Origin of the sequence: Bradyrhizobium macuxiense (genome assembly GCF_007993935.1) — a bacterium.
GTDB lineage: Bacteria > Pseudomonadota > Alphaproteobacteria > Rhizobiales > Xanthobacteraceae > Bradyrhizobium > Bradyrhizobium macuxiense_A.
The window spans coordinates 57,672-114,757 of record NZ_VITY01000022.1 but is presented as its reverse complement, the minus strand read 5'-3'; the positions used below and the strand labels follow the sequence as shown (position 1 = coordinate 114,757).

The 57,086-nt window shown below is 57.8% G+C and carries 53 protein-coding genes and 1 pseudogene (1 of these 54 only partly in view); 31 read left to right on the top strand and 23 right to left on the bottom strand.

The genetic code is table 11. The features are described from left to right. The first annotated feature begins 12 nt into the window (after nucleotides 1–12). Nucleotides 13–456 (top strand): hypothetical protein, encoded by a 444-nt coding sequence (locus tag FBZ93_RS38330; protein ID WP_146992796.1) that lies wholly within the window; start codon nucleotides 13–15, stop codon nucleotides 454–456. 1,072 nt (nucleotides 457–1,528) lie between these two features. Here FBZ93_RS38330 and FBZ93_RS38320 read toward each other — a convergent pair. The 4 genes from FBZ93_RS38320 to FBZ93_RS40980 form a co-directional block, all read right to left on the bottom strand. Further along, nucleotides 1,529–2,656, bottom strand: coding sequence for an AGE family epimerase/isomerase (locus FBZ93_RS38320; RefSeq protein WP_146992794.1), 1,128 nt, complete (start codon nucleotides 2,654–2,656; stop codon nucleotides 1,529–1,531). 427 nt (nucleotides 2,657–3,083) lie between these two features. Beyond that, nucleotides 3,084–3,656, bottom strand: a complete 573-nt coding sequence (locus tag FBZ93_RS38315; RefSeq protein ID WP_167529427.1) for an NAD-dependent epimerase/dehydratase family protein — start codon at nucleotides 3,654–3,656, stop codon at nucleotides 3,084–3,086. A 124-nt stretch (nucleotides 3,657–3,780) separates the two neighbouring features. Next, nucleotides 3,781–5,334 carry a D-glycero-beta-D-manno-heptose-7-phosphate kinase gene (gene rfaE1, locus FBZ93_RS38310; protein WP_246667819.1) on the bottom strand — a complete coding sequence of 518 codons (1,554 nt, stop codon included), beginning with the start codon at nucleotides 5,332–5,334 and terminating at the stop codon, nucleotides 3,781–3,783. A gap of 746 nt (nucleotides 5,335–6,080) precedes the next feature. After that, nucleotides 6,081–6,254 carry a hypothetical protein gene (locus FBZ93_RS40980; RefSeq protein ID WP_167529426.1) on the bottom strand — a complete coding sequence of 58 codons (174 nt, stop codon included), beginning with the start codon at nucleotides 6,252–6,254 and terminating at the stop codon, nucleotides 6,081–6,083. A gap of 1,394 nt (nucleotides 6,255–7,648) precedes the next feature. Between FBZ93_RS40980 and FBZ93_RS38305 the strand changes: the two genes are divergently transcribed. Beyond that, nucleotides 7,649–8,422 (top strand): FkbM family methyltransferase, encoded by a 774-nt coding sequence (locus FBZ93_RS38305; protein WP_146992789.1) that lies wholly within the window; start codon nucleotides 7,649–7,651, stop codon nucleotides 8,420–8,422. A 2,142-nt stretch (nucleotides 8,423–10,564) separates the two neighbouring features. Here the strand turns inward: FBZ93_RS38305 and FBZ93_RS38290 are convergent. Next, nucleotides 10,565–10,789: a helix-turn-helix domain-containing protein gene (locus FBZ93_RS38290; RefSeq protein WP_146992786.1), complete on the bottom strand. Its 225-nt coding sequence runs from the start codon at nucleotides 10,787–10,789 to the stop codon at nucleotides 10,565–10,567. Nucleotides 10,790–10,952: 163 nt separating this feature from the next. Here FBZ93_RS38290 and FBZ93_RS38285 point away from each other — a divergent pair, with 163 nt between their 5' ends. The 6 genes from FBZ93_RS38285 (at nucleotide 10,953) to FBZ93_RS38260 (ending at nucleotide 15,371) form a co-directional block, all read left to right on the top strand. Further along, nucleotides 10,953–11,180 carry a DUF2285 domain-containing protein gene (locus tag FBZ93_RS38285; protein ID WP_246667818.1) on the top strand — a complete coding sequence of 76 codons (228 nt, stop codon included), beginning with the start codon at nucleotides 10,953–10,955 and terminating at the stop codon, nucleotides 11,178–11,180. A gap of 377 nt (nucleotides 11,181–11,557) precedes the next feature. Then, entirely contained in the window at nucleotides 11,558–11,836 is a 279-nt protein-coding gene (locus FBZ93_RS38280) for a DNA -binding domain-containing protein (RefSeq protein ID WP_146992782.1), read from the top strand. 170 nt (nucleotides 11,837–12,006) lie between these two features. Further along, nucleotides 12,007–12,201 (top strand): transcriptional regulator domain-containing protein, encoded by a 195-nt coding sequence (locus FBZ93_RS42075; RefSeq protein ID WP_433995482.1) that lies wholly within the window; start codon nucleotides 12,007–12,009, stop codon nucleotides 12,199–12,201. A gap of 58 nt (nucleotides 12,202–12,259) precedes the next feature. Then, a complete protein-coding gene (locus FBZ93_RS38275; RefSeq protein WP_246667817.1) occupies nucleotides 12,260–12,787 on the top strand; it encodes a DUF2285 domain-containing protein in 528 nt (175 codons plus the stop codon). 462 nt (nucleotides 12,788–13,249) lie between these two features. Then, complete coding sequence (rfbF, locus tag FBZ93_RS38265) at nucleotides 13,250–14,029, top strand: glucose-1-phosphate cytidylyltransferase (protein WP_146992776.1); 780 nt, start codon at nucleotides 13,250–13,252, stop codon at nucleotides 14,027–14,029. A 400-nt stretch (nucleotides 14,030–14,429) separates the two neighbouring features. Next, entirely contained in the window at nucleotides 14,430–15,371 is a 942-nt protein-coding gene (locus FBZ93_RS38260) for an NAD-dependent epimerase/dehydratase family protein (RefSeq protein WP_146992774.1), read from the top strand. A 452-nt stretch (nucleotides 15,372–15,823) separates the two neighbouring features. Here FBZ93_RS38260 and FBZ93_RS38255 read toward each other — a convergent pair whose 3' ends face one another. The 4 genes from FBZ93_RS38255 to FBZ93_RS38240 form a co-directional block, all read right to left on the bottom strand. Continuing rightward, a complete protein-coding gene (locus FBZ93_RS38255) occupies nucleotides 15,824–17,131 on the bottom strand; it encodes a DUF4910 domain-containing protein (protein ID WP_433995480.1) in 1,308 nt (435 codons plus the stop codon). Nucleotides 17,132–17,294: 163 nt separating this feature from the next. Further along, nucleotides 17,295–17,543 carry a hypothetical protein gene (locus tag FBZ93_RS38250; protein ID WP_146992772.1) on the bottom strand — a complete coding sequence of 83 codons (249 nt, stop codon included), beginning with the start codon at nucleotides 17,541–17,543 and terminating at the stop codon, nucleotides 17,295–17,297. After that, nucleotides 17,540–18,766 (bottom strand): class I SAM-dependent methyltransferase, encoded by a 1,227-nt coding sequence (locus FBZ93_RS38245; protein WP_146992770.1) that lies wholly within the window; start codon nucleotides 18,764–18,766, stop codon nucleotides 17,540–17,542. The genes FBZ93_RS38250 and FBZ93_RS38245 overlap by 4 nt, the downstream gene beginning before the upstream one ends. 115 nt (nucleotides 18,767–18,881) lie before the next feature. Beyond that, on the bottom strand, nucleotides 18,882–19,214 hold the full coding sequence (locus tag FBZ93_RS38240) for a hypothetical protein (RefSeq protein ID WP_146992768.1): 333 nt from the start codon (nucleotides 19,212–19,214) through the stop codon (nucleotides 18,882–18,884). 1,214 nt (nucleotides 19,215–20,428) lie between these two features. On the opposite strand from FBZ93_RS38240, the gene FBZ93_RS38230 reads away from it, so the two are divergent. Together FBZ93_RS38230 and FBZ93_RS38225 are read left to right on the top strand one after the other, a co-directional pair. After that, entirely contained in the window at nucleotides 20,429–21,514 is a 1,086-nt protein-coding gene (locus tag FBZ93_RS38230; protein ID WP_146992767.1) for an NAD-dependent epimerase/dehydratase family protein, read from the top strand. Then, complete coding sequence (locus FBZ93_RS38225; protein ID WP_146992765.1) at nucleotides 21,514–22,857, top strand: UDP-glucose dehydrogenase family protein; 1,344 nt, start codon at nucleotides 21,514–21,516, stop codon at nucleotides 22,855–22,857. The genes FBZ93_RS38230 and FBZ93_RS38225 overlap by 1 nt, the downstream gene beginning before the upstream one ends. A 582-nt stretch (nucleotides 22,858–23,439) precedes the next feature. Here FBZ93_RS38225 and FBZ93_RS38220 read toward each other — a convergent pair. Then, on the bottom strand, nucleotides 23,440–23,664 hold the full coding sequence (locus FBZ93_RS38220; RefSeq protein ID WP_146992763.1) for a helix-turn-helix domain-containing protein: 225 nt from the start codon (nucleotides 23,662–23,664) through the stop codon (nucleotides 23,440–23,442). 739 nt (nucleotides 23,665–24,403) lie between these two features. Between FBZ93_RS38220 and FBZ93_RS38210 the strand changes: the two genes are divergently transcribed. The 4 genes from FBZ93_RS38210 (at nucleotide 24,404) to FBZ93_RS42065 (ending at nucleotide 26,593) form a co-directional block, all read left to right on the top strand. Further along, nucleotides 24,404–24,682, top strand: a complete 279-nt coding sequence (locus FBZ93_RS38210) for a DNA -binding domain-containing protein (RefSeq protein ID WP_146992762.1) — start codon at nucleotides 24,404–24,406, stop codon at nucleotides 24,680–24,682. A 170-nt stretch (nucleotides 24,683–24,852) separates the two neighbouring features. Next, entirely contained in the window at nucleotides 24,853–25,047 is a 195-nt protein-coding gene (locus tag FBZ93_RS42070; protein WP_433995479.1) for a transcriptional regulator domain-containing protein, read from the top strand. A gap of 67 nt (nucleotides 25,048–25,114) precedes the next feature. Continuing rightward, nucleotides 25,115–25,633, top strand: coding sequence for a DUF2285 domain-containing protein (locus FBZ93_RS38205; RefSeq protein ID WP_246667816.1), 519 nt, complete (start codon nucleotides 25,115–25,117; stop codon nucleotides 25,631–25,633). A 597-nt stretch (nucleotides 25,634–26,230) separates the two neighbouring features. After that, entirely contained in the window at nucleotides 26,231–26,593 is a 363-nt protein-coding gene (locus tag FBZ93_RS42065) for a glycosyl hydrolase family 18 protein (RefSeq protein ID WP_146992758.1), read from the top strand. Nucleotides 26,594–26,852: 259 nt separating this feature from the next. On the opposite strand, the gene FBZ93_RS38195 is transcribed toward FBZ93_RS42065, so the two are convergent. The 3 genes from FBZ93_RS38195 to FBZ93_RS38185 form a co-directional block, all read right to left on the bottom strand. Further along, nucleotides 26,853–27,617: an amidohydrolase family protein gene (locus FBZ93_RS38195; RefSeq protein WP_146992756.1), complete on the bottom strand. Its 765-nt coding sequence runs from the start codon at nucleotides 27,615–27,617 to the stop codon at nucleotides 26,853–26,855. Further along, nucleotides 27,614–27,838 (bottom strand): hypothetical protein, encoded by a 225-nt coding sequence (locus FBZ93_RS38190; RefSeq protein WP_146992754.1) that lies wholly within the window; start codon nucleotides 27,836–27,838, stop codon nucleotides 27,614–27,616. Before FBZ93_RS38190 ends, FBZ93_RS38195 begins: the two co-directional genes overlap by 4 nt. A 596-nt stretch (nucleotides 27,839–28,434) precedes the next feature. Then, nucleotides 28,435–28,716: a helix-turn-helix domain-containing protein gene (locus FBZ93_RS38185; protein WP_146992753.1), complete on the bottom strand. Its 282-nt coding sequence runs from the start codon at nucleotides 28,714–28,716 to the stop codon at nucleotides 28,435–28,437. 108 nt (nucleotides 28,717–28,824) lie between these two features. Here FBZ93_RS38185 and FBZ93_RS38180 point away from each other — a divergent pair, with 108 nt between their 5' ends. From FBZ93_RS38180 to FBZ93_RS38170, 4 genes are all read left to right on the top strand, one after another. Further along, complete coding sequence (locus FBZ93_RS38180; protein WP_146992751.1) at nucleotides 28,825–29,100, top strand: DUF2285 domain-containing protein; 276 nt, start codon at nucleotides 28,825–28,827, stop codon at nucleotides 29,098–29,100. A 420-nt stretch (nucleotides 29,101–29,520) separates the two neighbouring features. Next, entirely contained in the window at nucleotides 29,521–29,799 is a 279-nt protein-coding gene (locus tag FBZ93_RS38175) for a DNA -binding domain-containing protein (protein ID WP_146992749.1), read from the top strand. A 171-nt stretch (nucleotides 29,800–29,970) separates the two neighbouring features. Beyond that, the gene (locus FBZ93_RS42060; RefSeq protein ID WP_433995478.1) at nucleotides 29,971–30,165 is read left to right on the top strand and encodes a transcriptional regulator domain-containing protein; all 195 of its coding nucleotides are present in this window, start codon (nucleotides 29,971–29,973) and stop codon (nucleotides 30,163–30,165) included. 10 nt (nucleotides 30,166–30,175) lie between these two features. Then, nucleotides 30,176–30,751 carry a DUF2285 domain-containing protein gene (locus FBZ93_RS38170; RefSeq protein WP_246667815.1) on the top strand — a complete coding sequence of 192 codons (576 nt, stop codon included), beginning with the start codon at nucleotides 30,176–30,178 and terminating at the stop codon, nucleotides 30,749–30,751. A 684-nt stretch (nucleotides 30,752–31,435) separates the two neighbouring features. Here the strand turns inward: FBZ93_RS38170 and FBZ93_RS38165 are convergent. Beyond that, on the bottom strand, nucleotides 31,436–31,849 hold the full coding sequence (locus FBZ93_RS38165; protein ID WP_146992747.1) for a hypothetical protein: 414 nt from the start codon (nucleotides 31,847–31,849) through the stop codon (nucleotides 31,436–31,438). 134 nt (nucleotides 31,850–31,983) lie between these two features. Between FBZ93_RS38165 and FBZ93_RS38160 the strand changes: the two genes are divergently transcribed. Both FBZ93_RS38160 and FBZ93_RS38155 read left to right on the top strand, forming a co-directional pair. Continuing rightward, nucleotides 31,984–32,385 carry a CesT family type III secretion system chaperone gene (locus tag FBZ93_RS38160; protein WP_146992745.1) on the top strand — a complete coding sequence of 134 codons (402 nt, stop codon included), beginning with the start codon at nucleotides 31,984–31,986 and terminating at the stop codon, nucleotides 32,383–32,385. Between the two features lie 757 nt (nucleotides 32,386–33,142). Beyond that, nucleotides 33,143–34,372 (top strand): hypothetical protein, encoded by a 1,230-nt coding sequence (locus tag FBZ93_RS38155; RefSeq protein WP_146992743.1) that lies wholly within the window; start codon nucleotides 33,143–33,145, stop codon nucleotides 34,370–34,372. Between the two features lie 288 nt (nucleotides 34,373–34,660). Here the strand turns inward: FBZ93_RS38155 and FBZ93_RS38150 are convergent, their stop codons facing one another. The 5 genes from FBZ93_RS38150 to FBZ93_RS41585 all read right to left on the bottom strand — a co-directional run bounded on the left by FBZ93_RS38150 (nucleotide 34,661) and on the right by FBZ93_RS41585 (nucleotide 39,583). Beyond that, entirely contained in the window at nucleotides 34,661–35,569 is a 909-nt protein-coding gene (locus tag FBZ93_RS38150; protein ID WP_146992742.1) for a LysR family transcriptional regulator, read from the bottom strand. Between the two features lie 382 nt (nucleotides 35,570–35,951). Continuing rightward, nucleotides 35,952–36,824, bottom strand: a complete 873-nt coding sequence (locus FBZ93_RS38145) for an isocitrate lyase/phosphoenolpyruvate mutase family protein (protein ID WP_146992739.1) — start codon at nucleotides 36,822–36,824, stop codon at nucleotides 35,952–35,954. Between the two features lie 11 nt (nucleotides 36,825–36,835). Beyond that, complete coding sequence (locus FBZ93_RS38140) at nucleotides 36,836–38,035, bottom strand: pyridoxal phosphate-dependent aminotransferase (RefSeq protein ID WP_167529425.1); 1,200 nt, start codon at nucleotides 38,033–38,035, stop codon at nucleotides 36,836–36,838. A gap of 527 nt (nucleotides 38,036–38,562) precedes the next feature. Then, on the bottom strand, nucleotides 38,563–39,180 hold the full coding sequence (locus tag FBZ93_RS41590; protein WP_167529424.1) for a hypothetical protein: 618 nt from the start codon (nucleotides 39,178–39,180) through the stop codon (nucleotides 38,563–38,565). A 241-nt stretch (nucleotides 39,181–39,421) separates the two neighbouring features. Next, on the bottom strand, nucleotides 39,422–39,583 hold the full coding sequence (locus tag FBZ93_RS41585; protein WP_167529423.1) for a hypothetical protein: 162 nt from the start codon (nucleotides 39,581–39,583) through the stop codon (nucleotides 39,422–39,424). Nucleotides 39,584–40,063: 480 nt separating this feature from the next. Between FBZ93_RS41585 and FBZ93_RS38130 the strand changes: the two genes are divergently transcribed. From FBZ93_RS38130 to FBZ93_RS38115, 5 genes are all read left to right on the top strand, one after another. Next, nucleotides 40,064–40,465, top strand: a complete 402-nt coding sequence (locus FBZ93_RS38130; protein ID WP_146992735.1) for an SxtJ family membrane protein — start codon at nucleotides 40,064–40,066, stop codon at nucleotides 40,463–40,465. A 7-nt stretch (nucleotides 40,466–40,472) separates the two neighbouring features. After that, nucleotides 40,473–40,625, top strand: a complete 153-nt coding sequence (locus FBZ93_RS41580) for a DUF5989 family protein (RefSeq protein ID WP_283810886.1) — start codon at nucleotides 40,473–40,475, stop codon at nucleotides 40,623–40,625. Nucleotides 40,626–40,628: 3 nt separating this feature from the next. Further along, entirely contained in the window at nucleotides 40,629–42,464 is a 1,836-nt protein-coding gene (locus tag FBZ93_RS38125) for a carbamoyltransferase family protein (RefSeq protein WP_146992733.1), read from the top strand. Nucleotides 42,465–42,583: 119 nt separating this feature from the next. Then, nucleotides 42,584–43,780, top strand: coding sequence for an SGNH/GDSL hydrolase family protein (locus tag FBZ93_RS38120; RefSeq protein WP_146992731.1), 1,197 nt, complete (start codon nucleotides 42,584–42,586; stop codon nucleotides 43,778–43,780). Nucleotides 43,781–44,386: 606 nt separating this feature from the next. After that, the gene (locus tag FBZ93_RS38115) at nucleotides 44,387–45,268 is read left to right on the top strand and encodes a polysaccharide deacetylase family protein (protein ID WP_167529422.1); all 882 of its coding nucleotides are present in this window, start codon (nucleotides 44,387–44,389) and stop codon (nucleotides 45,266–45,268) included. A gap of 117 nt (nucleotides 45,269–45,385) precedes the next feature. Here FBZ93_RS38115 and FBZ93_RS38110 read toward each other — a convergent pair whose 3' ends face one another. The 3 genes and pseudogenes from FBZ93_RS38110 to FBZ93_RS38100 form a co-directional block, all read right to left on the bottom strand. Next, complete coding sequence (locus FBZ93_RS38110; RefSeq protein ID WP_146992727.1) at nucleotides 45,386–46,783, bottom strand: MBOAT family O-acyltransferase; 1,398 nt, start codon at nucleotides 46,781–46,783, stop codon at nucleotides 45,386–45,388. A gap of 18 nt (nucleotides 46,784–46,801) precedes the next feature. Then, entirely contained in the window at nucleotides 46,802–47,761 is a 960-nt protein-coding gene (locus FBZ93_RS38105) for an SGNH/GDSL hydrolase family protein (RefSeq protein ID WP_146992725.1), read from the bottom strand. Nucleotides 47,762–48,560: 799 nt separating this feature from the next. After that, nucleotides 48,561–48,953: pseudogene (locus FBZ93_RS38100) on the bottom strand (transposase); the annotation flags it as partial. An 821-nt stretch (nucleotides 48,954–49,774) separates the two neighbouring features. Here FBZ93_RS38100 and FBZ93_RS38095 point away from each other — a divergent pair. The 6 genes from FBZ93_RS38095 to FBZ93_RS38070 all read left to right on the top strand — a co-directional run bounded on the left by FBZ93_RS38095 (nucleotide 49,775) and on the right by FBZ93_RS38070 (nucleotide 55,447). Beyond that, nucleotides 49,775–50,725, top strand: a complete 951-nt coding sequence (locus tag FBZ93_RS38095) for a sulfotransferase family protein (protein ID WP_146992724.1) — start codon at nucleotides 49,775–49,777, stop codon at nucleotides 50,723–50,725. Continuing rightward, on the top strand, nucleotides 50,718–51,599 hold the full coding sequence (locus FBZ93_RS38090; RefSeq protein ID WP_167529421.1) for an aminoglycoside phosphotransferase family protein: 882 nt from the start codon (nucleotides 50,718–50,720) through the stop codon (nucleotides 51,597–51,599). Before FBZ93_RS38095 ends, FBZ93_RS38090 begins: the two co-directional genes overlap by 8 nt. An 11-nt stretch (nucleotides 51,600–51,610) precedes the next feature. Further along, nucleotides 51,611–52,660: an NAD-dependent epimerase/dehydratase family protein gene (locus FBZ93_RS38085; protein WP_167529420.1), complete on the top strand. Its 1,050-nt coding sequence runs from the start codon at nucleotides 51,611–51,613 to the stop codon at nucleotides 52,658–52,660. Beyond that, on the top strand, nucleotides 52,657–53,472 hold the full coding sequence (locus FBZ93_RS38080) for a transketolase (RefSeq protein ID WP_146992718.1): 816 nt from the start codon (nucleotides 52,657–52,659) through the stop codon (nucleotides 53,470–53,472). The genes FBZ93_RS38085 and FBZ93_RS38080 overlap by 4 nt, the downstream gene beginning before the upstream one ends. Continuing rightward, a complete protein-coding gene (locus FBZ93_RS38075) occupies nucleotides 53,472–54,383 on the top strand; it encodes a transketolase family protein (protein WP_146992716.1) in 912 nt (303 codons plus the stop codon). The genes FBZ93_RS38080 and FBZ93_RS38075 overlap by 1 nt, the downstream gene beginning before the upstream one ends. Nucleotides 54,384–54,502: 119 nt before the next feature. Next, the gene (locus FBZ93_RS38070) at nucleotides 54,503–55,447 is read left to right on the top strand and encodes a glycosyltransferase family 2 protein (protein ID WP_146992714.1); all 945 of its coding nucleotides are present in this window, start codon (nucleotides 54,503–54,505) and stop codon (nucleotides 55,445–55,447) included. A gap of 342 nt (nucleotides 55,448–55,789) precedes the next feature. On the opposite strand, the gene FBZ93_RS38065 is transcribed toward FBZ93_RS38070, so the two are convergent. After that, a protein-coding gene (locus FBZ93_RS38065) for a hypothetical protein (protein WP_146992713.1) crosses the window boundary here: on the bottom strand, nucleotides 55,790–57,086 show its 3' portion. 572 nt of this gene lie beyond the right edge of the window; the window shows 1,297 of its 1,869 coding nt (coding positions 573–1,869); its start codon lies beyond the right edge, outside the window — the gene reads right to left on this strand; its stop codon occupies nucleotides 55,790–55,792.

Here is a 57,086-nt window from a genome sequence, read left to right as displayed (position 1 = left end):
CCGATACGCAACATGGTTGCGATCGGGCTTCCGCGATGGGCCGGCGGGATTTACGCCATCCTGATGCTGCTGGCCAAGCTCGGTTTACGAGCCGGCGAGGTCGCGATCCTCACCCTGGATCAGATCGACTGTCGATCCGGCGAGATGCCTATTTGCGCCAGGGGGCGGCAGCGAGCACGAATGCCGATGCCTCCAGACGTCGGCGCGTCCGTCGTGACCGACCTGCGTGATACCTGCCCGACGTCATCCAAGCGCCGGCTGTTTCTGCCCACGCCGGTGCCTCGCGTGGGGATTTGCATCGGGTGGCGCGATTACGATGTCCGCCAGGACGGCCTAGGAACGTGCCGGCGTCCGTGGCTCCGCCTCTATCACGGGGCCTATATCTTATTGCGCCGCCTTACCATCGAGCTTCTCGGATTCGACGCGACTCTGTCTGAGATCGGCCGGTTGCTGTGATAAGAGAGCCATGATGCCGCCCGCGTGGATGCGAAGGCGAATATTGAGAGACCTCGCACATTGAGCCTGTCGTGGGCTGCAGGCGTGCAATGACCGCCACTCTGCGACCCGTACTCGGAAGCGGCACTTGCCCTGCCTCCTGCGGCCGCACTGCGGCGCTGGAGTTATCATTATCTGTTCGGGCGATCGCAGTGACCGCCATGCGTCTATCCGAGGCGATTGAGCTTGAGCGTACCGACGGCGATCTCGAGGAAGGCGTACTCGCAGTTCGAGAGAGTGAGTTCGGCAAATCGCGCCTCGCGCCCTTGCATCCGGCGACCCACAGCTGCGCGGAAAGGCGGGATGCTCACCTCGGATCACGCTGCGGTGCGTACTTCTTCGTGGCTGAGCGGCGCAGGCCAGGCCATGAAGCCGAGTAGCAGCCTCGCCGGGCTCATCGAGCGTTACTTACCGAGCGGCTCTTAGGCCAGCACGATGTCCGCGCCAACACGATTGCATCCTACCGAGACACGTTCCGGCTTCTGTTCACGTTTGCACGGATGCGGCTCTGCAAACCGCTATCGAGCCTAGACGATCCGATGCGCCTTTTGTCGACGCGTTCCTTGCCGATCTCGGGACCAATCGAGGCGCCAGCGTCAAGACGCGCAACTTGCGTCTGATTGCCATTCGCTCCTTGCTTGAGGTTTGTGTCTTTCGAGGCGCCCTGCGCACAGGTCCCGATCCAGCGAGTCCTGGGCGATATCAAGCAAGCGTCAGGTGCATTTCCTGACGCAGCCCGAGATCGAGGCGATTCCCGCCGCTCCCGATTGCATGACATGGCTCGGACGCCGTGATCATACTTTCTGCTGCTCGCGGCCCAGACCGGCTCGTGCCTGTCCGAACTGATCAGCGTAGATAACGATGCCGTCCACCCCAGTGTCGGCGCGCATGTGCGGTGTGTCTATTCGCGACAGAATGCTTCGACGCCGACGATCGGCATCGCCCTATTCGACGTCATCGTGGGCATTCGGGAAAGCGAGGATTTTCTCGACCGGCAGGTTCAATTGGAATCGCCCATGCGATCCCCGAAAAATCAGAGACATCGTTCGCACTCGGCGAGAGCGAATATCAGGTGATAAAGGGTGCTAGCCGGCATAGATGTGCTTATTGGTTCATCTTTATCAGACACATGATCGAGCCATCCCCCGCCCAACCTTTCGGGGCAATGAACATTGACAAGGCGGCCTAGCAATGCTGCGATGTCCTCACGATAATTACCGCTCCCTCGCCGCGTTTCCACAGCCAGGCTCTTCAGAGCTTCCGCATGCGGCCAGCTTCGACTCGAACGCCTCCGAACTGAACCGTCCTCACCTATTTCATCAACAATGCGGCCTTGCATGCGGTCGGTTCCAAGCGTCAAAGCCGATGAAACGAGGCGACGAACCTCGCTTTCAAGCGAAACTGATGCCAAGCCTTCATAGCGACGGAGCAGCCATCCCCACTCGAACTGGTGGCCCGGCTCGACACTGCCCGCGCCCGGCGCGGGAATGACTTGCCAGCGATCGTCGAAATACTCTCGTAAGACGCCGCGATCAGACCCTATGAACTTACGGCTCGCAAGTGCTACCAGCGCGCCCGCCCGATCAAGATACCGAGCCTGCGACGTCGCTTCAAATAGCTCAAGATAGGCTTCCAGCAAATGCATGTGAGGGTTTTGCCGCCGCAGACTGTCGGGGCGCGGCAGCGCATCCCAAAAACCACCATGTTGGCGATCCGCTAAACGGTCATCCAGAAAGAGGATTGTTTCCTCGATAGACCTGTAGAACAGATCGTCGGGCGATAGCTTAATCAGCCAAGCTAAGGCAAACAGCACGAATGCATGAGCATAAAGATCGCGTGGAGAGTCCGCAACCGTACCATCTCGGCGGATCGAGAACACCCATCCTGGCTCTCCGTCAACTGCCCAGAAAGATCGTATCATTGATCGGCCAGCGGCCAAGGCGATGTCGCGTCCGTGAAACCAGCCACGTTGGCTCGCCAACGCGTAGACGCTAATCTGGCGGGCCTGCACCATAACCCGCCGGTGCATCGATATCAGTGGACTAGCATCGAAATCGACCGCTTCCTCGAACAGCTTGGCGGAATGATCGAAGCCGATACTTGCCCACAACGGTAAGGCGCGCTGCAAGGCCCAGTTCCGGAATTTTGAGAACTGGTCCATTAAGCGAAACACCGTCCGATGACCAGCTTGATCATCTATATGGATCCTGCTCAGCCAAATAAGTTCTTCACATAGTCGCCAACCGCGCGCTCAAGCGACATAAACTCCGCGTCATCGCCGGCCTGGCGCAAATTATCCAGCGAAGCCTCGGTAAAACTGATACTTGTCTTGCAGGCTGGGGGCATATCGATATACTCAATGTTTCTCTTCATCCTCAGGGGGGCAAAAACGGCCTCGGCTAGGGCTCGAAAAGCGCGGGCCTTTTCCCGTGCCTACGTTGAAGATGCCGTAGCGCCCGCTAGGACCGGGGCCCCAAAGAACCACGGCGATCACATCTTTGATATAGACGAAGTCGCGCCGCTGCTCTCCATCTGCAATAGCCTCCCTGTGGCTCTTGAACAACGAGACAAATCCGCCCGCCGCGACGTCAGGAAATATCTTGGCAACTACTCTCTTCATGCCCCTTTATGATATTCGTTGGGTCCAAATACGTTGAAAAGCGAAACCCGGTGCACCTTGGTGGCAGCGGCCGACCCTTCGCGATTCTGTCTGCAACAACAAGGTCAAACTGGCGCTTGCTCCAGCCATAGAGGTTAAGGGGACGCAATGCCCTAATGGCATCCACTCCTATTATCGTCCGAACACGACTGGTTGCCGTCTCCATAGACCGCGGCCGACGACGCATATTCTCCACGGTACAATAGTCTAACAATTGCAGTGAATAGTCGAAGTTGTTCCGTATCACCTCATCGCCATCGACGGCTGTCGTTGCAGAGATTGCTCCCATGTGAACAATAGCTTCGATGTCTTTTCCGCTATCCAGCCACGCGAATAGCCGCTCCGGGTGAACAAACCCGGCGAATTGGCGTTTTCTAAGATTAAGCCATTTGTCGTCTTTGCCTAGCCAGTCGCAAACGACGATGTCGTTGCGCCCCAGGTCGTTCAAGACAGCAACGATGTTCGAACCAATAAAGCCGGCTGCGCCGGTCACGAGAATCATGTGACTCCTCTCTCGGCAATGGGCGAAAGTCCGACAGCTTGCCGGCCATGATCGCGATCGTACTTGGGATCGGCAGCAACTGACGTGGCCTGTCGCGCAGCGAGCGCACATCTCATATTGCTACTTACGTTTCTGAACCTGCGGCATTTGAGACTATTCCGCCGAGGCCTCTTCTAATGAGCGAGCTCGTCGACTGATGAGGCATAAGCGGCACCAACACCACCTTGCCGCCGAGCGCTTTGACGAACTCCGAACCAACGACCTGGTCCTCGGTATAATCTGCTCCCTTGACTAGGACATCAGGCTGCAGCGCCTCGACAAGCCTGATCGGCGTATCATCCTGAAAACTGACAACCAGATCGACCATGCGCATTTCACCAAGAAGATGGGCACGCGATTCTTCGGTCTGAATGGGTCTCGACGGTCCCTTGAGTCGCTTTACCGAAGCGTCACTGTTAATTGCCACGATCAATTTGTCGCAAGCCTCGGCCGCCTTACTCAGCAGGACAGCATGGCCGGAATGAAGCAGGTCGAAGCATCCGTTTGTAAAGCCTACCGTGAGGCCCTGACGGCGCCATCGCTCGCGTTGATCTAGGGCTTGATGCAACGTGACCAAACCGCCTCGTTCTCCGCGGGGACTTCCCATCTGCTTTTCTAGTGCGGCGTAGAGTTCCGGAAGAGTAACCACCGCCGTGCCGACCTTGCCCACAACGATGCCGGCTGCCGTGTTGGCCAATCGCATGATCTGGCTTACAGGTAGGTTGGCGCCGTAGCCGAGGGCGGTCACAGCAAGAACCGTATCGCCGGCACCGGAAACATCGAAGACGTCTTGAGTCGCCGTCGGAAGATGTAGCACGTGTCCGTCGGGTGAGAAGAACGACAAACCCTGCTCGGAACGAGTCAATAGGATGGAAGCTCCCGTATGTTCAATCGCACGTTTGCCAGCGCGCTCGACCTCCGCGTCAGTTTCGCATGGCATCCGGACAGCATTCATTAGTTCGTCTCGATTTGGCGTGATCAGAGTGGCGCCTCGATAAATCTCAAGCGAGTGACGCTTCGGATCAACTATACTTGGTCTGCCAGCACGCGTGGCACATTCAATGGTCTCTCGAATGACGCGATCCGAGCAAGCACCCTTCGCATAATCAGAGAGGACTACCACGTCAGCCTGCTCGGCGGCATTGCGAGCGGCGCCCACCAAATCCGCCTCAGTCTCGACTTGCACAAAATTCGACAGCTCATGATCGATCCGGACGATCTGATGTGCGCCGCTCGCGACGCGAGTCTTACACGTCGTAGGTCGATCCTTATCCACGACAATATCCGTGCGCACGCCTACCAGCCTTTCAAGCATGTCGAGCAGGCGGGCGCCAGTGCCGTCCGCACCAACAACTCCGACAAGATCTGTTTTGGCTCCGAGGGCCGACAGGTTGGCCGCTACGTTAGCCGCCCCTCCAAGCACGTCACGCTCACTCTGTTGCAAAAGCACTGCAACGGGAGCCTCGGGCGACAATCGCTTCACGAGCCCTTCGAGATAGCGATCAAGGATCAGGTCGCCCACGACGGTAATTCGCAAACCAGAAAAGTCAAAATACATGATATCCGAAGCCACTTCCTTGCAATGGTCCGAGAGATCAGCCAGCCCGACCGGTCTGTTGGTGCGAGCCAGACGCGCCAAGCCGCTCTCCGCAGCAGTGCGCGCCTCTGTACGCGAGCTTGTTCCTCTCTCAGAAACAAGTCTGCCGGCCTCGAGAAGGGCCGCACTGCTCATTCCGCGCGTCCGCGCGCAACCCAACGCTCACTCATTATTGCTGCACCTTGGCAACGGCCGTGCCAGCTCGTCGGTGCGCGTTGAGTGCCTGATTATGCTTCAAAAAGCCTTTAGAGCGCCCGACCACGAACGCTGTTTCAAACCTGACAACTTGGTGCCGCTGTCAAAAACTGAACACTAATCGTGCGCTTGCGCTGCCAGAAGAGCGTACTGTGCTCTTCCGGGCAGCCGAAGGGAACTTGCCAAGCCTATTCCGTGCGGGCCGGATTAGACGAGAGCGACGAGGCAGATCGGGTCGAAAGAGCCAGGACCGTGCGCTAGCGAAATGTGTCGCAGTCGTTGACGATCAAATCATTCGGAGGGCACTGTAAGTTGTGCCGAACGACAGCGAGCGCCAGGAGTTGGCAGGCCTATGACAAAGGTCGTCGACTGCCTGAAAACCGGATGCGGTCTCATGCGTCGATAGTCTCAGTCGCCCGCACTTGCCCGAACGCGGCGTTGGTCCGGCTTATTGCCGTGGCCCCACGGGCTCACGGATAACATCTGCGATTTCTGGCCGCGAGGCCTACGTGAACCTGTGGCGAGGTGCCACAATGTTCCCGCCGGTCAACTACCCACGCTAGTAATTGATCTACGTGATGGCATGTCAATTATTATTCGATGAACATCGGTCCAATCGCAAGGAGTTCGTCATGCAACGTCAGCCACAATTTGTTCTCGCCAGCCAAAGCTCTGATGGATTCGCCTGAGCCGTGGCCTGCAGAAAGTAACGAGCGATGCAGCGCCTCTACGGCGTTGGCGGCGTAGGCGTTGGTGGTGTAGATCATCTTGAGAGGGCGGACACGGAAGTCGTGAATGAGGGCGCTAGACCTGATCTAGAACGACAAACTCCCTGGTACGGCCTGGACAAGCCGCGTCCTTTGGGGCTTGATTCTTAATCTTAAACGCATTTTATCAAACCACCAAGGAGCGCTGGCCGAGATCGCGGTCTATAAGGGGAATTGCGGCTCCTTGCCCGCCTACTAGCCATGGCGTTCGGGCGGCTCCTTTGTCTGCGTGCCTACTTTCGAAGGCTTCGACTCGCGCCAATTCGAAGAGGAATTGGCGTCGACATGCAAAGCCGTCTTGAAGGATACCAGCCTGGAGAAAGCGCGGATCAATGTCGGCGACGATACTGTCTACCCCAAATTGCGCGGTTGTGGCGGGATGAAAAACCCATTTCGCCATTTGACGGCTCAGTGGAATCGGCTCGCCCGATGTTTGCCGTAGAGCTCTATAAGGGCGTGTCATTCAAATACGCGGGTTCGCGACGGGCCCCGCGTCTGCTCCCGCGTGCAAAAAGTTGAAGGTGGATGTTGCGGTCGACCGTGAGAGCGATGCTCTCGGGGACCACAGGTGATCAAGTCGCCAAAGTCGGCGACAAACTGTCCGGTCCGTCGGGACACGCAGCGCTCGTGACTTCGTTCCACGCGACCGATCGTTGCTGCGTTCGCCGCAACCTTCGGAGCATCGGATCGAAACTTGGTCGAAGGCTAGGACACAAACTGACGCGGTGCCCTTGCCGCCGAAAACGCCCGCGCGATCGGGCGACCCCGACAAGGCATATGCGAACAGCAGCGCGACGCCATGATCTTCACGTCATGCAGGCGGATGGGTGGGCGAATTACCAGCACCGGCCGGTCCGCGCCGATAACTCGGGTCAGCGGCCGCTACACGACAGTCGAATTGGCCACCTGGTGGCAAAGACATCCAGTTTGAAAATAATCCCGCCGAATTTGGTATCGGTTTTGGCGGCGGCGAGGCAAGTACAAGAATGTCAAGCGATCGCCTTATCTGTGGTCGAGAGCGGGTGCTGCCATACTGAAGACAGCTCTGAGACAGGCATTGTGCGCCTCAAATATAACTTCATGGATGGCCGCGGAAGGAAGCGCTTTCTTGCCAGGCTAATCAGAATGATCCACCAGCGTGGCCGCAGCCAAATATTGTTGCACGGCAACGACCTCATCGGCAATGTCCTGACCCGCCGCGGAGTTTTCATCCAGCAGCGATTAGAGTCTCGGGGTCTTATGCTGCAGCGTGACCGAGCTGTGGACCACCAAGAACTCGAGTTTTTGCTCCGAGACTTTAACCGCTGCTGGATGAAAAGTTCAGGGTTAGGTCAACTGGCATCGGGCTTGCACGGTCGTGCTCCGGGGGCTTGTGACGTTTTGGAGCAACCATCATGGTCGAATTGGAGATCAGGCGCAGAGCAATTGAGGTTCTTTCCCTTTTGCGGCCCGTCTCAGTCATCGGACACGAGAAGGCCCGGCGCGGTGACAGCGGAGACGGCGGTTATGTTGTTCTTGATGACTTTAGGCCGGAACAGCCAGTCTATTCTCTTGGTGTCGGGCAATCCTGCTCATTTGATCTAGCATTCGCAGAACGCGGCCACATCGTTTATATGTATGATGGCACGGTTGAAGGACCGACAAAATGCCATCCGAATTTTCGATTTCATAAACGGATGATAGATACCGGCGAAGGAAGCTTGGCAAACATTATCACCAAGAACGGCCACAGCGACCGCGATGACTTGTTCATGCAAATGGACGTCGAGCATGACGAATACGAAGTAATTCCTGCCACGCCGCCAAACGTACTGGATCAATTCAAGCAGATCGTGATCGAGATTCACTGGCTACCGCACTTGGTACTGTATGACGTCTTCGAAAAGATGCTTGCTACGCTAAAGTCGCTCCGACGATCGCATGACGTGATCCACGTTCACGCCAACAACTACGGAAAGACAGAGGAAATAGAAGGTGTACACGTCATTGCAACGGCAGAAGTTACGCTTGTGCGACGAAAAGATTATTTGACCGTTCCATGTCTTCAATCATTCCCGACAAGGCTCGACACTCCGAATAATCCGCGCGAGCCAGACGTCAAGATGGGAAGAATCGGCATTAAGCCCGCCGATAAATGGTGCGTTCATTACGCGCCACTTATATTCTAGGCGTGCCGGCCCGTCTTGCTATGCATCCCTACGGCACGCGATAAGTACTGACCTCCCCCTGAGTATTTCCTCGACATGGAGTTAGAGGCACGAGGTATTCGGTCTCGATCGCCTGACCTCTGCCGCGTAGCGTTTTGACTGACGATCATGCACCGATTCCATCCAAATGGAGGAGAAGCCAGGATCTACGTCGGCCTCGATGTTTCCCTGAATTCCATTGCGATGTGTGGTGGACGAGACCCGAAGACTTATCCGGGAGGGAACGACGTTGGCGGACGATGGGCGGCGGCGTAGAGACGCCCGCCGCAGGGTGTGGGACGGTCGAGTTCGTATAACTGTCGTGGCGTCCGCCCTCCGGGCGGGTGACTACGCCGAAGAGCTTGAACCGACTATTCAATCTGATCTTATCATGTGGCGCCTTTGCTGATTGCGGTTCGAGTATTACTTTGGCACACCGATCCCAGCCATGCCGCAAGATCGCGGGCCTTGCGAAACTGTAGCCGCATTGCCGATTGCGGCAAGCATAGCAATCGGACCTGATGCGCCGCTACCAGGTAGCTGTCATTTCTTTCCAACGATGATTTTAGCTTTTCCGCGCGCAGGCTCGAGAGCTGCCTCCCACTTCAGATGCTCATTTGTCCCCGGTATCGGTTCTTTGTTCTTGAGATAGAATTCGTCACGAAGGACGAACAGCGCGACTTCCGCATCGTGCTCGATCGAGCCCTGATTTCCTTGGGGGCGGTCGGCGCGCTGCGGCCATTTCTCGTCCCTTTAGTCCGGCAGAGTCGAAGGACGAGAGCGCCTCGTAGAACTGCACTTGACCGACGGCCATCGCCTGGTGTTCCGAGACTTCGGACTCGCGGACAGCGCCCGCGATCCTACTTGGGATCCGCCTGGAGAGGCTCCTGGCACTCGCTGCAGGCGCTGAGGTCTGGGTGAAGCTGTCGGGATCGGGCGCGGTCCAGATGATTGGGCGAAGGCAGCGTAGAGTAGGCTGCTGGAGGAACTTGCGCCGGAACAGCTGCTCTGGGGCTCGGAGTGGCCCCACGTGATGGCCGCACACGCCTATGCGCCACCCCGATGCACAGACGCTGGCGTGGCTTGAGGAACTCGTGCCAGACGCGGGCGCGAGAGGACGGATCCTTGGCGAGACTCCGGCTGCCTTATACGGCTTCCGAAACTGAGAAAGACTGGCTGAACTTGCGGATTGTTGCCTGGACGCAGGAGCCTGCGGCTGGACCGTGCCCTCCGGTCCCTTCGGCGGCAATTTCGCCCAACTTGCCGAATTGAAGCGAATCAATCCGCAGCTTCGAATCCTGATTTCGTTGGGCAGCTGGAGCGGATTGAAATATTTCTCGGCTGCTGCTGCCGCGCCAACCGGCATTGGCCACGCGGCAGTCGGCGAGCTGTCGAGCCGTTCGAGCAAATCCACCGCGCCACCACAGGGGTCTCGGCTCCGAAATCGATGGTAATGTTTTTGCGTAAGGCCGAGATCTCCGGAGAGTTCGTTCTGCGCGAACTGTTCTGCCTCGATGGCTTGGCAAGCTTGTTGCTCCGCAGCTTGTGCCACGATGCCCCTTCCTGCAACCGCCGATTTGCGCGAATTGGATTCGAGGAATGAGGGCGGTGAGAGCCGCATCTTGCTCAGGTCGCGGCTGCACAAGAACGGCGAGTGAGCAAGGAGTCTTGCTCGGTCCGCCGGGCGGGGCTCCATTTTGCGAGCATCAGGCTTGGCGAATGTATCGCCGAGACCGAGCCTATCGAGACATAAGCGAATTTGCGCGGCAGAAAGCATGCCCTACGACTTTCTCCATCGCACGCCGTTCTCAGATGTCCAATCCAAGCTAGCTCGCTGCCTTGATCTTTGCCGCTTTCGCAACTGCTTCATGCCTATAAGTGCTGGTCCAGCAGTTGCAAGCGTTACGCCGCCTCAAGTCGTCTTGCTGATGTGCCCGCGGAGATCGTCACGACCATCCCAACGACCACACCGATGCGCTCCTGCGTCAGGTCCATCGCGCATCCATGTCAGCCGCGGGAAAGCCCTAAGCGTGAGCGCCAGAAATCACCCAGACCAGCTTTCAAGAGTTACGGAAGAGGCCAGAAAAATGGATGGGGAGTAACTGCGTATCGGGCTGTGCCTATCTAGCGGCCTCTCTTTGCGGGCCGTTTCAGGAACTCATCAGGCTCAACCTCGAGCTTGTCGGCAAGGCGACCGATGATTTTGATACTGACGTAGTACTCGCCCTTTTCAAGCTGGCTCAAATAGCCCCGGCTTATCTTGGCCTCGAAGGCAAGCTCGTCTTGGGACCATCCCCTCGCATTGCGCAGACGGCGCAAATTGGTGGCAAATGTCTCCCGCAAATCCATGCGGGAAAGGATGCCGCTTGCTCAATATACTGCACCTCGATATACTTGACAAACTGCCGTCTCATGAACGTTGTGAACGGAAACTGCTCCAACCTGCTGCGCATGCGTAAGATCATTCGGACGCTACCGCTCAATCCTCGCTGATTGTGCTCCGGCTAGTTCAGTGCTCACTGCCCATGATGAGCAGCTTCTGGTGACGTACTGGCGAGTTCTTGATGCGGAAGCCGATGGCCCCGAGCAGAAAGAGGTTGCTCGGATCATGCCGCACATCCATCCGGATCCTCGGGTCAGTGCGCGGCTCGCGAACCGCTCGTTAGCTATTTGGCGGGGCGTAAAATGGGTGGCCAACCGAGATTATCACAGCCTGCTTCGCGGCGGCGCGACCAAATAGGAAAATTGGCCACGTGAAGTTCGAAATTGAGAAGAAATTCTCGACAGCCGGCTGAGCTGCGCAGCCAATCATCGATGAGCGAGCACGCAACGAGGTTGTCCGCCAAACGGCCGCCTCGATCGCTCCCGGCAGGCCGTTGATCGCGCTCCGAGCGATATGGACTGTCATCAAATCCACAGTGGCCAAAATCGGACCGAGCGAAATGGAGACAGCGATGAGGCAGGGGCGTCAGGATCTCCGATCGCAGCCTCCAATCGAGGTTTAGGCGGGAAGTTCCCCCTGATCGCAACCGTCGGGCGGTACTAAGGTGCCATGAATGCGGCTACCATCGCTTCGATTTAGATAGAGGTTTTTCAGTTTGGTAGGAGTTCCAGGCAGTGCCGACCGATCCGAAGATCGCAGATTTGGCGCCCAGCGCGCCCGAGCTCACGCCATACGACGAGCAGCACGCCGTTACCTATATGCGCCTTCTCGATGCTGAAGCCGATAACGCTGATTGGCCCGAAGTCGCGCGCATTGTGCTTGGTATTGATCCGACCCTTGAGCCGGATCGCGCGCGCCGTGCTTTCGACAGTCATTTGGCTCGCGCCAAGTGGGCGGCGCGTCATGGCTATCGTGATCTCCTGCGCCGCGGGTCGCCGAAAGGAGGAGAGTGAAGGCATCTGATCTGCACGTGACTCCTTTCAAATCGCAAAAGTGGATCGTTCCATCGTGTAAGTGCATCAGTATTGAACAATTGCCTGAGCACAACCAGAAATCGTCACATTTGTCAGGCTGCAATTGCCTTTGCGTGCGTGTGCGCTTAAGGACATGGGAAAACAGCAGGATGCCAGGTGCCGACTGGAGATCAGAGAGCGCATACCATGCGGCCAAGACAGCAGATACTGTCGACATCGCCTGGGAGTGGCTGCGCCGCGATCGCGAGTATCAACAAGACTTTAGGGCCCTGGTCAGCAGCGAACATTCCAGCGCGACGGCGGATCACTTCCGTCGGAAGTGGGGGCTGACGTTTTGCGGCTGATCCGCAAAACACGTTCGACGAGCAAGCCGTTTTCTGGGCGCCCGAAGCGCTGTCGACCGTGCTGCCCGTTCGCGCGGCTATTGGCCCGGCGGCGTCCAAACGGTATAAGCTTGATTTCAGCAAAGTAGCGGGCAGCGAGCTTCGTCGTGCGTCAGATGGATGGCATGCCATCGTGCCGCTCGGTGGAGCGAAGCATCGCCTTTGGTTAAAGGAACTTCCGTCGAGCGGCTCATTGGTGGCCGTTGACCTGCCTCTCGACCACAACTGCGACATTCGTCCGCAGGCAGCACGCAGATTTTGGCTGGCGCTCGAACACCGCGCCATCGGGCCACCTCCTCTTGCTCTATCGATTCAGGCCCGGCATCGGCTCATCCTCGCTCTGCGTGCAGTCGATGCGTGGCTGGAAGGGAACAGTTATCGCAAAATCGCGCAAGGCCTGTTTGGCGAGTCTCGTATCCCCGATCGAGCTTGGAAAACACACGATCTGCGCAGCCGGACCATCCGCCTGGTCCAGATGGGGTTGCGTCTCATGCGGGGTGGCTATCGCGCGTTGCTCCGTCGCAATGGCAAGGACGACGCTTCCTGAGCTCTTCGCCGATCTTAGTCGTGCTGAAGTCCTGGCACCGAGGTGATCGGCTCCACCAATTCTGGGAGGAGATTGCGGGGCTCAGGTCAGTTAGAAGTTCGTCGAGGCTCATCCATTGGAATGAGGCCTCATCTATCAGGCTGGCAGGAAGGGGCCTGTGCCAAGAGCCAACCAATATGCGAACGGAAGGTTGGTCCGGCTGAATCGGACTTTGCTGGCTCTGCCCGACGGTGCCTATCCGGCCGGCTTGCATCATCTTGACCAAGCCAGTGTCATGGCCTCAGCCGGGCAGGCGGATCATGCCGCTGCCGCCACGCTGAAAACCCCCGCCAATGACGGAAATGATCCGAACGCTTACAGACAGCAGTGTTTCCTGGATCCCGTACGCCGCACCGCGCGGGCGGAGCAATCCTGCCGTGAAGGCAGGCAACGACAGGCGAACAGCCAGAAATGGAGCCGGCGGTGAAAGCTGTGATCCTCGCGGGTGGCTTTGGATCCCGAATCTCCGAGGAAACGCACCTCCGGCCCAAGCCCATGATAGAGATCGGCGGCAAGCCGATTCTGTGGCACATCCTCAAAATCTACTCGCACTATGGCATCAACGATTTCGTGATCTGCTGCGGCTACAAGGGCTATCTGATCAAGGAATACTTCGCCAACTACTTCCTGCACGTGTCGGATGTTACCTTCGACATGACAAGTAACCGCATGGAGGTCCACCAGCATCATGCCGAACCTTGGAAGGTGACGCTCGTCGATACTGGCGAGAATACGATGACTGGCGGTCGGCTCAAGCGAGTTGCCAATTACCTGACTGATGAGGACGCCTTCTGCTTGACCTATGGCGACGGTGTGGGAGACATCGATATAACTGCGTTGATCGCCTTCCACCGTCGTCAGGGCACGCTCGCCACTCTAACCGCCACCTATCCGCCTAGCCGTTTCGGCGCCTTCGAAATTTGTAGTGATCACCGTGTCGCCAGTTTCAAGGAAAAGCCTCGGGGCGATGGGGAAATGATCAATGCCGGTTTCTTCGTGCTTTCCCCGAAAGTAATTGACCTGTTGGCAGATGACTCCACTGTCTGGGAGCGCGAGCCACTCATGGTGTTGGCCGAGCAGCAACAGCTTTCGGCCTATCAGCACCATGGCTTCTGGCAGCCTATGGATACTCTGCGTGAGAAGACGTTCCTCGAAGCGCTCTGGGGCGAGGGCAAGGCGCCGTGGAAGGTATGGGAGAGATGAACGATTCTGGGCGCGCAAGCGCGTCTTTTTCACGGGGTACGCGCGCTTCAGGGGCGCAGAGCTCGCAGTTTGGCCGCAACATCTCGGCGCGCGGGGGGCCGGCTACGCGGCTCTGCCGTGCCGCACGCCCAGCCTGTTTGAAATTGCCCGGGTCGCGGCTGGCATGGACTCGATTCTGCGCGACATGACCAACGACGATCATTTGGCCAGCACCCTTCGTAGCGCTGCGCCCGATATCGCTATCCACGCGGTCACATAACGCCGTGATGCAGATCCAGACCGGTCTCGAGGCTCCGCCCGAGCTTCGTGCCGAGTTGGGCCACCGCGTCTTCTACGGCAATTCGCCGTGTTCATCATTCGACCTGATGGGCCATAGCAATTTCTGTCTTTAGGATGCGGCATGGAAAAGGTATTGGTGACCGGCGCACGAGGTTTCATCGGATCGCAGCTTTGCAAAAGGCTCGCGGGCTCGAGCGTCGAATTGCACGCGGTCTCGCGCCAGCCCCCGCTCGACGTACCGGCCTGGTGGCAATCAATCGATGGAGATGTCAGCCACACCGGACGCGCCACCGCTATTCGTTGGTGGAACGTCAATCTGATTGACCTGCAAGCAACGCGAGAACTGATCCGGACTGTCCGGCCTGACACGATCTATCACCTCGCAGGTCTGGTGACGGGTTCGCGCAGCTTCGAAATGGTGCTGCCGATCCTGCAAAATAACTTCCTCACCGCATTCAATCTACTCCTGGTCACCGCTGAAAGCGGCGCCGGCCGGACCGTGATCGCGGGCTCCGTTGAAGAGCCGGATAACCCCGATCCCATACCCGGCTCTCCCTATGCGGCGGCAAAGGGGGCTACGTCCGGGTATGCTCGGATGTTCGAGGCGCTGTACCGGACCGAGGTCGTCATCGCAAAGATCGCCATGGTCTACGGCCCGGCGCAGGCGGACCTCACCAAACTGGTCCCCTACGTTATCACGACCTTTTTGCGCGGTGAGCGTGCCAAGCTGGGCAGCGGCATCCGGCCGGTTGATTGGATTTACGTCGATGACGTGGTCGATGGCCTTATGGCATGTGCCCACGCATCTGGCGCCCAGGGCCGCGTGATAGATCTCGGATGGGGCGAGGTGTGCACTATCCGGGAGGTCGTACAGCAGTTAAGAGAATTGATTCCCGGTGCGCCCGAACCGCTTTTCGGGGCCGTTCCCGATCGACCGCTCGAGCGGGTCTTGATAGCCGATGTTGGCGCTACCCGCGAATTGATCGGCTGGAACCCGTCGACAAGGTTGCAGGCGGGCCTGCGCCGTACAGTGGAATGGTATCAATCCCGACCCGTGGCATGACCGGACTGCGGGGTCCGGGCGTCACCCGTTGCTCGATGACCACGAACGCGTGGCTCCTGTGCGCCTCGTCCCGACAATAATGGTGCGCTGCGGCTTGTGTGTCACCACGCGCCGCGCGTTTCCAAAGTGCCTCATCATGAGGGGACCTCGCAAAATGCCGGGCTCGGATCACGCAATCGCGACAGCTCCAACAGCACTGGAATTGAGCGCCGCCGGGCGCATCGATATCGGGTTTAGATCATTGTTCAATCAGGTATTGCGGAGAATCTGTATAGGCAAGGCATGGGCCGCCGGACAAGGTGACCAAGAACGTCTTCGTCGCTATCCAGGCGGCAAAGCTCCAAAGTCGGCGCCTCGTCTCGGTTTAAACGCATCACATCCCAAACGCCACCGAGCGGATCACTTGAAAGATGAACTCGCGACATGATGGTGTATCATTCGAGGTGCTTCGATCATTTGGGACGTGCGTGGACAAGTCCCGCGTCCAGGGCGATCCGCGCGGCGGACTCAAGCCGGGCAAAGGGGATGTCGGCCCGCACCGCCATTTCCAACAGGCCATGGTCGCCATCTGCAAGGTTGAGCAACCACAACAGGTCCATCTGCGTGGCGCCGCCCGCCTCGCGTTGCCCAGCGATCGTTCTGTAGAGACCGCGTCTTCCAAGCTGAGGCTCACATCGACCGTCGACGCGCTCGTACGTGCAGTCCGCATCAAGCAGATCCAAGACCGTCTCTATGAGCGAGTAAGATTGATGGAGAGCGTCCGGCCTTACGAAATCCAGATTGTCTGCCGACGTATGGTATTCGGGGAAAGCACCATGTACGCCGCGCATAAGGCAGCCGACCGGCAGATTGAAAGCAGGCGAACAAAACTGCCGCTCGTCATATCCGTAAGGAGCGAACGGCATTATTTCGTGGCGGAGGCTGGAATGCCTGAGGACATGTGCCACGGCCCGATCGATCATCGCTCCCTGGCGGCTCTGCTTATAGTGAAATGGCCCGTTATCACCCAAGCATGTCAGCACGAGGCCATGCTTGATGTTCGCCAATACCGCCTCGTTGCGAGCAAGCCAGGTGATGGCTCCGATCGTCGCTGGAATGAAAAGAAATCGATACCCTAGCCGTCGCTTTTGCCGCGCCTGCCGCATGGCCAGAGCGGTCATGACCGCGATTCCCGAGAGATTGTCATTTGCGAGGCTAGGATGACAGATATGGCTGCTGAGCAAGACTTCGTTCGGCGTCTCGCCGGGAATGAAACACTCACCAAACGTCAGTGAACCAGGCGAGATATCGCTGTTAATCTCGACATGATAGGCGTCATCATTCATGGTCTGCCAAAGATGATGAGACAGGCAGAAGCCCCAATCGTCGGCGTGATAGCCGGTCCTATATGGAATAAGATCCGGCTGATCAGGCAGTGTGTGGATGTGCCTGGCGAGTTCGGCACGCGAGAACACTCCCTGCACCGGCCTGCTATATCCCAGAACGTGAAGATTGTTGCTGGCAAAATCGACCAGGCATTTTCTGCCCAGTGTGGAGATCGAGCCGCCCCGAATATTCCACTCCATCGGAACGTGCCAGTCGAAGACAGAAGTTCCCGTTGGGACTTCATTGATCTCGAGATCAATGTGGTGGGCAATGATGCTCAGTGTCTTGCGAACTCCAGAGCCGGTTTGACTGCGGTTGATCGGAAACATCTCGCGGACCAGTTGATATAGGTCAATCGCTGGCTTCCTATCCGTTTCCTTGACGTCGATCTTCATTAGCATGTCGTTTCTGTCGGGATCACTACAGATCGCGATCTGCAAGCGATGGCCAAGGTGCAATCCTTTGTCGAAACATGGTCACGGCTCAGGCCGTCTAACAGAAGGCGCCGGATCGTCGACACGAAAGCCATCCGACCAACCTTCGATGCAGTCGATATCATCAGATGCTCCACAACTGTGCCAAGTGAAAGAGGAGACAGATCATCATGTTCGCCGCTGTCGCCGGCTTGAAATCCGCGGCGAAATCACGGGCGCCGAAATTGACCTTTGGGTAGGCCGACCTTGTTTGAAAACGCGATTTGGGATTTCGTGCAACGGCAACAATGGAATGTCTCTCCCTTTTAAAAAAAACGGGTGACCAGATGCCGCCCGTTGAATCCGCTCGCGCGCCGGTCAGCAGGACCTTCATGTCAGAACCTTCAATTCGGGAACCGCAATGACAAAATTGCCGCCCCACCTTCTGATCTGCTCGTGCTCCTTTATGACCTCGGCTGCGATGTTCCAGGGCAGGACGACGACCCAATCTGGCTTTCGCTTGGCGAGTTCTGCCGGCGGAAGGATCGGAATGTGACTGCCGGGCATGAACTTGTTTTGTTTCGACCTTGCCGCATCGCAGACAAAGCTGATCAGATCGTGCTTCAACCCGGCATAGTTCATCAATGTATTGCCCTTGGCTGCCGCGCCATACGCGGCGACCGACTTGCCGGAGCGCTTCTGCTCGATCAGGAAAGCCAGGAAATCGTTCTTTACCCTGTCCGCCTTTTGCTGGAATGCCCGGTACAAGCCGAGGTCCAGCAACCCAAGCCGTTGCTCTTCCGCCAGCATGTCCGTGACCGCTGCCGTTGTTTCGCGTGCATCATCGTTGTTACAGCCATAGATGCGCAAGGAGCCGCCATGCGTCGGGAGTTGCTCAACGTCGAAGATGCGAAGACCGGCCCTTTCGAAGATATGGATAACCGCTGTCAGCGATAGATACGAGAAGTGCTCATGATAGGCGGTGTCGAACTGGTTCTGCGCAATCATGTTCTCGAGATGCGGGAACTCCAGGTTCACCGTTCCTTGCCGCTTGAGCAGAATACGCAGGCCCAATGTGAAGTCGTTGATATCGGGAACGTGGGCATAGACGTTGTTGCCGCAGATCAGATCTGCCTGATGCCCGCGTGCCACCAGCCTGGTAGCGGTGGCTGCGCCAAAGAATTCGCGAAGCACCGGCACGCCAATCTGCTCGGCGGCATCGGCCGTGCTGGCAGTTGGCTCGATGCCCAGGCATGGCACGCCCATCGCTACAAAATTCTTGAGAAGATAGCCGTCATTGGAGGCGACCTCGACGACAAAACTGTCTCGGGTCAGATGCAGCATCTCGGTGATCTTTTCGCAGTAGATCCTGGCGTGGTTCAGCCAGCTCTGGGACGTCGAGGAGAAGTATGCATAGTCGTTGGTGAACAGTTCGTCGGCAGCGGGGTGGTCTTCTGTTTGTACGAGCCAGCATGCGTGACAGACGAGGATCTTGAGCGGAAAGGTCGTCTCCGGCTCGTGAAGCTGTGCTTCCGAGCGGTAGGCGTTCGATGGCGGCGCGTGTCCCAAGTCAAGGACCACATGTCTTAATTGCGTCTGGCAATTGCGGCACTTCATAGGTCCGGTCCCTTGAAGCCCGCATCAAGAGGCGCCTGGGTCGGGTCGCGTGCGGAAAGGATCGCTAGTGGCAAAGGGCATGCAAAGTCAGCCATCGGATCATCCAGGCGTATCGCTACTCATCGAACGGCGAATAGAACATCGTGCAGCCGCGACTTTTGGCGCAAACGATGGCATGGAACATGACGACGACGGCATTGGCCGAAGAGGTGGGCGGTTCGGTCATGAAACGGTACGAGCCGCCAGCGCCGACCAGGATCCACTCCAAGTGCGGGTGGATGCGCCCCGGCCGCGCGGCTAGCAGCAAACCGGTCATCACCATCGAGAGCGATTGAAGGGTGAGTGCGTAGTAGCCGGGCAGCATAGGTCGCAAAACGCCAGGATTGGCAATCCCTGCCGATAGCGCCACCGCATGCGGCGAGCCCGCCATCCAGAGACAGCGGATCATGAGGAAGCTGCAAATCCGACCCAGCGCCATGGCGAGCGCGACGTTTGCTATGGGAAGCGGTGCGACGTCGCTGCCTGCCCACTGATATGACCCCTGATAGACGGATCCGCAAAGGAGCGACGGAAGATTGGTGGCGCGGGGGGACGGGCTCGCGATGACGTTGGGGCATATGCATTGATCGGCTGGATTGAGACCGCAACTGCTGCGGTGTGGCCGCCAAGCGAAAAGGCTTGCTGTGGCTACGGCGGATCGAGCCAGCGACGTCCGATCCGGCAAGACTGATGTTTCGTTGGCAAAGGGGCGGGCGTCTCTTGCCATGGGTCCCTTCTTGTGCGCCTTGTCGACAGGACCCATTTCAATGAGCCTCGAGTCCCTCTACCTGGTCTGAGCTCTGCAATCTCCTCCCAGTACTGGTAGAGTCTATCATTGATGTGCAGCGAGACCGAAGTGTGGTCCCCAGATCGAGAGTTCATGCCTCGGATCACGCGAGGCGGGCAGGTTGCGCTGTCTTGATTTGCAGCAGAATCGGCGGCCGATTGCCGATTGTCCCGTTGGGCCTCTCGTCATTGCAGTACTTGCGCCAATCCTCCACTTTTCCTGCCCGGTCGTAAGGCTGAGGAACTAATGGATGTCGAGGCATTCGGCCCGGAAGCGACCGTCGAGTGCCTCGACGAACACATTGTCGGTCGGCTTGCCATCCGCGAGAAGTCCGGCGTGCCGCGCAGATAGACCACAAGTCGAGATCGCGCGGCACGAACTCGCTACCTTGATCGAGGGTCCCTGCAGGACCTTCCACCAGCTTTAGGCCTAGTATCTCCACGACGTCGGCGCCGCGAAAGGTGAACCTTGGCTTCACCGATGCGAACACCGGTCCATTCTTGAAAGGCTACACGACATGGTTGAGCAGTCACTTCGTTGAAGGCCATCTAGTTGTTCGGACGTGGCCGCAACGTCTGTCTCCACTTCTCTATCCGGGGATACAAAATGTTGTGCTCCGGTCAACTACCGGTGTTGGCAATTGATCTGGGCGACGGAAGCATGTCACCTATCGATGACGAACGTCGGCCGGTGGAACCGGCTTACTCGTGGCGTCACACCGGTTTCTGGGCTTGCGTGGATACGCAGTATGAGGATGAGCTCGAAGAGCTTTGAGCATCGGGTCGAGCCTCGTGGGTTCACTCCAGGAACGCCAGGCCTCTGGTTCGGAGCGCTTCGTGACAGTCAGCCTCGTCGTCAAAGAAGATATTGAGCATATCCATGCGGCGTTGTCGCGAGGACGCTTCGCGGGCGCAACGGTCCTGGTCACGGGCTGTGCCGGCTTCCTTGGATATTACTTTCTTCAATACCTCACGCGAAAAGCGGGCGAACTCGAGCTGAGGCGGATCATCGCGATTGACAGCTTACTGCTGCATCGGCCGCAGTGGCTGATCGATCTGAATGCGGAGTTTCCGGATGTGCTCGAGACGCATACGTTTAACATCGCCAGCGATGACCTCCGATCGGTCGATGGCGCTGATGCGGCGGACTATGTCATCCATATGGCCTCGATCGCTTCGCCGACATTCTACCGGCGGTATCCGGTCGAGACCATCGATGCGAACATCTGGGGACTGCGGCGGCTGCTCGAATGCTATCGGTATTCTAATCGTCTCAGGGGGCTGTTGTTCTTTTCAAGCAGCGAAATCTACGGCGATCCGCCGGAGGCCGCGATCCCGACTGACGAGGAATACCGCGGTAATGTCGCGTGCCTGGGCCCGCGGGCATGCTACGACGAAGCGAAGCGTTTCGGCGAGACGATGTGCTACGTCTTCGCCAAGACGTATCGCATGCCCATTACCGTTGCACGCCCCTTCAACAATTACGGGCCCGGCATGCGCATCGACGATCGTCGGCTGCCAGCCGATTTCGCGCGATGCGTGATCGATCGACGCGACATTGTCATTCTCTCCAACGGCAGACCGACCCGCACGTTTTGTTACGTCTCGGACGCGATCACGGGCTATCTCCTTTGCCTTCTGCATGGGAAGTACGATTATTTCAACATCGGGATCGACGAACCGGAGATCTCCGTCCACGACCTTGCCGAAATCTATCAGCAGGCTTCGCTGGAGCTGTTCGGACGCCGCAGTGAGGTCGTCTTCGAGAGGAGTTCCGACGCAGAGTATCTTGTCGACAATCCAAGCCGGCGCCGCCCCGCGATCAAGAAGGCGCGGGACATTCTCGGGTACGCTCCCAAGATTCTCGTAAATGAAGGCGTGCGCCGCTACCTGTCCTTTCTAAGCGATGAGTCGAGGGGGTGATGCGCATTGCAATTATCGGCTCCGGTTATGTGGGCCTCGTCTCGGGAGTGTGCTTCGCGGCCAAAGGAAACGACGTAACGTGCGTCGATCTGCGGAAGGATATCGTCGCTCAGCTTAACGTCGGCGTCCCGCATATCCATGAGCGTGGCCTCCCGGAACTACTCAAGTCAGTGCTTGCATCGGCCCGCTTCAGGGCGACCACGGATGTTCACAGCTCGATTGAGACAGCGGAAATCGCCTTGATCGCCGTCGGGACACCTTCCGAGAACGGCGCGATCGACCTTAACGCCGTCCGCCAGTGCGCTCGCCAGATTGGCGCTTATCTAGCGACTTCCCCTCATCACCTGTCAGTCGTCGTGAAAAGCACGGTCATTGCGGGGACAACGGACACGATGGTGCGCCAAGAGCTCGAGCACTCATCCGGGAAGAAGCTCGGGGCCTTCGGTTTGGGCATGAATCCGGAGTTTCTACGCGAAGGGGAGGCGATCGAGGATTTCATGGAACCCGATCGCATCGTGCTCGGTCACGAGGACGAGAGGACGCTGGTGCGGCTCCAGGAACTCTATGCGCCCTGGAATTGCGATAAAGTGCGGGTGAACACCCGCACGGCCGAAATGATCAAATACGCCAACAACGCAATTCTGGCCACCCAGATCTCCATTGTGAACGAGGTCGCAAATCTCTGCGCTGCAATAGGCGGCGTCGACGCCCTCGACGTCATGCGTGGCGTCCATCTCGACAAGCGTTGGTCGCCGATCACCTCCTTCGGCCGCCTCGCGCCACAGATCCTGACCTATCTCGTTCCGGGCTGTGGGTTCGGCGGGTCGTGCCTTCCAAAAGATGTACAGGCGCTGCGCACCCAAGGCGAGAGCCTTGGCCTGCCGATGGACATGCTGAATGCCGTTCTCGACGTGAACGCCGCGCAGTCGGGCCAGATCGTCTCCACCCTCGAGCGGAAGTTCGGAACTCTGTCCGGCCGACGAACCCTCGTTCTCGGCCTTTCCTTCAAACCGGACACTGACGACGTCCGCGAATCCGCCTCGATCAAGATTGTTCGCGATCTCCTGCGGGCCGAAGCGCAGGTTAAGTGTTACGACCCGCTCGCTGCGGAGAACTTCAAGCTTGCCATCGGAAGCGCCGCGAACCGCATTCAGTTCTCGTCTGACTGGCGGCACGAGATCGAGTGGGCAGAGATCGTCATCATCGCGACTCGCGCGCAGGAATACGGCGAACTCACCTCGCTGCAGGTAGCCGGCAAGACGGTGTTCGACGCGCGTCGACTGATCGACCCAGCCGCTGTGCCCACGGCGGATTACCTGACCATCGGGCGCCGCCTAAACTGAATCAGGCCTGATCTACGAACCCACCTCCATATCGCCCCCAGATCGGTAGCCTTTCTTCGTCAGCCACGAGCTTCGCGCCGCCGATCGCGGCTTTCCTACCCGCGTCTTCTGGGCCGCAAGGGTTTGGCGCGCGCCTGCAGCTTGGCGACAGGACTCCGACAGATCAACACCGCAATGTCTGCGCATGCGGGGGCGCGCGGACGCCGGCACTATCAGCTTGTGCCGATCGGTGAGACCAGTTGACGAACTGCACTCGTGGGTAGGAGGCTTCAGCCAGCGCTCGTACGAGAGGTCGTGCTTGCGAATGGCGAAGCCGGCCATCAGTCATGGCTGCGCTGGCGGCCCGGCTTGCCGTGTCCTCGTAAACAGCGCCAGGCTTGTCTTGCCCAAGTCGGCACGGAGAAGGTTACCACGACCATTCCGACCACATCGATGCGCGCCCCTGCGTCGGTCCATCTCGAATCCATGTCAGCCGCGGGAAGACTATGCGCGACCGCTGGAAGTCACTTAGAGCAGCTTTCGCGGATTACGGAAGAAGCCAGGAAAATGGATTTGGAGTAAGTGCGTGTTGGCCGTGCCTACCTAGCGGCCTCTCTTTGCGGGCCGTTTGAGGAACTCAGCAGGCTCAACTTCGAGCTTGTCGGCAAGGCGACCGATGATCTTGATGCTGACGTAGTACTCGCCCTTTTCAAGCAGGCTCAAATAGCCCCGACTTATCTTGGCCTCGAAGGCAAGCTCGTCTTGGGACCATCCCCTCGCATTGCGCAGACGGCGCAAATTGGTGGCAAATGTCTCCCGCAAGTCCATGCGGGAAAGGATGCCGCTTGCTCAATATACTGCACCTCGATATACTTGACAAAATGTCATCTCGTGCACGTTGTGAACCGAAACTGCAATCTAAGAAAATCATCCGGATCCCACCGCTCAATCCTCGCTCATCCTGCTCCGAATAGTTCAGGACCCGTGACGAGCAGCCTCCGGTGCGTACCGGCGATTTCCCCATGCGGAAGCCGATGACGCCGACCGGAAAGAAGTTGCTCGGATCGTGCTGCACATCGATCCAGATCGTGGGCCAGGGCGTGCTCACGAACCGTTCGTTGGCTAGTTGGCAGGCAAAACGGGCGACCAACCGATATGCCGTGGCATTCCTCGCTGCGGCGATCAAATAGCAAAAATGGGTCACGTGGAGTTCGAAATTGAGAACAATGTTCTCGTCAGCGGGCTCGACCGAGCAGCCAAATCATCCGCCAGCGAGCACGCAATGAGTTTGCCGCCAAACCACACGCGTCGATGCCATCTGGCAGGCAACAGGCGAGCAGGCGCTAGCAGGACGGCAAATCTGCTGCCGCGCTCCGAGCGATACGGACTGTAGTCAAATCCATAGTGGCCAAAATCGGATCGAGCGAAGTCGAAATAGACCACGAAACCAGGGGCGCCAAAATATCCGATGGCAGACCCCAATCGGGATCTCCGCGGAAAACAATTCTCGCAGCGCGACAATTGGACGGTGTCGTGAATAATTTCAGTTTGGTGGGAGTTCCAGGCCGTGCCGACCGACCCGAAGATCGCAGATCTGGCGCCGAGCGCGCCCGAGCTCACGCCATACGACGAGCAGCACGCCGCTACCTATATGCGTCTGCTCGATGCCGAAGCCGATCATGCGGATTGGCGAGACGTCGCCCGCATTGTGCTTGGCATTGATCCGAACCTTGAGCCGGATCGCGCGCGTCTCACTTTCGAAAGTCATCTGGCTCGCGCCAAGTGGGCGGCGCGTCACGGTTATCGTCATCTCCTGCGCCGCGGGTGGACGAACGGTGAAGAGTGAGGGCATCTGATCGGCACGTGACTTCTTTCAAATCGCAAAAGTTGATCGTTCCATCGCGTAACTGCATCAGCATTGAATAGCCGCCTGAGCACAACCAGAAATCGTCACATTTGTCGGGCTGCAATTGCCTTTGCGTGCGTGCGCGCTTAAGGACATGGGAAAAGAGCAGGATGCCAGGTGCCGACTGGAGATCACAGGATGATTATCCTGACGCCAAGACAGTAGAAAGTATGGAGATGGCCTGGGAGTGGCTTCGCCGCGATCGCGAGTATCAACAGGACTTTAGGACCCTGGTCAGCAGCGAACATTCCAGCGCGACGATGGATCACTTCCGTCGGAAGTGGGGGCTGACGTTTTGCGGCTGATCCGCAAAAGACGTTCGACGAACAAGCCGTTTTCTGGGCGCCCGAAGCGCTGTCGACCGTGCTACCCGTGCGCGTGGCTATTGGCTCGGCGGCGTCCGAACGGTACGACCTGGATCTCAGGAAACTGGCGGGCAGCGAGCTTCGTCATGCGTCAGATGGATGGCATGCCATCGTGCCGCTCGGAGGCGCGAAGCATCGCCTTTGGTTAAAGGAACTTCCGTCGAGCGGCTCATTGGTTGCCGTCGATCTGCCGCTCGACCGCAACTTCGACATTCGCTTGCGGGCAGCACACCGATTTTGGCGAGCGCTCGAACGGCGCCCCCTCGGACCATCCCCTCTTGCTTTGTCGATCCCGACCCGGCGTCGGCTCATCCTCGCCATGCGCGCAGTCGATGGGCGGCTGGAAGGAAACAGCTATCGCAAGATCGCGCAAGGTCTGTTTGGCATGCATCGCGTTCCCAATCGAGGCTGGAAAACACATGATCTGCGCAGCCGGACCATCCGCCTGGTCCGGATGGGGCTGCGTCTCATGCGGGGCGGCTATCGCGCATTGTTCCATCGCAAGGGTAGAGACAGCAGATCCTAGGCTCTTGGCTGATCGGATAGCTGCACGAGATGGAAAGCTGTATGGCTTTGTTCGGACGAACTGAAGCTGGCAGCAGTATCGGTCGATCACGGCAGGGGACCTCGAATGAAGGATGGTCGATCGCGGGATGTCACTGCGGTGCGGACGGAGAGAGTCGATCGTATTCTTGAGCAGCTCAACGTGAATCCACCCGAGATCGCCTCGTGGAGCGAAGTTCGAGACTCTGCAGTTGGGTGCGTGTTTTTCGCGCTCGATGAACCTTTCGCGGGCCAACGGAAGTGGAAATCCCTTCGTGGAGGTGATCGAGTCATCGGTTGGCGCAGACGTGCAATGCGCTGGAGAGACCAAAGTCGTTAAGCATGGCCGTTAGTCGTCGAACATTCGCCGCCGCCGGGTTTTCTACGCTCGGACACGCGCTGGTGCAGCAAGGGCTAACCGCGCCTGCCTTGGAACCCCGTGGTCGCCAGCTATTTGGCCCCTTGGAAGGCCCCCGGGCGGGCGGTCAAGCATCAAGACAATCGCGGTTCGCGGGCTGGCCCACTTCATGTCCGCGTTCGGCTCTGTCTCGGCAGAAGGACTGTCTGAACTTGCGGATCGTTGCCTCGACGATGGCCGAGCTGTTGTGGACGTTCCGCAGGAGGAGGGCGGCTCTTCCAGCATGGGGCGACAGCGAGCGGGGAGTGGGGAGGGAGCGACGGCATCGATTATCGGGATCTCGTTGCCCGGCGACCGGAGGAGCAGGGCTTTCGCCGGTACTGGAGCGACGAGGCCCAGGTGCCGTGGCTCTGTGACGCCGGGTGGCGCATATGGATCGGCTACGACGGCCCACTCTCCATCGCACGCGAAGCGATGTACGCGCGCGCCCACGCACTCGCCGGGATCATGATTTGGGACCTGTTCGCCGATGACGGTTCGCTGCTCGCAGCCCTTCGCGCCCGTCATGCGCGAAGGTCCGAATAGGAGCGTGGTCATCGCGCCGCACTGAAGCACGTCATCCGCCTGCCTCGAACGAACGAAATCAACCCATGTCGCTGCCGGCGTGCTTGCCTGCGGTCTACAGCTTCTACGCGACTGCCGTATCGGTCCGAAGAACGCCCAGATGGGTCCGGCTCGATCTGACGGCTCCCTTCAAGGCAAGCTCTGTTCGCGCGTAGCAAGCCGGGAGCACGGGCGCGCAGTGCAGATACGCATTTTCGTTTTTCCTCGAGGCAAAAGGTCTTTAGCTGCGGAAGCCGTACAAGGCAGCCGGAGTCTCGCCAAGGATCCGTCCTCTCGCGTCGGCGTCTGGGACGAGCTCCTCAAGCCACGCTAACGTCTGTGCATACGATGGCGCATAAGCATGGGCGGCCATCACGTGGGGCCACTCCGACCCCCAGAGCAGCTGTTCCGGCGTGAGCTCCTCCAGCAGTTTATCCGCCGCCGACTTGGCCCAATCATCTGGAACGCGCCCGATCCCCGACAGCTTCACCCAGACCTCGGCGTCTGCAGCGAGTGACAGGAGCCGCTGCAATCGAGGATCCCAGCTGGGATCGCGGGTGCTGTCCGCAAGTCCGAAGTCTCGGAACACCAGGCGATGGCCGTCAGCCAGCAGCAACTCTGCGAGGCGCTCTCGTCCTTCAACCCCGCCGGATATCTCCAAGTGGAAGCCCAATTCAAGGGCCGCCTCAAGGGACTCAGCCAACAAATCAACGTCGTCAAGCGTTACCGCCAAACCCACGGCGCCCGATCGGCTCCACTGCTCCAAGACCCAAGGCGCCAATGGTTGTACGAGAGGCGGAATCAGCCGCACCGGCATTTGGGCCTGGCTCGCTTGGGCGAAGAGTTCGGTCGGGTCGCCATCAAGGAAAGCGGGTTGGACCAGTACGAGTCCAGAGATCGCACAGCCTCGCGCCGTGCTTTCCATGTGTGCCAAGGAACCGTCGATGACGGGCGCCGCCCGCCGGGCCTCTTGGCGGAAGGGGTGGACCTCGCAGTCGATCCTCATGACGCACTCCCGCAGCAGACCACAACCGGCACAGCGCTGGTTAGGCCGTAGTACACTCGAAAGCGCAGGTCGTCGACGGCTGCCCGGCGGCGATAGACACTCGCGAGCTTCTGCTCAAGCGCGCGGCGGGCGACGTCCCGCCGCGCGTCCAGATCGTGGCACTGGCTCTGCATGATCTCGCCGATGGGGCCGCGTTCCGGGGTGGAATGCTCGCGCTCCATTGCAGTACGGGGATCGCTGTAGACTCATTTGATTGTTAGCTCAAGATCTCCATTCTTCGCCTTCTGTTAGCGCGAACCAGAAACTGGACAACGGGACGAGAAAGCAGCTCAAATCCTTCGTACGTTTCGGACGAATGTGACGCGCAAGTTCTGTACGTCAGGTAAAGACGGTTCCGGGTAGGTTGGAGTGAGTTCGAGAGTGTGGGTGCCAATGAAGCCAACATCCCTCTCGCGCCCACGACGGGCGCGGCCAACCAGTATCGAATCTGGCGCAAGGATTTTCGAAGGTAACCTCGAGATCGACACGCACATTGATAGGGTAATGACCACCACGTCCTACTCAACGAGCTGTCGAGCCGTGCGAGCAAATCGATCGTGTCACTCCTGCGGCGTGCGCCGATCACGATCCAAGCGGCTCATAACCTCGTTTGAAGTAAAGCCGAGCGCTCCGGATGGTTTTGTTCTGCAGGAAGCTTTTCTGCTTCCGCAGCTTGGCAAGCTCATGAAGCAACTTACGCCACAAACAACTCAAGCAGAGCTGTCGCCCAGTGCCGCTACGGGCCGCGCGCCATAAATTGGCACTCTTGTGACGAGGGCTATCTCGTCTTGCGACGTGGTCGTTTCGGCCTCCGACCTTTAGGCAAGGTCTTCGGAGCCGTCGCACCTTTGGTTGGCTGAGCAAAGAACTCGGACAAATGAACATTTAGCGTTTCAGCGATACGCTCGAGCAGATCAATTGTCGGGTTCTCCTTTTGCTGCTCAATGCGGCCCATATAGGAGCGGTCAATTCCGGCATCGTACGCCAATTGCTCTTGCGGAATGCCGAGACCCACGCGGATCCGGCGTACGTTCCAAGCCACAAGCGCACGAGCTTTCATGCGCTAAAGCAGCCATTTAGCTGACCATCAAACCACTGGCTATAACCCGCCTATTACGGTAAGTTGGTCCAGAATGTGGATGAGCTGTCTCCGCGCGCGTGAGCTTCGATGAAAAAGCCGGTCGATCCAGACGTCTCCGATATCACGCCAAATGAGCCAGTGCTGACGGCCTATGACGAGCAGCATCTTGTGGCGTACTGGCGGCTTTTGGATGCGGAAGGCGCCGTAGGTGACTGGAAAGAAGTCGCACGGACCGTGCTGCATATCGATCCCGATCGCGGGTCGTCATGCCCTCGCGAACGGGGCGTTGGCCATTTGGCGGGCGCAAAATGGGTGGCCCACCAAGGTTACCGCGATCTGCCTACCGGCGGCACGACCAAATAGCAAAATTGGTCACGTGGAGTTCGAAATTGAGAACGGCGTTCACGCCAGCCGGCCGGCCGCCCAGCTAAATCATCGACCAGCGAGCACGCAATGAGTTTGCTCGCGAAACCAACGCGTCGATGCCGTCTCGCAGGCAACAAGCGAGCAGGCGCCAGCAGGACAGCAAATCTGCTGACCGCGCTCCAAGCGATATGGACTGTAGTCAAATCCACACCGACGAAAATCGGAGCGAGGGAAATGGAGATAGGCCACGGAACCAGGGACGCCAAGATATCCGATGGCAGACTCCAGTCGAGGTCTTGGCGGGAAACAATTTTCGCAGATCGCGACAACTGGACGGTACCAAGGTGCCATGAATACGGCTACCATCGCTTCGCTTTTTAGGTAGACGTTTTTTCAGTTTGGTAGGAGTTCCAGGCAGTGCCGACCGATCCGAAGATCTCAGATTTGGCGCCCAGCGCGCCCGAGCTCACGCCGTACGACAAGCAGCACGCCATCACCTACATGCGCCTTCTCGATGCCGAAGCCGATCATGCGGATTGGCGCGAAGTCGCGCGCATTGTGCTTGGCATTGATCCGACCCTAGAGCCGGATCGCGCGCGCGGTGCATTCGATAGTCATCTCGCGCGCGCCAAGTGGGCGGCGCGTCACGGTTATCGTGATCTCCTGCGCCGCGGGTGGACGGACGGTGAAGAGTGACGGCATCTGGTCGGCCGCGTGACTTCTTTCAAATCGCAAAAGTCGGTCGTCCCATCGCGTAAGTGGATCGGCATTGAATAACTGTCTGAGCACAACCAGAAATCGTCACATTTGTCTGGCTGCAATTGCCTTTGCGTGCGCGTGCGCTTAAGGACATGGGAAGACAGCAGGATGCAAGGTGCCGACTGGAGATCAGAGAGCGCATACCATGCGGCCAAGACAGCAGATGCTGTCGACATCGCCTGGGAGTGGCTTCGCCGTGACCGCGAGTATCAACAAGACTTTAGGACCCTGGTCAGCAGCGAACATTCCAGCGCCAGATCGGATCACTTCCGTCGGAAGTGGGGGCTGACGTTTTGCAGCTGATCCGCAAAAGGTGTTCGACGAACAAGTCGTCTTCTGGGCGCCCGAAGCGCTGTCGACCGTGCTACCAATCCGCCTGGCTATTGGACCGGCAGCGTCCAAACGGTACGACTTGGATTTTGGCAAACTGGCGGGCAGCGAGCTCCGTCATGCGTCGGATGGATGGCATGCCATCGTGCCGCTCGGCGGGGCGATGCATCGCCTTTGGTTCAAGGACCTTCCGTCGAGCGGCTCATTGATTGCCATTGACCTGCCGCTCGACAGCAACTTCGACATCCGTTTGCAGGCAGCACGCAGGTTTTGGCGAGCGCTCGAACACCGCCCTCTCGGAGCACCGCCTCTTGCTCTTTCGGCCCTAACTCGGCATCGGCTCATTCTCGGCCTGCGTGCAGTCGATGGGTGGCTGGAGGGAAACAGCTATCGCAAAATCGCGCAAGGTCTGTTTGGCAAACCTCGCATTCCCGATCGAGGCTGGAAAACACATGATCTGCGCAGCCGGACCATTCGCCTGGTCCGGATGGGGCTGCGTCTTTCGCAGGGCGGCTACCGTGACTTGCTCCGCCGCAAGAACAAAGACGACACCTCCTGAGCTCTCGGTTGATCAGCTAGCTGCACGCAGGGGTCTCAAAATCAGACCACCTCGCAAGTCAGCGAGCGATGTCATCATGGCGCCCGATATCCTTCCGGGCAACGACTCGGCTCGGTCTTCGTGGCCGCGGAAGCGGTCATAGTCGAATGTGACGGGGCGAAGACTGGTTTGTACCATTCGTCTCGCCGCTTGAACGGACATCGGCTCTACCGGTTGAGCTATAGAGATCAAATCGAATCCATCGATCGAATTCCCGGGGCCGTCCGATAAGTTTAAGGGTTTTCCGCAATTGCGGCCTTTCTAAAGAGCCGAGCGACCCATCGACAAAGAATACGAGCGATTTCGGGATTGTCACGGCAGTCAAGCGCTCAGGCCCGATGCTGGATGCCACTTGGCGTGCGCGATCCTGCCATGACGTGCGGCGCGGCCGCGCACAGGAGATCGTTGACGATGATCTCAGGCGCGATCAGGAGGGCATTGTCCCATTAGGTGAGCAGCACGGGAGGGGAATTGTGATCGCATCGCACCCCTGACTTCATGTCTTTTCAGGTTCATCGTCGCCAGTCATGAGGACAGCAAGTCGGCGGGGATGTGATGTCAGAAGTGACATAAGCGCGCAGTTCAGAGTGTTTTTCCCGCGGCGAGATTTGGAGACCCGGCGCATACGAGTGTCTCGCTGTGGAGTTAGTGACATGCATCTTTCGTCCAGATCAACTGCCAACGTTGGTAGCGAACGCAGATTGTTGCGTCTCGCTGTGACGCTGCAAAAATGAGCGCCATTTTCTCCAACACGCAAGCTCTGAGTTGGGAATGAGCGAATGTTCGTCGCGCCTCATCACCGCAGTTTGCTGTTGTAGTACCTTCACGATCGACGGTTTTGATATGAACGTCATATTGACTACGTTCATCTTTAGCCACGCGAGTCGCTTCTGCGGCACGCTCGACCGATAACAACAACATTCGTCCCGCCGCTCGCCAGAAGCGAGTTGACAAGTTTTCGACTGCGCCAAGTTGAGAGAGCTTTGTCCGCGCGACAATATGACCGTCGCTGCGGACGCGCGCCGCGCGGCTAGCGCTGGTGTTGAAAACATCGACCATCACGAGCCCAGCGCATCGATCACGTCGCTTCTGCGCGAGTTGTCGACGGCGCCGTGAATGGCGATGCAATCGCAGCGTCACAGGCCTGAGACATGCGGTGTTTAGAGTAAAAAAGACTACCGCGGAATATCGTTATGGCACGTACGTTCTCTCAGTGGCTCGGCGACTACTCTGATGCAATGGGTCTGGATGACGTTGGCAGATTCACGCGGGATCGAACGTTGGTTGCGCACGACATCATTTGCACATTCGTTCATCCCTGCGGGGACCTGCACGACATAGCCGCCGTGCTGCTCGACGCGGGCATGATTTCGACGGTCGCCAAGCATGATTTGGTTGAGCTGGCATTATCCCGAAATCTCGAGAACTTCCTGCTTGGTGCACCGCTGTTCTTCGTCAATCCGTCGAGTCAACACCTCGTCCTGGGTCAGAAGTTCGAGTTTACGCAGATCGACCCGCCGGCATTCGCGCCGTTGCTTGATGCGCTGGCACTGCAGGCCAAAGCTTGGCGGGACGGGGGGAGCGCCGCGCGATGACGGACAATTCAAATGTCGCGGATTGTCCAGCGGCGACTGAGGCGCGATGCGGGTGCGCAAGCGATCCAACCCCTCAAGACAAAGCCGCGGCAGGCCAACGCCCGGAGGAACAGGCCGGGCACTGCGCGCCAATGGACATTTCAAAGGCGGCGGACTGCACAGAGACGGGGCCGGGCGAGTGCGCAGGCGACACCCCCTCTCTACGCGTGTGGGATCGAGACAGCGCGAGCGGGCCGCCGACGCTGACCGATGACCAGCGACGAGCGCACGAAAGCGCATCTGAACAACTGTCAATCGCGAATGAAATTGTCGCTGAGGGGACGTCGGACTTTGAAGATCCACGCGCCGAACGGGAGGTTGCTTCACATGCAGAATCGCCGTTCCTGGACGGCGTATTGCTGTCAACAGATGTGGACGCCGGGACGGAGCATCAAGACGTTCCCCCTGTTGGCCGCGCCCGATGGTGGGCTTGGACGGCCGCGCTATTGAGTGCGAACGGAGCATTGGGGGCGTTCGAGACCCTTGTTGGTCGCCTCGGCGGGGCGACGGTGCGCGCACTTTCCGGTCACCCGAATTCTGCACGGGACCTCGATACTGCGATGGCGGCACATGCCGCAGTCAACCTGGCGTTGGGATTGGTCGCGGCTGCAAGAGCGGGCTTGCACGTCTGGCGGGGGAGAGGCGATCCGGAAGCCTATGGGGCGGGGTTTCGCGGTCGGCGCAATCGCCGGCCCTTGCGATGGCGGGAACCCCTACCGTGCCCGCAAGTCAGATCTCGCGTCTCTTGTTCAGCGTGATAGCGGCGGTGCTTGTATTTGTCCTCGTGGCACACACCGGCATGTTCGCTGTTCGGCACCTTCGAAGCTCATCGAACGACAAGGTCGGTGCCTACCAAGCCCTGGTCCTCTCCAACGCGAACATCGCTTTCTGCTATGCTCGTGAGGTCGCAAACTTCGTCGCTTACGCCTTCCGGCTTGTTTCGCACGATGCCCTGCTGAGGCCACGAGGTTTTTTCTACAGTACCGCCGAATACGGCGTCAACTGGGCAGTACAACACGGGGTACGGGAGCGTACCGGCATCGACCACGCCAGAGGCTTCGATCTCCGCTGGCCGGCATTGTCCGCTGCAGCCGAGGCCGTCGACGTTGCCTTTGTCTCCGGAGCTGCTCGTCTTGCCGAGCCCGAGAGACCTGTACGAATTTGGCGTGGTCGTCTGGCCGAGGGGGCTTCCGCCGAGGCAGATTCGCCGTCAAGGCAGACTGTCATTGATGCAATCGATCGGATGACTCAACGCGCCGTTGGTCGGCAACTTGTTGGCGAACTCGCGAATGTCGTGCCCGAGGAATTGGGCGTGCCAGGGATTGGACTGCTGGCTGCCGCGGGAACGCATTTGCGCGAACTGATCTGGCAAGCCGAAAACGCCACTCGTGGCCATGGTGCTCGTCAGCTCACCAGTGATCTCGAGGCAACGCCGCGCGTCGGGGTGTCGCCGAATGCGGGCAGCAGCAGCGCGGAGGCTCCGGCGTTGCGGCAAGAAGGTGCGGAGCTTCCGTCGCCTGTGGATTTGAATACACCGCCGCCAGACATCGCTGGGCCATCATCGTCTGGCGAGGCTGGCCCGAGCTTCGTGGATCGATCCCTGGAGGATGTCGGATATCTCGTCCTGGGCTGGAAGCACGGCTGCCAACCGGCTCCGCCTTTCCTGATCGGCGCACTGAACAGAAGGGGCGAGGTGCCGAGGACGCCGTTTGAGCGCGCAAATTTGCGGATCCACGGTCAAACTTACACAGCGTACCTGGCGCCGGGGAGTGGGGTGCAGACGCTAGACAATCCGCTAGGCGGCAACATTATGCTCGTCCCGCAACCTGGGAACTTGGGCTGTAGCCTCGCAGATCAGCGGACGGCGCACATCGGTGAGTCGTCCTCCGCATCCGGGCAGGCCGATTCGGGCATCGGGGGAGGTTGCCGGCAGGACGGCGCGTCGTAGCGGACTGGCCGCTAATCCCCAATCAGCCCCTTGACGGCTCGGCTCGGGAACAGGTCGACAATGACACCTCGCAAATCAGCGGGCGTTGTCATCATTGCGCGGTATCCTCTTGCATATCACTTCGGCTTAGGTTTTCACGCCGGCAGAAAAGGTATAGTCGAACCTAAAGGGTGCAGACTGCTTTGCACCATTCGTTTGGCCGCGTGAACGGATAATCGCTCTGCCAGTTCAGCTACGGAGGCCAAATCGAATCCATCGATCGAATTTCTCATACCGCCGGACAGGCTGTTAGGTGGCTTCCGGAATTGCTGCCTTTTTACACAGCCGAGCGACCCATCGACAAAAAGCACGAGCGATCTCGGGGTTATCGCTGCGGTCGACCGCATAGGCCCGGTACTGCATGCCGCTGGAAGCACGCGATCCTGGAATCACGTGCAGCGCGCCCGCGCGCACGAGATCGCTGACAATGATTTCAGGCGCGACCAGCAGGCAATGTCCCGTTATGACGGCTGGGAGCGCAAGGTAATTGTGATCGTAGCGCGCCCCCGACTTTACGTCTTTTGCGCTCAGGTTCATCGCCCTTAGCCATGTCGGCAGGATGTCGGGTCGCGATGTGATGTTCAGAATTGGCATTGAACGAACAATTGAGAGCGTTTTTCCGGTTACGTGGTTCGGAGAGCCGACGCATACGAGGGCCTCATTGTAGATTTCCCAATCGTCGGCCGGTTCAATGACGGAAAGATCACGCGTAATCAGGATGTCGAAATTGTCGGAGGATGTCGGCGGAGACAGTGAACTGATCACGTCCACGATGACGCCACCCGTCTCAGCAGAGAAAGCCTGGAGATTCGGAATCAGAAAGGAGTAAGCGAAGGTAGAAAGCGACGTGCGAACCACAATCCGATTGGCGCCGGGTTGGGTCCGACGCCGCATTCTCTTGGCGGTGAAGCACACTGTATCAAGCGGTTCGGCAACGGTGTTCACGAAAAGCCTTCCGAATTGCGTCAATTCGCTCCGCCGACCCCGCCGTTCCACGAGATCCATACCGAAGTAGTCCTGTAACACGGCCAGGTACCGACTGACCGAGCTCTGCGTTGTTCCCAATGCGGTAGCCGCACGCGTTACGCTTCCTTCTCGCGCGATGGTCACAAACGCCCGGATTGCATTGAGGGGCACTTCATCGTGTTCGGCGGCCATCTTACGCTCCGGTAGTCTCTGGAATGTCCGCCAGCTGGCACCGCAGGCTAGTTCCAAAAATGAATGCTCCATCACATTATTCGATGCGCGCAGCTGGATTGCTGCTTATCATGGTATCTCGCGCGCAAAACCGGCTTTCTCGGTACGATCTGTACGGTTAGGCTCGCGACATCAATTGCCATCGGCCGCAGAGGCACTCTTCAAGCACCTGCGCATGTAGTCGCTGCGATCAATGTTCTCGCAGTCGACAGCGTACGACGTTCGAGGAGACGAGCCGCCTGTTCAAATCTTGCCAACGGCGTCAGGATAGCACTTGAGCGGAGATCGGGCGCTGAGGAGCGTTTCAAGATCAGCTGGTTACGGCGGTTGCTAGAGGCAGCGTTCAGCGCAGGAAGCGAGCTTCAGCCGCCTTGACCTCATACATATTCTGAAGCCTGAAGATCTGCTCCACCGGCAGAATGTCCTTGTGGACATTCTGGACCCCGCCATCGGCAATGATTCGGCGGAAGGTCTCCTGCATGGCGGTTGCAGCAGCGCGGATGCCGTAATTGCCGTAGATCATCATGCGGACATTGCGCAGCGTCTTGACCCGCTTGGCGTCGAGATCCGGGTAGGCGTTCGGCACGATCGCCAGCGGCACCGATCCGGTCCAGGCGCGCGAAAAGCTTTCGATCTCGGAAGGATCCTTCTGTTTCGAGTGGATCAGGATCATGTCGGCGCCAGCTTCCACATAGGCTCGCGCCCTATGCAGGGCTTCCGCTTCGCCGTGGCCAGCGATCAAGGCTTCAGTGCGGGCGATAACGAGAAAATCCGGGTTTCGCCTTGTCGTGATGGCAGCCTCGATCTTGCCCTGGAATTCCTCAATGCGCACTAGTTCCTGGCGCCCATCGGCAACAAGGCTCGTCACCTTTGGAAAGGTCTTGTCCTCGATGACCACAGCGCTGGTGCCGGCCCGCTCGTATTCACCGACGGCATGGATGACATTGATAGCGTTGCCATAGCCCGTATCGATGTCGGCGACGATTGGCAGCGTCGTGCGTCCGGCGATTGCCCGCAGCATATCCAGATGCTGTGTCATCGAAATCAGGCTCATGTCCGGCAGGCCGTAAAGCGCTGACAGCTCGAATCCGGATGCCCATAGGCCATCAAATCCGGCTTCTTCTGCGAGGATTGCTGAAAGTGGGCTATGGGCGGCCATAATGTGGACAAGGCCGGTTTCGGCCATGCGGGCGCGGAGGCGTTTGGCGGGGGACATTGGCGGAGCTTTCAGGACAGGGCAGCGCAGGCGGCGATGATGCGGTCGCAGGCGCGAGTGAGGTGCTCGAGCGACGAGGCATAGGAAATGCGGATATAGGGCGAGGCCATGAAGCCGCTGCCGGGTACGACGGCCACGGCAAAAGCATCGAGCAAATACATCGCGAAATCGGTGTCGGTTTCGATGACCTTGCCGTCCGACGTGCGCTTGCCGATAACGCCCGCGCAGGAGGGAAAAACATAGAAGGCGCCGTCGGGCACGCGGCAAGAGAGCCCCTTGGCCTGGTTCAGCTTGGCGACAACGAGGTCGCGGCGCTCCAAAAAGGCGCGCGCGAATTCCTCGACATGGTTCCGTCCGCCAGACAGTGCCTCAATGGCTGCATATTGCGAAATCGAACTGGTATGCGAGGAGGTCTGGCCCTGGATGAGGTTCATGGCCTTGATGAGCGCGAGAGGCCCCGCCCCATAACCCACGCGCCATCCAGTCATTGCGTCTGCTTTGGACACGCCATTGACCATCAGCGTACGCTCGTAGAGATCCGGCGCGACTGCGGCCATCGTAGCGAAGCCGACGTTATATGTGAGCTTCTCATAAATGTCGTCGGAGAGCACATGCACATGGGTATGGCGGCGCAACACCGCAGCCAGAGCAAGCAAGTCGCTTCGGCTGTAGACCGAACCGGTCGGATTGGACGGCGAGTTCAGCATCAACCACTTGGTGCGCGGCGTGATCGCAACCTCCAACGCCTCGGGGCGCAGCTTGAACCCGTGGAATTCATCGCAGGCGACGAGAACTGGCTTGCCGCCAGCGAGCGCCACCATATCGGGGTAGGAGACCCAGCATGGCGTCGGGATCACGACCTCGTCACCCGGATTGAGGCTGGCGAAGAGAGCGTTGAACACGACCTGCTTGGCGCCGCAGCCGACCGTGATCTGGTCGATACCGTATTCGAGCCCGTGATCGCGACTGAGGCTCTGGCGGATCGCCTCGCGAAGCGGCCTGATTCCGGCGACCGCCGTGTATTTCGTTCGCCCGTGGAGGATTGCCCGGATCCCGGCTTCACGGATCGGGGATGGCGTGTCGAAATCCGGCTCGCCCTGGCTGAGCGTGATCACATCGGTGCCCTGATCGCGCAGTTCGGCGGCACGAGCTGTCATGGCCTTGGTTTCAGAGGGGCGGACTACGTTGAGCCGTACAGCAACGAGAGACAAAATTGTTACCTGCGAAACTTCGAAGAAAAGTTCGAAGGCTTCTACTCGGTCTCAAGCAGGCGAACCAATTAGATAATCGCGTTTTTGAATGACATGATCGAAACTTGCGAACTATACGTCGGCATCGCCGGACAGGCCATCTTGCAAATGTGCCATCCAGCATCAGGACGGCCCGGCACGGGTAAGGATTCCGCTGCGATCGATCGCATAGGCGCGGTACCGCATGCGGCTTGGACGCGCGTGTCCGTCGAGCGGCGAAGGTACTTCGGGGCGCGGGTTTGAAGACGAACATTCTCACAATGGACCAGCGCGCAATTGCCCTGGAACAGCGCAAGCCAGTCTTAGCGCGCAGCGACCAGCATATCGTCGCCCTTCATTTCAAGGCGCGCAGACATCGGAGCCCTTCTCGCCGGGTAGGGTCAGAAGCGGGATAAGGTGGAGCGCCCCAATTTTGCGACGCGTACCTAACGCAAACCGGCCGTTCGTCATAGATGCCCATGGAGCCGAAGTCCAATATCACACACTCGCTAGTGGTTGGCGTGTCCAAGCTGTCCTGGGGTACGGACGATGCGCTTCTTCAGGCGCGCATCGGTGGTGGGCCCTGACCAGGCTGCCTCGAGGTTTGAGGCCAGAACGCTGAGCAGCGCTGGATCGATCGCTATTGGTGCGGTCGCCGCGTCATGCGCGGCAATCTTGCATCTCCACCCCCCGCAATGCGGGCAAGCGAGTGATTCAGCGGGCCTCAAGCTCCGCGGCAACCGGGCGGTTTGCCGGATCAGCCGCGTCAGATTGCCGGAAGGCGCGATCGGCGGCTTAACGGGTCGCTTCGAGATCACGCCCGAGCGCTTCGCGAACTTGATCCCTTTGATAAGTGGCTTGGGCTGCCGCGGCCGTGGCCGCTGCGACGACGCCGGGTCCGACGACGCCAGTGCCTCTTCGATTGCATCATCGACGCGCAAGTCTCCGAACGCGATGCGGCGCGCCGTTGTCCATCCAGGCGCGCGGGGGATGTGATGCTTCATGCCGCTGTAGCGCAGCGTCAGCTTGCGGCCACAGCACCGGTAGCGGATGGGTCCAGCGAGCAGCGCGTCGCCATGCTTGGGCGCGCCATGATGCCGGCTCTTGGGCAAGTTACTGGAGATCATTGTACCGATCGCTTCGAAACTCTCCCAATTCACATAGCCTTCGTGGGCGTCCGGCTTGAGGGCGAGCCATTCCGCGCGCCTTCCGGCGGATATTCACGCCTGCGCCATAGATGCCGCAACCCGTTGCAACCGATCGCTACGGCTGCTCTACCATAGGCATAGGCTCCGCCGTCGACCGGGTTCTCGACCGTCCTGTGGAGGGTCGCGTAGCTGGGCCAGGTTGTCGCGCCGTTCGGCTGCTTCACCGGTAGGTCGAGGCCGTGTTCATAGAACCACAGCAGTGCCTGCCGGTCTCGAGTTCCTCGATTTTGTCGAAAACGAGCGCAATGGCGTCCTGCACACGCCGGTTCGGATCATTCTCGTAACGACCACCGACCTTCACAGAGCCGACCGGCGTGGCCACAACCAGTTCCCCGCGGCGGGCCATCTCCTAACGTGCCGAGGGCGAGCATTGTCGCAAAGGTCTAGCTCATACTCGTTGAGCCTCCCCTTCAACCCCAGAAGCAGTTGGTCGTTGCCGTGCCGCAGAGCATAGATCGCTTCCTGGTCGACCAGCACCGTGTCGACGACGCAAGGCGAAAGCTTTAGTTCTGGGTGGTCCAAACTCCGGTCTCGGTGCATACGACGATGGTCTCTACCAATTCTTGGAGCAGATTGCGAGGCTCGGGTCAGGTAGAAACTTGTTGAGGCTGACATCCATGTGGAATGGGCCTCGTCTACGAGGCTGGCAGGAAGGGGCCTATGCCAAGAGATAACCACTTCGCCAAGGTAAGGACGTTGTCAGTCTTGCTGGATTGGACTTTGCTGGCTCAGATCGCCACCGTAGCGGAGTATGTTCCGCGCGGCCATTCTTTGAGCAGCGATACATAGCAGGGGCCATAGCATGAGAGTCCCGGCCAAACTGCCGACCAATCGACGCTTCGGCCTTGCATTCTGCGCCGCATTTCTTGCGTTGGGCGCATACGCTGCCATCAAGGGGCACGTGGCTGCCGCTTACGCGTCGTTCTTTGCGATCAGTGTCGCATTCGGCGGCATAGCATTGACCGTTCCGCGAATTCTCGCTCCGCTCAACCTACTCTGGTTCTACCTCGGCGAGTTGCTAGGACGAATAGTCAGCCCGCTGGTTCTGGGCATCATTTATTTCGGCCTTCTAGTACCAATCTCCTTCGTCGCTCGCTTGCTCGGGCGCGATGAGCTTCATTTGAAGCGACGACCGGTTGCAAGTTACTGGATCAGTCGTAACCCGCCGGGCCCGACAGGTCAGTCCTTCACACACCAGTTCTGAGGCGCATATGTATCTCTTCGTCAAGGAACTCTGGGCTTTCTTGCGAATTCGCAAAAAGATGTGGCTCGCACCCCCAATTGTGCTCATGGTTGTCATAGCTGCGCTGCTAATTTTAGCACAAGGGTCTGTCACTGCGCCGTTCGTTTACGCGCTGTTTTGACCCATGAATATCATGGGTATCTCAGCTTATTACCATGACTCTGCCGCCTGTCTCGTCTCAGACGGCGAACTGGTAGCTGCCGCGCAAGAAGAGCGCTTTACGCGAAAAAAGCACGATCCAAGCTTTCCTGCCAATGCGGCTCGTTACTGTTTCCGCGCCGGAGGGCTATGTCCAGCCGACGTCGACTATGTAGTCTTCTACGACAAACCCTTTAGCAAATTCGAGCGGATATTTGAAACCTATCTAGCTTTCGCGCCAAAGGGATTTAAGAGCTTCGCAACGTCGATGCCGGTTTGGCTAAAGGCCAAGTTGTTTCAAAGAGCGCTGATTACGGAGGCACTGAGCGAACATCTTGGGAGTGATATTGATTGGTCGAGGCGACTCCGCTTTTCAGAGCACCATCTCAGTCACGCCGCGTCGGCGTTCTTCCCATCGCCATTTCACGACGCCGCAGTGTTGACGATGGATGGCGTCGGAGAGTGGACGACAACCTCTCTTGCGATTGGTAAGGGAAAGGAGCTATCGGTCTACAAGGAGATCTATTTTCCACATTCTCTTGGCCTGTTGTACTCAGCGTTCACCTACTACAGCGGTTTCAAGGTGAACTCCGGTGAGTACAAGCTAATGGGATTGGCGCCCTACGGCGAGCCTAAGTATGTGCGTCTGATAAAGGAGCGCCTGATCGACATCAAGGAGGACGGGTCATTCCACCTGGATATGAGCTTCTTTGATTACTGTACCGGACTAACGATGACCAATGGTCGGTTCGAGACGCTATTTGGTGGTCCGGCCAGACGCCCGGAAAGTAGGCTGACGCAGAGGGAGATGGATCTGGCGGCCTCCATTCAGGCCGTCACCGAGGAGGTCGTCCTAAAGCTTGCAAAAGAAATCCGGACCATGACCGGGCAGAGAAAGCTTTGCCTCGCAGGAGGAGTAGCGCTTAACTGTGTTGCAAACGGAAAGCTCCTGCGGGAAGAGCTCTTCGATAACATCTGGATTCAACCGGCTGCCGGCGATGCCGGCGGCGCAGTGGGCGCGGCACTCGCTGCTTACCATCTCATGCTTGGAAAGCCCAGGAGCATCCATTCGGGCGACGGCATGAACGGCGCTTATCTCGGGCCGGAGTTCAGCCAGTGCGAAATCGAGGAGGGTCTAGGAAAGGCCGGCGCGGTATTCATAACCGAATCCGATGAAGCGCTGATTAACAATGTCGCACATGCTCTCGTCGACGGTAAGGCGGTTGGGTGGATGCAGGGTCGGATGGAGTTCGGCCCGCGAGCGCTCGGCGGACGCTCCATCCTTGCTGACCCCCGCTCACCGACTGTCCAGAAGCAGCTAAATCTCAAGGTGAAGTATCGGGAGTCTTTCCGTCCATTTGCGCCGAGTATTCTGCGAGAGGACGTGTCGCAATGGTTTCAGCTCAATTCCGACAGCCCATATATGCTCCTTGTGGCTGACGTGATGAGCACGAAGCAGTTGCCGATGTCCGAAAAGCAAAAGCAGCTCTTCGGCATTGATAAATTGAACGTCGTGCGCTCGGAAATTCCAGCCGTCACACACGTGGACTACTCTGCACGGGTACAGACTGTGCATAACACGACCAATCCGCGGTTTCATAGGTTGATATCGAAGTTCAAGGAGCTAACCGGGTGCCCCGTTCTGGTGAATACGTCGTTCAACGTACGAGGCGAACCGATCGCTTGCACTCCAGAGGATGCGTTCCGCTGCTTCATGGGGACCGAGATTGAACTGCTGGCCGTCGGCAATTCGCTCTTACGGAAGGAAGACCAGAGTAGAGCGTTAATGAAGGACTATCGCAGTTGCTATGAGCTCGATTAAAATGTGAGGCGCTCAAACTGTGCGCCTCGCAGCATCGCGATTTCTATCTCTCTCGCACGCAGGGGATGCATTTCGAGGAAGTCATTAATAGCCAAAAACGCAATCTTCGGAATACACCTATGGAAGAAAATGATGCGCAGCTGAGAAGAACCACAGCGAGGAAAAGGGTTATTCGCTTAGCCGCGCTGTTAAAGGGAATATGGGGAAGCCTTGGTGTTGTTCTTCTTTCAATGGCGGTTCTGGAAGTGTCGCTGACTTCCTACTATGAGAGAGCTGACAAAAAAGAAATTCAAATTGCCGCCAAGGCTGCAGCCAATTCTGGCCTATATGCAAATGCCGACTTAGCGGAAGGGTACTTCAAAGAAATCTATGAGTTTGTGCACCGGCCGCTACAGTGGGCTTCATATACGCAATCACGCCAGCCAGACTATACGGGTAAATTTATTAATGTAAACGAAGGCACCAGAAGAACGTGGAATTCCGAAGCAATCAACGATGATAAAAGTGCTAGGCTAAAAATATTCTTTTTTGGCGGGTCCACTTTGTGGGGCGTGGGGTCTAGGGACGACCTCACCATTCCCTCTCTTGTCGCCAAAAAGTTAGCCGAAAATGGAATCAGCGCTAAAGTCACAAATTATGCGGTCAATGCGGATGTAACCACTCAAAGCCTGATACGCTTCGTTCTCGAATTAAGAAAGCGGAATGTTCCCGATTTGGTGGTCTTTTACGGTGGACTGATGGACGCTGCCTCCTCATGTTCTGAAGGAAAACCGGGCGTTCCGCACCATAGCTCAAGCCTCGAAAGAATATTCTCTAAGAACGAGGCAAAAGCGCGTATAAGTATAAAGCTAGAGAACTGGGCGCTGACAAGACTGCTCGCTGGCAAGAAACAGTTCGTAGAAGGGTGCTTGGAAGAGTTGGACGTGCTGTCCAACGGAGCTGTAGATGTCTATTTGGGCAATGTTCGGCTTATAGAGGCTATTTCAAGGAGCAGCTTATCCTTTGAGGCGTTATTCTACCTTGAGCCCCTGTTGTCCGATAAAGCACACAGGACAGAATATGAAGAGGATCGGCTTTTAAAATCAGAGAAACGGTCTGCAGGAGTCCGCGATCTCTACTCTCTGATGAGAAGCAAGTTGTTCAAGAGAGAATATGAAGGTTTGGGGCAAAACGTGATCCATGACTTGCGTACCATCTTTTCCGATGTTGCCAGCCCAATTTACATGGACAGCTGGCATTATGGCGAGGACGGGAACGAGCGGATAGCTCGGAAAATTACGGCCGACATATTGGCGCTGTATGCTCCCGCGAAGTAAGCAACACCGATCGCGGCAGGGAGGCCGGTTTACCCGCGTCCCCCGCATAGATCCGTAGGTGGGGAACTACCGCATACGGCTCCTACCCAGAGTCATGGCGTAAAGCGCCGGTTGGGATAGGGATGCAGGGTTCGGACTTTGGTGATGTAGAGCGCGATCATCTGCTGGAATCGCTCCCAAGTCACGCGCGAGCGCTGGCCGCGTCGCCTATGGCGCGCAACCAAGCCCGACAGACCTCGGCGCGAAACATTCCGAGCCGCTTCAAGTTGAGGGATACGGCGTGATTGTTCAGGTAGCCGTGCACAACGTGTTTCAGCCATGCGTCGACCTCTTGATCGGCGCGTGCCGGAGGTTTGTCCGGATATCTTTCGGAGTCGCTGCCATCAGTTTATCCGTTTATCCACGATATGCTTTGGCCAAGCGAATTGGAGCCATTACGGTGGTAAGGTTCTGTGTGTTCTACAAACTGGGACAATCGTCACGGGCATCTCCGTCAGCGATTTTTTCCTCCATCTTCAAGGGCGTTTTGGATTTGCGACATCGTGAGGCAGTCCTATGATCTTGAGCCGACGATGCGTTCTACGGACTGCATTCGCTGGCACTCTAATGACTACCGGCATCCTTGCCTCCCGTGTTCTTGAATCGGTCTTTGAGGGCACGGGTTCGCGGAGAATTCCAATTCTTATGAGCCACGGCATCGATAGCGTGCCACGCTCAACGGAAAATGGATATCGATCACTTTCTGCGGTCGAGTTCGACGCGCTCTACAGGATTGCGCGAGAGCTCGACTATGAGACGATAGGCTACGATGAGCTCGAAAAATGGCTCGAGGGGACAGGCAGCTTGCCTCGGCGACCATTGATGATCGACTTTGACCATCCGACGATCACGATGCGATATGATGTCAACGACATCATGCAACGATATGGCTTTCGACCGACGCTGTTTATCAATACAGCCGGAATCGAGGCTCAGGCCAAGGAGCCACTCCCGAAAAGTGAGGAGCGCCAATTCATGACCTGGGACGAAGTTGGGGATCTGCTTAAGGCAGGGTGGCGCATCGGGGCTCATACGGTGAATCATCCAAATTTATCGGATCTGAGCATACAAGATCCGACCGGAGCCAGGATTGTCGAGGAGTTGGATCAGAGTAACGAAATCATCGAAAGCAGACTCGGATTAAAGCCGCGGGACTTCGCGTACACAGGGACAAGCTTCAGTACCCAAGCAGAGCGGGAGATACGGAAACGGTATCGCTTTGGTCGGCTGTGGATAGTCAACAGTCAATATAATATGGACGGCAAACGAGCACGCATGGCCGACGTGATGGGCATTGCAGGCGCTGATGAAGCTGACGGAGGTCCTCCAAGGGCGGCTCGGTATATCACGCGTAACTCTAATCGTTACCGTCTACCCTCAATGGACACCAACCATCTTATTCACGACCAAGGTCCATTTCGGCGCTATCTCGAGGAAGCAAACATATAAGAGCTGCGAGAAAGTGTTTGTCGATAGCAAGGTCTTTGTCACGGTAGGCCTTTGTCTGAAACAGGTAAAAATTGGAGTGTGTCGCCAGCAGCAGACGGACAAATCCGGTTCGCGAACTCAGAAGTCGAAATAGATAAACTTGGCTGAACTGCCGTGGCTCACCGCGATTGCGAGGGCCGAGACCGTCAGCAAGATTGCCCAGACGACAGGTTTTTGGGCTCTTCTGACAGCCAGGCGAACTCTTGCGTGGTCATCAAATCGATGTGCCGTAAGAAATGCCAGGAGAAGTACGAGCGGATAAGCGTGCTCAGAAACAAATGCCCAGAAGCCTGTCGATGAACTGGTGAACGGTCCAGCGATGACTTCATGTGCCGATGTGAGAGTCGGAGCTCGAAAATAGATCCAGGCGATCGTGACGAGGTGAAAGGTGATGAGGATCCTCAGGCAGGCAGGTAACTTGGTATTCGGCCAAGCGCGATTGAACAAATGATTGAGAGTGATGCCTACGCCATGCAAGCCGCCCCAGATAACGAAAGTCCAGTTGGCGCCGTGCCAGAGCCCGCCGATGAGCATGGTGATCATTAGATTGGCGAACTGCCGGGAGGCGCCCTGTCGGTTACCCCCGAGAGCTATGTAAAGGTAGTCGCGCAGCCAGTGCGACAAAGTGATGTGCCACCGCCGCCAAAACTCGATGATCGAGTTCGACGTGTAGGGAGAGCTGAAATTTCGAGGTAGACGAATACGCAAAAGATAGGCGAGGCCAACGGCCATATCGGTATATCCGCTGAAATCGCAATAAATCTGCATCGAAAAACCATATATCGCGAGCAGATAGTCATACGCGCCGTGCGCGCCTCGCGCGTAAGCGAGATCGACATATGGCGCAATTGCATCCGCAAAGATCAGTTTCTTGGCAAGCCCAAGGACGAATAGAGAAGAGCCAAGAGTAAAGCTGGCATCGAGCGCTTTGCTTGCTTTCGACAGTTGAGGAAGAAGTTCGTGCGGCCGCAGGATAGGGCCGGCGATCAGGTGAGGAAAAAACAACACGTAGCCGAGAATTGCGATGAGCCGCCTCTCGATCGGGAATTGTCCACGATACACGTTGACCACATAGGCCGTGAGCGTGAACGTGATAAAGGAGATGCCAAGCGGAAGCGCAAATCGAAGCTCGTCACCGAAAAGCTGTGTCCGCGCCGCCGTGAATGCCCCAGCGACATCGCAAACCAGGAAGTGCAAGTATTTGAAGACCGCAAGCGGTGTGAACAGGGCGGCCAGAACCACGAAGAGCCGCCACTTTCTAACACTAGAAGCTTTGGCTTGCTCGATCCAGAGTACACCGCCCCATCCAATGGTACTTAACAGATAAGGAAGCCAAGCGTACTCGGGTTTCCACCAAGCGTAAAATGCGGTGCTTCCAAAAATCAAAAGATGAAGTCGATACTGCGGTGGCGTCAGAAGATGAACGCTGAGATATAGAGCGAAGAAGAGGAGAAAGATCGGATCGGAAAAAAGCATTTCGTTCGCGTTTCCCGACTATTGATCGAGAACGGGAAGAATCGCGTCCGCCATCAGCTTGTGACCTAACGCGTTGGGGTGCGGGTCTCCCGGCATAGCCCAGACTTGATCTGGAGAAAGCTTTCCAAGCGCAGGCAATAAATCGACGAATCTGTATCCATTCGCTTGCCCAATTGACCGCATTTTATCGTGAATGAATCCAAACGGATAGTCTTTCAGATTGTGGACGTCCGGCGTCATGGCTAGGTACAGGTGAATCTTCTTTTTGCCAGCATAGTCGGCGAGTTGACGAAGCTGCCGCTGCATTTCGATAAAGCCCGGCTGATCATCGCGATAGACATCTTGATAGTGTTCAACGAGAGAGCGCTCTCCAGACTTGTTCAGAAGTCTGTTGACGGCGATCCAAATTGTTACTGCCAGTTCGCTATGTCTCAGGAACCAATTGCCCGCAGTTGGGTCGAGCTTCTCAGCATCGCGAAGGAAGTACTGCACGACGATATCGGTCGGCTCCAACCCCTTGAGCTCGTAAAAAAAGCGGTGTACGTATCGTTCACCGTTGTAGTTGCCGACGCCGCCGTTGAGCACGTCGACACTCTGGCCCTTCTCGCGCAGCGCCGCCTCGACGCGGGAGGTAGTCGTTTTGCTTTCGGGCACTCCCCAGCCGAGCGTGATCGAGCCGCCCAGAAACAAGATGCGACGGTTGACCTGATTGCGGGGCAAAACTGGGCCCCCGCGCAACTTCCATTCGTTCGTCCGGATCTCAACGGACTGGAGAATCGCTGAGGCGTTCTTGATGTGATCGTGACCAAGCTCAGGTCGCGGGCTTGGAGCCTTTAGCTCCCGTGCGTATCGCCACATCTCGATGTCGTAGTTCTTCATTGAGCTGTTCTTGAGGCGCAAAATCCCCTCCGCCGCGAGCGCTGATCCCGCCAACCAAAACACCAGCAGGAGTGCCGAAAGCAGAAAACGTTTACGCATTCAGTCGGGACCGTTTAACGAATAGCAGGCCGCCTCGGAGGCGGGATATCTGTGGCGTCATCAAGAAGTTCGCACAATGGGGGCGACGCCATGCCCCTTCATGCCCCTTTGCCGCTGTCCTGACGGCGTTCATGCCGTCGATCGAAAGATAAGCGAGGCGGCGTGCTTGGGCCATACGGGCCGAGTTCCCAGCCGGTGGAGCAAGGCCGGTTGAACATGATGAATTCGCTGGTCACAGACTCTGTCTCGCGGCTTGTTGCTGCTCGGAAGCCAGATCGTCGGTTTCCGGCCATCGAATCAATGGTCAATCGTTGCTCGCCGTGCCGAGTTAACAGGGGGCGGGGCCAACTACGACACTCGTCCCACTGGTTTGCTCGCGCGAGCCGGATGCTGAAAGGGGCACCTAACGAACAACGTCTCGCATCCTACCGGCGGGTGCTGTAGCGACAGCGAACCAGCACTAAGGCGCTAAGTTTCAGCACTGGCCGGTCATGCACCAGCGACAATGATCGCGACGATCAAGACCTCGTCAGTTAGCCTATACGGCGACCTGCTAGAGTGATGATTAAAGCAACTAACAATGAATCCAGACACTACTTAGTCTGGTGGGAGTCTTGGAAGGGGGCTGGCGCCCCGAGTCACAAGTTCGCAATCTTAGATCGGAGTAGAGTCGCGTCGGACCGCTGCCGCAAAATAAAGGGTCGGGGGAATGAGCCGCCGACGAAATTGATGGATCATGTCCCTGAGCGTGGTGTAACTGGCGGCGGGGCACCGCAATCGCCGGCAAGGGCCGGGCCGGTCAGCTGGCGATAGCCGGAAGGCTGACGGTGGGATCATCGCTCAATGGCGCGATGGTTTCCAGCGTCATGTAACGGGCACGCTGGACAGCCCATTCATCGTTTTGTTCGAGCAGGATTGCGCCGATGAGGCGAACGATGGCGTCCTCTTTGGGGAAGATGCCGACCACCTCAGTGCGCCGCTTGATCTCGCCGTTCAGTCGCTCGATCGGGTTGGTCGAGTGCAGCTTGGCGCGATGCTGGGGCGGGAACGTCATATAGGCCAGCTCGTCGGTCTCGGCGTCGTCGAGGAAGCCTGCAAGCTTGGGCAGCTTGGGGCGGAGCTGATCGGCGACCTTCCGCCATTGCGCTCGTGCGGCCTCGGCATCGTCCTGGGCGAAGGCGGTGGCGATGAAGCGGTGAGCGCAATCGACGTTGAGCCGTTCGGCAATGAGAGACAACAGTATTGCTACCTGCAAACTTCAAAGGAAAGTTTTGAAGCACTTCAACTCACTCTCGATCGAGTTAGCCAATCGGGTTATCGTGTTTTTGATAGAAAGCATCGAAGCTTGCGATACCTTAGCCGCGTCGCCTGATGACGTGCGTCCATCCAGCGCCGGAGGATATGGGCAAGACGAGGATTGCGCTTCCGATTGTTCGAGTGGGCGCAAAGCCTGCAGGGGGCACTCGTAGGGCATAGCGCTAGCCCCGGAGAAACCCATCACGCGCTATCGCCGCGATCTCGTCGGGTGCCGGTGAAGTAGATAATGTCAGCGAGCATGCGCGCGGCCGTGTCGCCGCTAGCTGCGCACCAGGTAACGGACACTACCAAACTTGAGAGGAGATCGTCAGGCTCGGGTCAGTTAGAAGCCCCTTGAGGATTCATTCGAATGGGCCTCCCCTACGAGGCCGGCAGGAAGGGGCCTATGCCAAGCGACAATCACTTTGCCAAAGATAAGAAATTTGTCATTCTTGCTGGATCACACCTTGCTGGCTGTGTCCGCCGCAACTAGCAATCCTTTACGCTTGGCTGCAATACTACAGCAATTGCGGTCTCGATCTTACCGACGAAGCTTTCTACGTCGACGTGCCCATTCGCCTGGCGACGACATGGCAGCGCGCACGCTAGCCGAGATTGTCTATTTCACCGGCGCCCGACGAGATTACAGCGATGGTTAACTCACAAAGCTGGATAACGCCGACGTCCCAGTAATCTGTCAACCTGAAGGACGTCCCTATGAGTCGCTTTGAGTTCGTTATGGTTTCGGCCGGCTTCGAACATGGTGGCAACGTTGCCCATCGTCACCTCGACGGGCATTCGCGGTTGCTAGTCTATCCCTTTGAGTCGCAGCTGGGAAATCGCAACTTCAGTGACTTTCTCGGGTCAGTCGAGCGAGTGCAGTACCGCTATCCGGAATTCCCCGAGGGGCTGACGGCGCTCGAGCTCTATGAGCAGATGATTGACGAGGAGCTCAAAACGTTTCTGCGCAAACGCAACGGCTCGAAGTTCCGCGATGTTGATCTCAAACTCAACGAGTCTAACCGCATTGCCGCGTTCGAGCAGCTTCTGGGCGGTCCTACTTACAGCCGCAGACGGGTCATTGAGGCGTTCTTCCGTGCCACATTCGTGGCGTGGGAAAACCATTGGGCCGAAATCACCAACGATAAGGTGTATGTCGGCTATTCGCCGGCCATCGGCATCGACGCCGACCGGATGATCCGCGACTTCCCCGGCGTGCGGATCATCCACATCGTGCGTAACCCTTTCTCCGCCTATCGCGATACCAAGCGCCGCCCGTTTCCGCAGCCATTGAGCAAGTATCTCATCACATGGAATGTCTACCATTCCACCGTGGAGATGTATGCGCGCATGTACCCAGGCAATGTACGAATTTTCCGCTATGAGGATCTGGTGGACGATAAGCGGACTTTCATGGAAGACGTATCTCGCTTCATTGGCGTCAAGTTTGAGCCGAGCATGCTCTATCCGAGCTGGAACGGTCGTGAGATGTCCGAGGATGTCGCTCCCTGGGGCACGGTGCTCAAAAGCACGGCAGACTACAACAGAGCCATGGCCGATGAACTCAACGATGCCGAGAAAGCCCAAATCGTAGCCGGTACCACAGCTCTGGCACGCCATTTCAAATTTGATGAGATCGACTACCTCAGGCAGTACTATCATGCTTAGCAAGCTGCGATACGCCCGCGTCTTACGGTCCAGCGCTGCTTGCGGAATTATACCAGCGCAAGATGTCGCTCGGCTCAGCGCCTCGCTCGGCAGCAGCGCGGCGACGCTTATCAAAGGAGGCACACTCGGCGCGGCGTTTCTCGTTCTTATCGACGGACGTCAGCGTGTTGCCAAGACGAACGCGTTCACCGGGGGCGAACCGGCGCTGCGCAAGGAGGGTGCCTTGCTGTCCGCCCTGTATGGCGAGCGCCTCCATGTCCAGACGGTCGAGCTTGGGGCTCGCTTTTGGCTGGTCACCGATGCCTTGTCCCACCCGCCGTGTCCGCCCACTGGAGAGCTGTTGCGTGCCTTGATTGCAAGTTGGTCCCGTAGGCTTAACGATCCCAAGGTAACTGCAGCCATTCCGGACCACGATGATTTTGCTACGCTACTGCGCGAAGGTCAGGCTGCTCTCAGTGGTTTGATTTCGGGCGCTCATATACACGGGAAGGCGCAGGGCTGGGCCTCGGCCTGCCTCGATCTGCTGGAGGACGAACAGCATCGCTTCGTTGCGGTTCCCTGCCATGGTGATCTTGGCGCTCGCAACTTAATGATCGACAGCGGAGGCCTCGTGGCCATCGATTGGGAAGATGCGCTCTGGGGAATCGAAGGCTATGACTATCTCTACTGGCTGACCTTCATGGCCCAGCGTCCTCATTATTCACCGACCATGTTTGGGCACACCCCTTGGAAGAAGGAGGTAGAGATTGCGGTCTTGATTCTGATAATCGTGCTCAAATCGTGGCTTTCGGTGCTTTTCGAGACTCATGGGAGCAGCAGCCTCGACTTCAACCGTCGCGTCCTGGAAATCGTCGCCTTCGCTTCGGACCATTGAGGTGCCTCAAATTGGCCGTTCCGCAAGCCGATCTCGATCTTGTCCTCAAGCACGCAAGCTCCGATCTCAGAGCCCTTGTTGGCGCGCGTATATTTATCACTGGCGGCACCGGTTATATCGGCCGCTGGCTGCTCGAAGCTCTGATCCATGCGGATCGCGCTCTGTCTTTGGCGCTTTCGATAACGGTTCTGAGCCGTGATCCGGCTCGGTTCGCCGCCACTCATCCTCACCTTGGCACCGATCCGGCCGTGAAGCTCATCGCCGGCGATGTGCGGGATTTCGTGTTTCCTCCCAGCTCTTTCACCCACGCCATCCATGGGGCCACCGACGTTATCGCGACATCCTCACCTTTGCACACTTTCGACGTTACCGTCGGCGGAACGCGGCGATTGCTCGACTTCTGCCGAAAGCGGGGCATCACCGACGTGCTGCTGCTGTCCTCGGGTGCGATCTACGGTCCCATACCCGCCCACATTGACCTTGTATGCGAAGACTATTTGGGCGCACCCGACCCGTCGGTCGTCGGTGCGGCCTATGCACTGGGCAAACGTGCCGCTGAATGGCTGGGCACCGCCTATGGTGCGGAAGCCGGGCTATCGTGCAAATCGGCGCGCGTCTTTGCCCAGATTGGTCCCTACCTCGCGCTCGACCGGCAATTTGCCGCTGGAAATTTCATCCGTGACGCCATCCTGGGTCAACCGATCGTTATTCGTGGCGATGGAACACCCCTGCGTTCATATATGTACGCGGTTGATCTGGTAATTTGGCTGCTAGCCATTCTCATGCGCGGTTTGCCATCACGCGCCTACAATGTGGGATCCGATCAGCCCGTTTCAATTGCGAGCCTGGCGATGGTCGTTGCCAGGGCCGCAGGTTTGGCGCAGCCGGCTATTGAAATTCAGGGCGTTGCCCAAGCTGATCGTCCGCCGGAGCGCTATGTACCGTCCATTGCCCGCGCCCACGACGAACTTGGCCTTTCGATTGGTATTCCATTCGACGTCGCCTTGGACCGCACCATCGAATGGTATCGGACGCGTCTACTCGAGGCAAAGTACCCATGACCATTGCTCTTGATGAATTCGCCCGTCGTATCCGTCTTGCGGCGCTTGACCTGTGCCATTGCAAGCGTACCTCACATATCGGAGGAGCCCTCTCGGTCGCCGATATCCTGGCCGTGCTCTATGGTGATGTCATGCGCATCGCGCCGGACCTTGCAAGCGACCCGGTACGCGATCGGCTGTTCTATAGTAAGGGTCATGCCTGCGTTGCGCTTTACGCTGCGCTTGATATCCGTGGTTTCTTTCCTGCGGGCGGGTTACGGGAGGGTTTCATCGCGGACGGCAGTCGCTTTACGTCTCACGTCAGTCACAGGCTGCCTGGGATCGAACTGTCAACAGGCAGTCTCGGCCACGCGCTCGGCGTCGCCTGCGGATCGGCGCTGGCGGGTAAACGTCGCAGCCTTTCTTATTCGGTGTTCACTGTTCTCGGCGATGGCGAACTGGACGAGGGTTCGAACTGGGAAGCGATACTATTCGCCGCCCACAACCGGCTAGATAATCTTATCGCCATCGTCGACTACAACAAGCTGCAGAGCTTTGGCACCGTAGAGGCCGTGACGGGACTCGAGCCGCTCGCCGGAAAATTCAGGGCCTTCAACTGGTCGGTCATCGAGCTCGATGGCCACGATCTGTCTGCTATTAAGTCGGCACTTTCCGTTGCGAAAGCTCGTCGGCAGGGCCGCCCTCACTGCATTATCGCTCACACAGTCAAGGGTAAGGGCGTCAGCTTCATGGAAGGCCAGCTCGCCTGGCACTACAAATCTCCCTCCGACGCCGATCTTCACGCGGCGCGCGTCGAACTCGGGCAGCTATAGTGCGCAACACTTTCATCAATACTTTGTGTGAACTGGCTGCCGCGCGCGACGACATCTTTCTGTTGTGCGGTGACCTGGGATACTCGGTTCTGGAGATATTTGCCGATCGTTTCCCCGATCGCTTCCTCAATGTTGGGATTGCCGAGCAGAATATGACGCAGGTTGCTGTGGGCTTAGCGCGCGAAGGCTACAATGTCTTCACCTACTCAATTGGGAACTTCTCGACGCTCCGGGCTATGGAGCAAATCCGCTATGATGTCTGCTATCACGAAGCCAGCGTGAAGGTGTTGGCTGTAGGCGCCGGCTATGCTTACGGTCCGCAGGGTGTTTCCCATCATGCTACCGAGGATATCGCCATGTTGCGCGTTATCCCCAACATGACCGTCTGTGCCCCGGCAGATCCTGTTGAGGCGCGCGCCGCCGCACACTTCATGGCTTCCTATCGTGGCCCCGGCTATGTGCGCATCAACAAAATCGGCGAAGAGTTGATCCACGATCCAGCGACTTCACTCGACTTTGCGCCCGGCCGCTTGCTTCCTGTGCAGGCGGGAAATGATGTTGCGATCCTCGCCACCGGCGCCATCGTGGCTCACGCCCTTTTGGAGGTCCGAGCTGCGGGAAACTCCTGGTCAGTATTTAGCGTACCTTTTGTCGGTGGATACGATCCTGCTCAACTGCGGGAAATCGCCCAGGCACACGATCTGCTAGTTACCTTGGAGGAGCATCAACTCAATGGCGGTTTTGGTAGCTCCATCGTCGAAGCGCTGAGCGACATGTACGCCGTCGGCAACCTGTCATCCATGCCTCGCGTCAGGCGCATAGCCATTCCGAATTGCTTCATCGGCACCGCGGGCAGCCAGGACTATTTGCGTGCTTCGGCGGGGTTAACGCTGGCGAGCCTTCGGCCTTGAACTGTCATGCGGTAAACCCTGGTCATCTTTTCGTCTCGACGAGGTGTGGGAGGACAATCGCGTTGTCAATCTTCTTTGCCGTTAGCACCCTATACACCTGCTGAGCAGCCAGTTCGTACATGAGTAAGACCATCAGTATTGTCACGCCCGTGTTTAACGAACAGGACAATGTCGTTGAACTGTGCAGCCGTATCGCAACAGTAATGACCGGCACCGGCTATGAATACGAACACATCCTCATCGACAACGCATCCACCGACCGAACCCTGGAAATCTTGCGCGGCATTGCAGCGAAAGACGTCCGGGTTAAGGTCATCGTGAACACCCGAAACTTCGGCTATATCCGGTCATCGTTCCACGCCATATTGCAGGCTAGTGGCGACGCCGTGGTGCTGATCGCTGCTGACCTTCAGGATCCACCTGAGATGATTCCCCAGTTCATTGCCAAGTGGGAAGAGGGTTACAAGACCATCATGGCCGTCAAGCCGGCGAGTGAGGAATCGCCATTCATGTTCCACCTGCGCCGACTCTATTATCGGATGATCTCGCGTATTTCTGACGTGCCTTTGGTGCAGAATGCGACCGGCTCGGGCCTCTACGATCGCTTTATCATTGATGTGCTGCGCAAGATCGACGATCCCTATCCCTACTTTCGTGGGCTTGTCTGCGAAGTCGGCTTTAAGATTGCCACCGTCCCCTTCCATCAACCGCGGCGCAATCGAGGATCTAGCAGTCAGAACCTCTATTTGCTCTACGACACGGCGATGTTGGGTGTGACGAAGCATTCCAAAGTCCCGGTTCGTCTGATGACTATGCTCGGCTTTCTCGTCTCGATCGTCAGTATGGCTATTTCTCTCGGTTATTTTGGCGTCAAGCTTCTATTCTGGAGCTGGTTCGAGTGCGGTCTCGCCCCGATTCTCATCGGAATCTCCTTTTTTGGCGGCATTCAAATGCTCTTCTTGGGCCTAATTGGAGAATATCTGGGATCAATACAAACACACGTAACAAAGATGCCTCATGTCATTGAAGCCGAGCGGGTAAACTTTGGGTCAGAGCATCTCTGATGTAAGCCGCGCGGCTCATTCGTTTATTGCTGAAGTGCTATGATTGTTTTCGGTTTGCAGTCTTGGGTTCGACACCATTTGAACGCTCTTCGGCGGCTCGGACAGCGCGCTGACATGCTTGCGTCCTGACTCGTCGCTGCGTATTTCCTCGAGATAGAGTTAGAATCCGGTCTGAAGAAGGACGGACGGATGAGGCGAGCAAGGAGCAAGGTTCACGGAAGCAGATTATCGCTGTATTGAAGGAAGCATAAGCGTGGAGCGAAGGCAGCTGACTTGGCTCGCAAACACGGGTTTCCGAGGTGACACCCACGAGGATCGCAGCTTTCACGACTGGCTCCGTTTCTAGCGATCCGGCCGTTGTCGCCTCGCTTCATGGCAGGATTGTTCCGCCAGCACGGCGGGGCGTACGGGCTTGAGCAAGGACTGCCTGTAAGCATCCCGATCATGCCCGTCATTGATCGGGGTTTCGAACGCCGCGGCGACGACATAGTCCGTCGGGTGAGCTCCAAAGGAGGCCATGATACTGGCTTGGTCAAGACGATGCGGGCCCTCTGGCTCGATTAGTACCCACGCTTTGGCCAGATCGGCGCAGCTCTCAAGTCCGAGCGCTACCACCGCGGCTACGTTACTGCCGGTATGTGGCACGATTGGCCATGGTTGACCGAAATGGGCTGGGTTACTGTCATGTGGGCCGACCAGCCATGGTAGACCGAGCGCTCGCGTCTCGAGCACATACAGCACGCCCGGCGAGCGGCCGGAGAGATCGACCGCGGGTGTGCCGATTTCAAGGCCGGCCGCACGAGCCTGGGCTCTGGCCGTGGCTAGATAGTCGTGGAGGGGCTGCGGGAGCACCAATTTTCCACCACCGGGCAGGTGTGTGACGGCGGTATAAGCGCGCAGATCCTTCACTTGGTTCCAAGGCTTGAGGATGGCAGCATTGATCACTGATGCAGTAAGCCCTTGTGCCAACACCGTCAGGGGCAGTAGGGCGGCGACGCTGCGTCCCTGTTGCGCAAGAGGGCTCAGGAAAGCAACGAGCGCGAGCATCCAGAACAAGGCGGCCATGGACCCCGCGAACCAGTAATTGAGATTGGAGCCCAGCGCGGACAGGTGCGGCAGTACTAAAAAAATTAGCGTTAGAGCGATGCTAGTGGGAGTCTGTGCGCACAGAATCAATCTCTCACGCCAGAACATCGCGCCAAGGCATGCGAAGGCCGGTACCAGGAATAAAGTCGTGAGCTTAATGCTGATCGGATCGGTCCCCAGCAGCACAGTCGCTATTGTTACGATCAACACCCCGGCGAGAGCCAGCGATAGGAACAACTTGTGCCTAGACCCCATGAGAATGCTGAGCAGAAGGGCTATCGCCATTAACACAGCCATAGCGAGTTGCCCAGGACTGGTTTCGAGCCAGTCGATCCGAAACATGAAAGACACCTCGTGCCGGGCCCCCAGCAGAATTTCAAAATCAGCGCTGTTGACCATACGGTTCACCAGCCCAGTGATGCCGCCATCGATCAAGTAGGCGGTAACGATCAGTAGAGTGAGAGCGACCAGCGCCGCGCCAAGCATAGGCAGCAGCGACTTTCGGCGCAAAACGACGACATAGAGCACAACGAGAAGGGCAATGGCCGCAGCG

What these genes read in the sequence shown, in the direction of transcription:
- FBZ93_RS42070 (WP_433995479.1), top strand. Translation starts at nt 24,853, where the DNA reads ATGCCAGGTGCCGACTGGAGATCACAGGATGATTATCCTGACGCCAAG.
- FBZ93_RS38145 (WP_146992739.1), bottom strand. Translation starts at nt 36,824, where the DNA reads ATGTCCCCCGCCAAACGCCTCCGCGCCCGCATGGCCGAAACCGGCCTT.
- FBZ93_RS38160 (WP_146992745.1), top strand. Translation starts at nt 31,984, where the DNA reads ATGGCACGTACGTTCTCTCAGTGGCTCGGCGACTACTCTGATGCAATG.
- FBZ93_RS42075 (WP_433995482.1), top strand. Translation starts at nt 12,007, where the DNA reads ATGCCAGGTGCCGACTGGAGATCAGAGAGCGCATACCATGCGGCCAAG.
- FBZ93_RS38185 (WP_146992753.1), bottom strand. Translation starts at nt 28,716, where the DNA reads ATGAAAGCTCGTGCGCTTGTGGCTTGGAACGTACGCCGGATCCGCGTG.
- FBZ93_RS38070 (WP_146992714.1), top strand. Translation starts at nt 54,503, where the DNA reads ATGAGTAAGACCATCAGTATTGTCACGCCCGTGTTTAACGAACAGGAC.
- FBZ93_RS38225 (WP_146992765.1), top strand. Translation starts at nt 21,514, where the DNA reads ATGCGCATTGCAATTATCGGCTCCGGTTATGTGGGCCTCGTCTCGGGA.
- FBZ93_RS38290 (WP_146992786.1), bottom strand. Translation starts at nt 10,789, where the DNA reads ATGGATTTGCGGGAGACATTTGCCACCAATTTGCGCCGTCTGCGCAAT.
- FBZ93_RS38220 (WP_146992763.1), bottom strand. Translation starts at nt 23,664, where the DNA reads ATGGACTTGCGGGAGACATTTGCCACCAATTTGCGCCGTCTGCGCAAT.
- FBZ93_RS38255 (WP_433995480.1), bottom strand. Translation starts at nt 17,131, where the DNA reads ATGAAGATCGACGTCAAGGAAACGGATAGGAAGCCAGCGATTGACCTA.
- FBZ93_RS38110 (WP_146992727.1), bottom strand. Translation starts at nt 46,783, where the DNA reads ATGCTTTTTTCCGATCCGATCTTTCTCCTCTTCTTCGCTCTATATCTC.
- FBZ93_RS38090 (WP_167529421.1), top strand. Translation starts at nt 50,718, where the DNA reads ATGCTTAGCAAGCTGCGATACGCCCGCGTCTTACGGTCCAGCGCTGCT.
- FBZ93_RS38330 (WP_146992796.1), top strand. Translation starts at nt 13, where the DNA reads ATGGTTGCGATCGGGCTTCCGCGATGGGCCGGCGGGATTTACGCCATC.
- FBZ93_RS41590 (WP_167529424.1), bottom strand. Translation starts at nt 39,180, where the DNA reads ATGATCTCCAGTAACTTGCCCAAGAGCCGGCATCATGGCGCGCCCAAG.
- FBZ93_RS38240 (WP_146992768.1), bottom strand. Translation starts at nt 19,214, where the DNA reads ATGATCCGCTGTCTCTGGATGGCGGGCTCGCCGCATGCGGTGGCGCTA.
- FBZ93_RS38260 (WP_146992774.1), top strand. Translation starts at nt 14,430, where the DNA reads ATGGAAAAGGTATTGGTGACCGGCGCACGAGGTTTCATCGGATCGCAG.
- FBZ93_RS38315 (WP_167529427.1), bottom strand. Translation starts at nt 3,656, where the DNA reads ATGATTCTCGTGACCGGCGCAGCCGGCTTTATTGGTTCGAACATCGTT.
- FBZ93_RS38245 (WP_146992770.1), bottom strand. Translation starts at nt 18,766, where the DNA reads ATGAAGTGCCGCAATTGCCAGACGCAATTAAGACATGTGGTCCTTGAC.
- FBZ93_RS38250 (WP_146992772.1), bottom strand. Translation starts at nt 17,543, where the DNA reads ATGAAGGTCCTGCTGACCGGCGCGCGAGCGGATTCAACGGGCGGCATC.
- FBZ93_RS38320 (WP_146992794.1), bottom strand. Translation starts at nt 2,656, where the DNA reads ATGGACCAGTTCTCAAAATTCCGGAACTGGGCCTTGCAGCGCGCCTTA.
- FBZ93_RS38180 (WP_146992751.1), top strand. Translation starts at nt 28,825, where the DNA reads ATGAAAAAGCCGGTCGATCCAGACGTCTCCGATATCACGCCAAATGAG.
- FBZ93_RS42060 (WP_433995478.1), top strand. Translation starts at nt 29,971, where the DNA reads ATGCAAGGTGCCGACTGGAGATCAGAGAGCGCATACCATGCGGCCAAG.
- FBZ93_RS38120 (WP_146992731.1), top strand. Translation starts at nt 42,584, where the DNA reads ATGGAAGAAAATGATGCGCAGCTGAGAAGAACCACAGCGAGGAAAAGG.
- FBZ93_RS40980 (WP_167529426.1), bottom strand. Translation starts at nt 6,254, where the DNA reads ATGATCTACACCACCAACGCCTACGCCGCCAACGCCGTAGAGGCGCTG.
- FBZ93_RS38130 (WP_146992735.1), top strand. Translation starts at nt 40,064, where the DNA reads ATGAGAGTCCCGGCCAAACTGCCGACCAATCGACGCTTCGGCCTTGCA.
- FBZ93_RS38095 (WP_146992724.1), top strand. Translation starts at nt 49,775, where the DNA reads ATGAGTCGCTTTGAGTTCGTTATGGTTTCGGCCGGCTTCGAACATGGT.
- FBZ93_RS38195 (WP_146992756.1), bottom strand. Translation starts at nt 27,617, where the DNA reads ATGAGGATCGACTGCGAGGTCCACCCCTTCCGCCAAGAGGCCCGGCGG.
- FBZ93_RS38115 (WP_167529422.1), top strand. Translation starts at nt 44,387, where the DNA reads ATGACTACCGGCATCCTTGCCTCCCGTGTTCTTGAATCGGTCTTTGAG.
- FBZ93_RS38080 (WP_146992718.1), top strand. Translation starts at nt 52,657, where the DNA reads ATGACCATTGCTCTTGATGAATTCGCCCGTCGTATCCGTCTTGCGGCG.
- FBZ93_RS38105 (WP_146992725.1), bottom strand. Translation starts at nt 47,761, where the DNA reads ATGCGTAAACGTTTTCTGCTTTCGGCACTCCTGCTGGTGTTTTGGTTG.
- FBZ93_RS38165 (WP_146992747.1), bottom strand. Translation starts at nt 31,849, where the DNA reads ATGGTCGATGTTTTCAACACCAGCGCTAGCCGCGCGGCGCGCGTCCGC.
- FBZ93_RS38190 (WP_146992754.1), bottom strand. Translation starts at nt 27,838, where the DNA reads ATGGAGCGCGAGCATTCCACCCCGGAACGCGGCCCCATCGGCGAGATC.
- FBZ93_RS41580 (WP_283810886.1), top strand. Translation starts at nt 40,473, where the DNA reads ATGTATCTCTTCGTCAAGGAACTCTGGGCTTTCTTGCGAATTCGCAAA.
- FBZ93_RS38150 (WP_146992742.1), bottom strand. Translation starts at nt 35,569, where the DNA reads ATGGCCGCCGAACACGATGAAGTGCCCCTCAATGCAATCCGGGCGTTT.
- FBZ93_RS38305 (WP_146992789.1), top strand. Translation starts at nt 7,649, where the DNA reads ATGGTCGAATTGGAGATCAGGCGCAGAGCAATTGAGGTTCTTTCCCTT.
- FBZ93_RS38125 (WP_146992733.1), top strand. Translation starts at nt 40,629, where the DNA reads ATGAATATCATGGGTATCTCAGCTTATTACCATGACTCTGCCGCCTGT.